The organism is Pseudolabrys sp. FHR47, from assembly GCF_005153485.1.
GTDB lineage: Bacteria > Pseudomonadota > Alphaproteobacteria > Rhizobiales > Xanthobacteraceae > Pseudolabrys.
Genome location: NZ_CP039740.1, coordinates 2,335,846 through 2,393,084, shown reverse-complemented (window position 1 = coordinate 2,393,084; position 57,239 = coordinate 2,335,846). Strand labels below are relative to the sequence as shown.

The 57,239-nt window shown below is 64.1% G+C and carries 52 protein-coding genes (2 of these 52 only partly in view); 20 read left to right on the top strand and 32 right to left on the bottom strand.

Annotated features, from left to right (window positions below):
- Positions 1–678, bottom strand: the 5' portion of a protein-coding gene (locus E8Q40_RS11815; RefSeq protein ID WP_246662811.1) for a nitrogen regulation protein NR(II). 477 nt of this gene lie to the left of the window's left edge; the window shows 678 of its 1,155 coding nt (coding positions 1–678); its start codon is at positions 676–678; the stop codon falls past the left edge of the window.
- Positions 675–1,730 (bottom strand): tRNA dihydrouridine synthase DusB, encoded by a 1,056-nt coding sequence (dusB, locus tag E8Q40_RS11810; protein ID WP_137044751.1) that lies wholly within the window; start codon positions 1,728–1,730, stop codon positions 675–677. The genes E8Q40_RS11815 and dusB overlap by 4 nt, the downstream gene beginning before the upstream one ends.
- Before the next feature lie 219 nt (positions 1,731–1,949).
- Here dusB and E8Q40_RS11805 point away from each other — a divergent pair, with 219 nt between their 5' ends.
- From E8Q40_RS11805 to E8Q40_RS11790, 4 genes are read left to right on the top strand one after another with little or no spacing between them, the layout of a single operon-like run.
- Positions 1,950–3,131, top strand: a complete 1,182-nt coding sequence (locus tag E8Q40_RS11805; protein ID WP_137044750.1) for a bifunctional 2-C-methyl-D-erythritol 4-phosphate cytidylyltransferase/2-C-methyl-D-erythritol 2,4-cyclodiphosphate synthase — start codon at positions 1,950–1,952, stop codon at positions 3,129–3,131.
- Between the two features lie 8 nt (positions 3,132–3,139).
- Positions 3,140–3,664 carry a CinA family protein gene (locus E8Q40_RS11800; RefSeq protein WP_137044749.1) on the top strand — a complete coding sequence of 175 codons (525 nt, stop codon included), beginning with the start codon at positions 3,140–3,142 and terminating at the stop codon, positions 3,662–3,664.
- A complete protein-coding gene (locus E8Q40_RS11795; RefSeq protein WP_137044748.1) occupies positions 3,661–4,149 on the top strand; it encodes a TspO/MBR family protein in 489 nt (162 codons plus the stop codon). The genes E8Q40_RS11800 and E8Q40_RS11795 overlap by 4 nt, the downstream gene beginning before the upstream one ends.
- A 53-nt stretch (positions 4,150–4,202) precedes the next feature.
- Complete coding sequence (locus E8Q40_RS11790) at positions 4,203–5,714, top strand: hypothetical protein (RefSeq protein ID WP_137044747.1); 1,512 nt, start codon at positions 4,203–4,205, stop codon at positions 5,712–5,714.
- A 13-nt stretch (positions 5,715–5,727) separates the two neighbouring features.
- Here E8Q40_RS11790 and E8Q40_RS11785 read toward each other — a convergent pair whose 3' ends face one another.
- The 10 genes from E8Q40_RS11785 to eno all read right to left on the bottom strand — a co-directional run bounded on the left by E8Q40_RS11785 (position 5,728) and on the right by eno (position 16,144).
- Complete coding sequence (locus E8Q40_RS11785) at positions 5,728–6,192, bottom strand: type II toxin-antitoxin system RatA family toxin (protein WP_137044746.1); 465 nt, start codon at positions 6,190–6,192, stop codon at positions 5,728–5,730.
- A 154-nt stretch (positions 6,193–6,346) separates the two neighbouring features.
- Positions 6,347–7,303: a lipoyl synthase gene (lipA, locus tag E8Q40_RS11780; RefSeq protein ID WP_137044745.1), complete on the bottom strand. Its 957-nt coding sequence runs from the start codon at positions 7,301–7,303 to the stop codon at positions 6,347–6,349.
- A gap of 58 nt (positions 7,304–7,361) precedes the next feature.
- Positions 7,362–7,604: a GlsB/YeaQ/YmgE family stress response membrane protein gene (locus E8Q40_RS11775; protein WP_137044744.1), complete on the bottom strand. Its 243-nt coding sequence runs from the start codon at positions 7,602–7,604 to the stop codon at positions 7,362–7,364.
- A 25-nt stretch (positions 7,605–7,629) separates the two neighbouring features.
- Entirely contained in the window at positions 7,630–8,685 is a 1,056-nt protein-coding gene (cysK, locus tag E8Q40_RS11770) for a cysteine synthase A (RefSeq protein ID WP_137044743.1), read from the bottom strand.
- A 28-nt stretch (positions 8,686–8,713) separates the two neighbouring features.
- On the bottom strand, positions 8,714–10,141 hold the full coding sequence (lpdA, locus tag E8Q40_RS11765) for a dihydrolipoyl dehydrogenase (RefSeq protein WP_137044742.1): 1,428 nt from the start codon (positions 10,139–10,141) through the stop codon (positions 8,714–8,716).
- Positions 10,142–10,267: 126 nt separating this feature from the next.
- The gene (locus E8Q40_RS11760; RefSeq protein ID WP_137044741.1) at positions 10,268–11,620 is read right to left on the bottom strand and encodes a pyruvate dehydrogenase complex dihydrolipoamide acetyltransferase; all 1,353 of its coding nucleotides are present in this window, start codon (positions 11,618–11,620) and stop codon (positions 10,268–10,270) included.
- An 18-nt stretch (positions 11,621–11,638) separates the two neighbouring features.
- Positions 11,639–13,048, bottom strand: coding sequence for a pyruvate dehydrogenase complex E1 component subunit beta (locus E8Q40_RS11755; RefSeq protein ID WP_137044740.1), 1,410 nt, complete (start codon positions 13,046–13,048; stop codon positions 11,639–11,641).
- 102 nt (positions 13,049–13,150) lie between these two features.
- Positions 13,151–14,209: a pyruvate dehydrogenase (acetyl-transferring) E1 component subunit alpha gene (gene pdhA / locus E8Q40_RS11750; protein WP_137044739.1), complete on the bottom strand. Its 1,059-nt coding sequence runs from the start codon at positions 14,207–14,209 to the stop codon at positions 13,151–13,153.
- Between the two features lie 262 nt (positions 14,210–14,471).
- Positions 14,472–14,789, bottom strand: a complete 318-nt coding sequence (locus E8Q40_RS11745; RefSeq protein WP_137044738.1) for a septum formation initiator family protein — start codon at positions 14,787–14,789, stop codon at positions 14,472–14,474.
- A 71-nt stretch (positions 14,790–14,860) separates the two neighbouring features.
- Positions 14,861–16,144, bottom strand: coding sequence for a phosphopyruvate hydratase (gene eno, locus E8Q40_RS11740; RefSeq protein WP_137044737.1), 1,284 nt, complete (start codon positions 16,142–16,144; stop codon positions 14,861–14,863).
- A gap of 150 nt (positions 16,145–16,294) precedes the next feature.
- Here eno and queF point away from each other — a divergent pair, with 150 nt between their 5' ends.
- Entirely contained in the window at positions 16,295–16,762 is a 468-nt protein-coding gene (queF, locus tag E8Q40_RS11735) for a preQ(1) synthase (protein WP_137044736.1), read from the top strand.
- Between the two features lie 56 nt (positions 16,763–16,818).
- On the opposite strand, the gene E8Q40_RS11730 is transcribed toward queF, so the two are convergent.
- The 7 genes from E8Q40_RS11730 to E8Q40_RS11700 all read right to left on the bottom strand — a co-directional run bounded on the left by E8Q40_RS11730 (position 16,819) and on the right by E8Q40_RS11700 (position 23,458).
- A complete protein-coding gene (locus E8Q40_RS11730; protein ID WP_137044735.1) occupies positions 16,819–17,982 on the bottom strand; it encodes an MFS transporter in 1,164 nt (387 codons plus the stop codon).
- Positions 17,983–18,007: 25 nt separating this feature from the next.
- Positions 18,008–18,859 (bottom strand): 3-deoxy-8-phosphooctulonate synthase, encoded by an 852-nt coding sequence (gene kdsA / locus E8Q40_RS11725; RefSeq protein ID WP_137044734.1) that lies wholly within the window; start codon positions 18,857–18,859, stop codon positions 18,008–18,010.
- Between the two features lie 56 nt (positions 18,860–18,915).
- Complete coding sequence (locus E8Q40_RS11720) at positions 18,916–19,713, bottom strand: VOC family protein (protein WP_137044733.1); 798 nt, start codon at positions 19,711–19,713, stop codon at positions 18,916–18,918.
- Between the two features lie 7 nt (positions 19,714–19,720).
- Positions 19,721–20,047, bottom strand: coding sequence for an NIPSNAP family protein (locus E8Q40_RS11715; RefSeq protein WP_137044732.1), 327 nt, complete (start codon positions 20,045–20,047; stop codon positions 19,721–19,723).
- Positions 20,048–20,092: 45 nt separating this feature from the next.
- The gene (locus E8Q40_RS11710; protein ID WP_137044731.1) at positions 20,093–21,721 is read right to left on the bottom strand and encodes a CTP synthase; all 1,629 of its coding nucleotides are present in this window, start codon (positions 21,719–21,721) and stop codon (positions 20,093–20,095) included.
- Positions 21,722–21,948: 227 nt separating this feature from the next.
- Positions 21,949–22,329: a preprotein translocase subunit SecG gene (gene secG, locus E8Q40_RS11705; RefSeq protein WP_137044730.1), complete on the bottom strand. Its 381-nt coding sequence runs from the start codon at positions 22,327–22,329 to the stop codon at positions 21,949–21,951.
- Between the two features lie 232 nt (positions 22,330–22,561).
- On the bottom strand, positions 22,562–23,458 hold the full coding sequence (locus tag E8Q40_RS11700; RefSeq protein WP_246662810.1) for a haloalkane dehalogenase: 897 nt from the start codon (positions 23,456–23,458) through the stop codon (positions 22,562–22,564).
- Between the two features lie 80 nt (positions 23,459–23,538).
- Here E8Q40_RS11700 and E8Q40_RS11695 point away from each other — a divergent pair, with 80 nt between their 5' ends.
- Positions 23,539–24,426, top strand: coding sequence for a LysR family transcriptional regulator (locus E8Q40_RS11695; protein WP_137044729.1), 888 nt, complete (start codon positions 23,539–23,541; stop codon positions 24,424–24,426).
- Between the two features lie 9 nt (positions 24,427–24,435).
- On the opposite strand, the gene tpiA is transcribed toward E8Q40_RS11695, so the two are convergent.
- Entirely contained in the window at positions 24,436–25,194 is a 759-nt protein-coding gene (gene tpiA / locus E8Q40_RS11690) for a triose-phosphate isomerase (protein WP_137044728.1), read from the bottom strand.
- Positions 25,195–25,382: 188 nt separating this feature from the next.
- Here tpiA and E8Q40_RS11685 point away from each other — a divergent pair, with 188 nt between their 5' ends.
- The 9 genes from E8Q40_RS11685 to lexA all read left to right on the top strand — a co-directional run bounded on the left by E8Q40_RS11685 (position 25,383) and on the right by lexA (position 34,512).
- A complete protein-coding gene (locus E8Q40_RS11685) occupies positions 25,383–27,308 on the top strand; it encodes a SurA N-terminal domain-containing protein (RefSeq protein ID WP_137044727.1) in 1,926 nt (641 codons plus the stop codon).
- Between the two features lie 18 nt (positions 27,309–27,326).
- Positions 27,327–28,844, top strand: a complete 1,518-nt coding sequence (trpE, locus tag E8Q40_RS11680) for an anthranilate synthase component I (protein WP_137044726.1) — start codon at positions 27,327–27,329, stop codon at positions 28,842–28,844.
- A 22-nt stretch (positions 28,845–28,866) separates the two neighbouring features.
- Positions 28,867–29,352 carry a cupin domain-containing protein gene (locus tag E8Q40_RS11675; protein ID WP_137044725.1) on the top strand — a complete coding sequence of 162 codons (486 nt, stop codon included), beginning with the start codon at positions 28,867–28,869 and terminating at the stop codon, positions 29,350–29,352.
- Between the two features lie 75 nt (positions 29,353–29,427).
- The gene (locus tag E8Q40_RS11670) at positions 29,428–30,069 is read left to right on the top strand and encodes an aminodeoxychorismate/anthranilate synthase component II (RefSeq protein ID WP_137044724.1); all 642 of its coding nucleotides are present in this window, start codon (positions 29,428–29,430) and stop codon (positions 30,067–30,069) included.
- A gap of 10 nt (positions 30,070–30,079) precedes the next feature.
- A complete protein-coding gene (gene trpD / locus E8Q40_RS11665) occupies positions 30,080–31,105 on the top strand; it encodes an anthranilate phosphoribosyltransferase (RefSeq protein ID WP_137044723.1) in 1,026 nt (341 codons plus the stop codon).
- Positions 31,106–31,111: 6 nt separating this feature from the next.
- Positions 31,112–31,924 (top strand): indole-3-glycerol phosphate synthase TrpC, encoded by an 813-nt coding sequence (trpC, locus tag E8Q40_RS11660; RefSeq protein WP_137044722.1) that lies wholly within the window; start codon positions 31,112–31,114, stop codon positions 31,922–31,924.
- Between the two features lie 4 nt (positions 31,925–31,928).
- Positions 31,929–32,453, top strand: coding sequence for a cyclic pyranopterin monophosphate synthase MoaC (gene moaC / locus E8Q40_RS11655; RefSeq protein WP_137044721.1), 525 nt, complete (start codon positions 31,929–31,931; stop codon positions 32,451–32,453).
- Between the two features lie 2 nt (positions 32,454–32,455).
- On the top strand, positions 32,456–33,664 hold the full coding sequence (glp, locus tag E8Q40_RS11650; RefSeq protein WP_137044720.1) for a gephyrin-like molybdotransferase Glp: 1,209 nt from the start codon (positions 32,456–32,458) through the stop codon (positions 33,662–33,664).
- A gap of 137 nt (positions 33,665–33,801) precedes the next feature.
- Positions 33,802–34,512: a transcriptional repressor LexA gene (gene lexA, locus E8Q40_RS11645; RefSeq protein WP_137044719.1), complete on the top strand. Its 711-nt coding sequence runs from the start codon at positions 33,802–33,804 to the stop codon at positions 34,510–34,512.
- A gap of 110 nt (positions 34,513–34,622) precedes the next feature.
- On the opposite strand, the gene E8Q40_RS11640 is transcribed toward lexA, so the two are convergent.
- Together E8Q40_RS11640 and E8Q40_RS11635 are read right to left on the bottom strand one after the other, a co-directional pair.
- Positions 34,623–36,890 carry a ComEC/Rec2 family competence protein gene (locus tag E8Q40_RS11640; RefSeq protein WP_137044718.1) on the bottom strand — a complete coding sequence of 756 codons (2,268 nt, stop codon included), beginning with the start codon at positions 36,888–36,890 and terminating at the stop codon, positions 34,623–34,625.
- Between the two features lie 114 nt (positions 36,891–37,004).
- The gene (locus E8Q40_RS11635) at positions 37,005–38,717 is read right to left on the bottom strand and encodes a glutamine--tRNA ligase/YqeY domain fusion protein (RefSeq protein ID WP_137044717.1); all 1,713 of its coding nucleotides are present in this window, start codon (positions 38,715–38,717) and stop codon (positions 37,005–37,007) included.
- 134 nt (positions 38,718–38,851) lie between these two features.
- Between E8Q40_RS11635 and gltX the strand changes: the two genes are divergently transcribed.
- Together gltX and gltA are read left to right on the top strand one after the other, a co-directional pair.
- Entirely contained in the window at positions 38,852–40,276 is a 1,425-nt protein-coding gene (gene gltX / locus E8Q40_RS11630) for a glutamate--tRNA ligase (RefSeq protein WP_137044716.1), read from the top strand.
- Between the two features lie 225 nt (positions 40,277–40,501).
- Entirely contained in the window at positions 40,502–41,812 is a 1,311-nt protein-coding gene (gene gltA, locus E8Q40_RS11625; protein ID WP_137044715.1) for a citrate synthase, read from the top strand.
- Between the two features lie 74 nt (positions 41,813–41,886).
- On the opposite strand, the gene E8Q40_RS11620 is transcribed toward gltA, so the two are convergent.
- The 3 genes from E8Q40_RS11620 to E8Q40_RS11610 are packed head-to-tail and all read right to left on the bottom strand — an operon-like array spanning position 41,887 to position 46,781.
- Positions 41,887–43,008, bottom strand: a complete 1,122-nt coding sequence (locus E8Q40_RS11620; protein ID WP_137044714.1) for an ABC transporter permease — start codon at positions 43,006–43,008, stop codon at positions 41,887–41,889.
- A gap of 3 nt (positions 43,009–43,011) precedes the next feature.
- Positions 43,012–45,720: a ribosome-associated ATPase/putative transporter RbbA gene (gene rbbA, locus E8Q40_RS11615; protein ID WP_137044713.1), complete on the bottom strand. Its 2,709-nt coding sequence runs from the start codon at positions 45,718–45,720 to the stop codon at positions 43,012–43,014.
- Positions 45,717–46,781 carry an HlyD family secretion protein gene (locus tag E8Q40_RS11610; protein WP_137044712.1) on the bottom strand — a complete coding sequence of 355 codons (1,065 nt, stop codon included), beginning with the start codon at positions 46,779–46,781 and terminating at the stop codon, positions 45,717–45,719. The genes rbbA and E8Q40_RS11610 overlap by 4 nt, the downstream gene beginning before the upstream one ends.
- A 411-nt stretch (positions 46,782–47,192) precedes the next feature.
- Here E8Q40_RS11610 and E8Q40_RS11605 point away from each other — a divergent pair, with 411 nt between their 5' ends.
- Genes E8Q40_RS11605 through E8Q40_RS11595 form a run of 3 tightly spaced genes read left to right on the top strand, consistent with a single transcriptional unit; the run spans position 47,193 to position 50,676 of the window.
- On the top strand, positions 47,193–49,340 hold the full coding sequence (locus tag E8Q40_RS11605; protein WP_168197810.1) for a TonB-dependent siderophore receptor: 2,148 nt from the start codon (positions 47,193–47,195) through the stop codon (positions 49,338–49,340).
- 5 nt (positions 49,341–49,345) lie between these two features.
- Entirely contained in the window at positions 49,346–50,479 is a 1,134-nt protein-coding gene (locus tag E8Q40_RS11600) for a PepSY domain-containing protein (protein WP_137044710.1), read from the top strand.
- A complete protein-coding gene (locus E8Q40_RS11595) occupies positions 50,476–50,676 on the top strand; it encodes a hypothetical protein (RefSeq protein ID WP_137044709.1) in 201 nt (66 codons plus the stop codon). The genes E8Q40_RS11600 and E8Q40_RS11595 overlap by 4 nt, the downstream gene beginning before the upstream one ends.
- 18 nt (positions 50,677–50,694) lie before the next feature.
- Here the strand turns inward: E8Q40_RS11595 and E8Q40_RS11590 are convergent, their stop codons facing one another.
- The 7 genes from E8Q40_RS11590 to lpxD form a co-directional block, all read right to left on the bottom strand.
- Entirely contained in the window at positions 50,695–51,717 is a 1,023-nt protein-coding gene (locus tag E8Q40_RS11590) for a Gfo/Idh/MocA family protein (RefSeq protein WP_137044708.1), read from the bottom strand.
- Between the two features lie 80 nt (positions 51,718–51,797).
- A complete protein-coding gene (locus tag E8Q40_RS11585) occupies positions 51,798–52,847 on the bottom strand; it encodes a beta-ketoacyl-ACP synthase III (RefSeq protein ID WP_246662809.1) in 1,050 nt (349 codons plus the stop codon).
- A 102-nt stretch (positions 52,848–52,949) separates the two neighbouring features.
- The gene (gene lpxB / locus E8Q40_RS11580; RefSeq protein WP_137044707.1) at positions 52,950–54,113 is read right to left on the bottom strand and encodes a lipid-A-disaccharide synthase; all 1,164 of its coding nucleotides are present in this window, start codon (positions 54,111–54,113) and stop codon (positions 52,950–52,952) included.
- Positions 54,110–54,979 (bottom strand): LpxI family protein, encoded by an 870-nt coding sequence (locus E8Q40_RS11575; RefSeq protein ID WP_137044706.1) that lies wholly within the window; start codon positions 54,977–54,979, stop codon positions 54,110–54,112. Before E8Q40_RS11575 ends, lpxB begins: the two co-directional genes overlap by 4 nt.
- Entirely contained in the window at positions 54,976–55,791 is an 816-nt protein-coding gene (lpxA, locus tag E8Q40_RS11570; RefSeq protein WP_137044705.1) for an acyl-ACP--UDP-N-acetylglucosamine O-acyltransferase, read from the bottom strand. The genes E8Q40_RS11575 and lpxA overlap by 4 nt, the downstream gene beginning before the upstream one ends.
- A gap of 63 nt (positions 55,792–55,854) precedes the next feature.
- Positions 55,855–56,313, bottom strand: a complete 459-nt coding sequence (gene fabZ / locus E8Q40_RS11565; RefSeq protein ID WP_137044704.1) for a 3-hydroxyacyl-ACP dehydratase FabZ — start codon at positions 56,311–56,313, stop codon at positions 55,855–55,857.
- A 10-nt stretch (positions 56,314–56,323) separates the two neighbouring features.
- Positions 56,324–57,239 carry the 3' portion of a UDP-3-O-(3-hydroxymyristoyl)glucosamine N-acyltransferase gene (gene lpxD / locus E8Q40_RS11560; protein WP_137044703.1) on the bottom strand. Its footprint extends 137 nt past the window's final position, so 916 of the gene's 1,053 nt are visible here — the last part of the coding sequence; the start codon falls outside the window, past its right edge; the stop codon is at positions 56,324–56,326.

Here is a 57,239-nt window from a genome sequence, read left to right as displayed (position 1 = left end):
CGATTGCGCCAGCCGCTTCACATGATCGAGCACGACATGGATGTTGACCGGCTCGCGCTCGACCGGGCGTTCGTCGCCGAAGATCTCCATGCGGTCGACCAGCTTCACGATGCGGTCGGTCTCATCGCAAATCAATGTTGTGAGTTGACGGTCTTCGTCGGCAGCCGATTGCTCGAGGAGTTGCGCCGCGCCGCGGATGCCGGACAGCGGATTCTTGATCTCATGCGCCAACATGGCGGCCAGCGCGATCACAGAACGCGCCGCGCCGCGATGGGTGAGCTGGCGGTCCATCTTGTCGGCGATGGTGCGCTCCTGAAGCATGACGATGACATGCTCCGGGTACTCGGCCAGCGGCGCGACATGCAGATCGACCAGCCGCTCGCCGGGATTGCGCGGCGTGGCGAGATCGACCTTATATTCGTTCACCGCGGCACCGCTGCGACGAACCTGCTCGATCAAGGTCAACAGCGGCGAGCCGAACGGCACCAGATCGCGCAGCATATTCCGCCGCAGCATCGGGATCGAAGCTTCGAAGAACTGCTCGGCGGCGACATTGGCGTCGGCGATGCGGCCGTCCGGCCCCACCATGATCACGGGATGCGGCAAGGCATTCAGCATGGCATCCGCTGTCACGGTCGTCATGCCGGCGGATGCCGGTTTAGCCTGGGCGCGGCTCATGCGGCGGCCCTCCATGCGAAGTCGTCATAAGCATCGGCAAGGCGGCGGCGTGCCTCGTCCGGGTGCTCGGTGGTGAGCACGCGCGTGCGATGGGTCTTGAGCAGTTCGTCGGAGACACCGGCGGTTTCGGCGGCGGCATCGAGCGCCCAGCCGAGGTGCTTGCGCGCATGGCGGCGGCCGATGGAGACGCCATGGTGTTCGATGTGTTCGGCGTAGAGCGTGTCGATCAACTCAAGCTGCACCTTGAGCGACGGTGTCTCGCTGTGCTGTCCGGTGGCGATAAATTGCGCCACCTGCCCCGGCAGCCACGGTTTTCCCTGGGCGGCGCGGCCGACCATCACCGCATCGGCGCCGGAGGCCTGCAGTGCGGCGACCGCATCGTTGCCCGAACGGATATCGCCATTGACGACGACAGGCACGGTCACCGCCTCCTTGACCGCGCGAACGGCGATCCAGTCGGCCGAGCCGGTATAAAACTGACACCGCGTGCGGCCATGGACGGTGATCATCCTGACGCCGGCATTCTCGGCGCGGCGCGCCAGTTCCGGCGCGTTGATCGAGCCTACATCCCAGCCGAGCCGCATCTTCAGCGTCACGGGCACTTTGACGGCGTTGACGGTCGCGTCGATCAAAGTGAGCGCATGATCGAGATCGCGCATCAGCGCCGAGCCCGAGGCGCCGTTGGTCACCTGCTTCGACGGGCACCCCATGTTGATGTCGATGATCTGCGCGCCATTGGCTTCGGCGATGCTCGCGCCTTCCGCCATCCAGCGGGCCTCGCAACCGGCAAGCTGCACGACGTTGATGGCGACGCCGGCGCCATGGCTGCGCACCTGCGCCTCGCGCTCGCCTTTGGCCAAGCCGGCGCAGGCCGTCATCTCGGACACGACGAGGCCCGCGCCCAGGCGTTCGGCCAACCGACGAAACGGCGCATCGGTGATCCCGGACATCGGTGCCAGGATCACGCGGTTGGGCGCGTTGATACCGCCGACGTTAAACGCAGTGGCGTAATTGATCTGGATCAAGTTCGGTACAGGGGTATTGCCCAGCATTTAGGCTGAACCTCACGTTGCATAGAGTTTAGCCATTTTGACGGCTCGTGCAAGTGCTGCACTGCAATATCCTTGGCCTATCCTTGGCCTATCCTTGGCAGGGTTACCGTGGTCCTGCCTTGCAAATGAGCCGGTATGGCAGACGGCTATCCTGCGTTTGCAGGTTGTGGCGAACGCGGTAAAGCAAACGACGGGAAAACGGGCAGGAACTCCGCAACTATGGCGAAAATCGCAGCCGTTATTGTCGCTGCCGGGCGCGGTACCCGGGCCGCCGGGTCGGACGTTCCCAAGCAGTTCCGGCAGGTCGGCGGTGAGGCGGTGCTGCGGCGGTGTCTGACGGCCTTTGCCGGTTGCGAGCTTATCCACACCATACAGACGGTCATACGTCCGGGAGATGAACCCCACTATGCGGAGGCCGCCTCGGGCCTTGCCGTGGCCCCGCCGGTCCATGGCGGCGATACCCGCCAGGCGTCCGTCCGCGCCGGCCTGGAGGCGCTCGCCGGCGAGGCGCCCGATATTGTGCTCATCCATGACGCCGCCCGGCCCTTCGCGAGTCCTGCCCTAATCGCCCGCGCAATCGAGGCGACGACCGAGACCGGCGCGGCCATTCCCGGCCTCGCGGTCACCGACACGATCAAGAGCATTGACGGCCATGGCTACGTCGGTGAGACACTCGACCGCACGCGCCTGCGCGCCGTGCAAACGCCGCAGGCTTTCACCTTCGCGCCAATCCTGGAAGCGCACCGCCGCGCGGCACACGAAGGCCGCACCGACTTCACCGACGACGCGGCCATTGCCGAATGGGCCGGCATGCAGGTCCGCGTATTCGATGGCGAAAGCGCCAACATTAAAATCACGCACCCGGAGGATTTCGTGCGCGCCGAAGCGATGCAGCTTTCCCAATTGAGCGACGTGCGCACCGGTACCGGCATCGATGTCCATGCCTTCGGTCCCGGCGACCATGTGATGATCGGCGGTGTGCGCATCGCGCACGGCCAGGCACTCACCGGCCATTCCGATGCCGATGTCGGCCTGCACGCGCTGACCGACGCCATTCTCGGCGCGCTGGCCGATGGCGATATCGGCTCGCACTTTCCACCCAGCGATCCACAGTGGAAAGGCGCCGCCTCCGACCGCTTTCTCAAATTCGCCTGCGAGCGCGTCGCGTCGCGCGGCGGCCGCATCGCCCATCTTGATCTCACTATCGTCTGCGAGGCGCCGAAGATCGGGCCGCATCGCGACGCCATTCGTGAAACCGTAGCCCGCATCGCTGGATTATCGATGGACCGCGTCGCCGTGAAGGCGACGACCAGCGAGCAGCTCGGCTTTACCGGTCGCCGCGAGGGCATCGCGGCCTATGCCACGGCGACCGTGCGCCTGCCGTGGTCGGAAAAAGCGTGAGGAACACAATGCTCGATGAGGACATCGTCAAGGCGGCGCGTGATCTGCTCGACATCTGCAAGCGCAAGAACCTGCTTGTCGCCACCGCCGAGTCATGCACTGCTGGTCTGGTCGCCGGCACGCTGACCGAAGTGCCGGGCACCTCGAGTATTCTCGACCGCGGCTTCATCACCTATTCCAACGAGGCCAAGAACGAGATGCTCGGCGTCTCGCGCGACCTTCTGGCCAGGCACGGCGCGGTAAGCCGCGAAGTGGCCGAAGCGATGGCCTCCGGCGTGCTCGGTCATTCCCGCGTGCATCTCGCCGTATCGGTGACGGGCATCGCCGGCCCGGATGGCGGCACGCCGACCAAGCCGGTGGGGCTCGTGCATTTCGCCGTCGCATCGCGCTCTGGCAAGCTCACCCATGCCGAAAAGCGCTTCGGCGATATAGGTCGCGCCGAGGTGCGGAAACATTCCGTGCTTCAGGCGTTCAGGATGCTGCACGAGATGGCTGAGGGCGAAGAGGCTTACCCGCCCCATCGGGCGATATGACCGACACCCAAACCAAGCGCCCCTGGTATCACGCGCTCGTACCGATCGCCGCGATCGTCGCGGCCTCGGTGCTCGGCCAGATCGCAACCTTTCCGCATCTGGCGCCGTGGTACGCCGGCCTCGCCAAGCCGCCGCTCAATCCGCCGAATTGGGTGTTTGGCCCGGCGTGGACGACGCTCTATGTGCTGATGGCCTTCGCCACCATTCGCGTGATGTGGCAGCCGGAGACGGCGGTACGCAAGCGAGCGCTCGTGCTGTTCGCCTTGCAGCTTGCGTTCAATGTGGCGTGGTCGTGGATGTTCTTTGCCGCCGAGAATCCGCTGCTCGGGCTTATCAACATCGTGCCGCAGCTCGCGCTGGTGATCGCCACGGTGACCGCCTTCTACCGCGCCGATCGACTTGCCGGCATCACGATGGCACCGCTCGCGCTCTGGGTCGGCTTCGCGACGCTGCTCAACGCGTCGATCTGGTGGCTGAACGGCTAGGTATTTCGCGGCGGCCGTAAAGTGCGCCATACTGCTGCCCTGCAGACGGCAGCATGGGGCACTCGATGGCAATCGTCGGAAAGGTTTCGCCGGTCACGCTCGGCCTGTGCGTGGCCTTGGGCTTTCTCGCGTTGATCCTGTACGTCGGCGCGGTGTCGCTATTATCCGACATGGCCGGCAGCGACCCTGCGGGCAATGCTTATTCCCAGGCTTACGCGGTGATTACGCTTGTCGCGTTGTGGGTGTTGCTGGTGATCATACTCACCATCGCCCTCGCCAAGGGTGGGGCCGGCTGGCCGGTCGTCACGGCTGCGGTCATCCTGATCCCTGCATCGGCCATCGCCTCGCTGTTCGCCATGGGGCTGCTGACGAACCCGAACGAGCCACCCTATCTATGGCCGATCGTGATTCCCGCCAGTCTGCCGCTGCTGGTGCTCGGCTTCGCGTTCTGGACGCTCTTGCCCGGCATGCGTTCCATATTGCCAGCGCACGTCGTGGTGCCGGCAATTTGGGGGGCCGTGTTCGTGCTGTGTCTGGCGGTCGTGCCGTTCAACCTGATGCGCGACAGCGCCAAGGAGACGATTGCCGCGGCGCGCGCCAAGACAGAAGCCGATTACGACAAGCTTCCGGCCGATGCGGGTCTGGCGCAGTTGCTGCCGTTCATGGGCGCGTTCTATGGCGAGAAGGAAGCCGAGCTGAACAGGCGCCTCCGCAGACTACCGACACGCCAGAGCGAGGCTGAAGCCATGTTGGCCCGCGGCGAATTTCCGCTGCGTTATCTCGGCTGGCTCCACCTCGATCCGACGCAGTCCCTTTGCGAGAAGGCCCGCGCGCAGCTGCGACAGAACGTTGGGCCGTTGATGCTCAAGTCCGGGGAAACGAAGCCCTACACCGTCATCGCGCAGCACGTCACCGATGCCGTTACGGCGATGAAGTGGCTGGTCGGCTATGACTGCTCGTGCGACGCGGAGTCTCTGGCCTGGGAGCAGATGGCGAGCGCCTATCGTGATCCGGCGTTCGAATTCTATGAGCTGAAGCGGTTGCGCGATCCGCAGGAACTGGGGCGGGTCCTGCGCGATTATCCCGAACGGTTCTCGATGCTGACGCCGAAGGCCTCGCTCAAGGCCTGGTTGAGTTTCACCGAAGAGGAGGAGTATCGGACACGGGCTTTGGCCGGTGCGCGGACACTGCCGCACCGTAATGCCGACATTGTGACGATGCTGAATAATCGCTCGGACGAACATATGGCCTGGACGGCCATGACCTATCTGCCGCAGCTCGATCTCGAAGCGACGCCGGAACTATGCCGCGCCGCGCTCACGCAGATCAAAGAGGCGTTCGCGAAAACGTACCGGCCGAAGGCCGACGATCCCCGTTCCTACGATGAACTGCTCGGCCGCCTCGGCGGGCGCGGAAAGCACTTCGCGGCGCTGATTTGGCTGGGCGAGCATGGCTGCGACGTTGGCCCCACGATCAAGGACGCGGAAGAGCTGATCCGGTCCTATCGGCGCTCGGCCGAGAGTGACGCGATGCTGGCCTCGCTTGCGCGTCTGCCACGGAAATAATCTTAGGCCTTCGTCACGTGGCAGCCTTGCGCCCGTAGACCTTGTCGGCCCGCTGTTCGAATGCCGCCGCCATCTTGCGGAACACGGTGTCGAACACCGCGCCCATCAGCATGCCGAAGGTGCGGCTCCTGAACTCGTAGTCGATGTAGAACTCTACTTCGCAGGTATCCTCGCCGGTCGGCTTGAACGACCAGCGGTTCTGCAGGCGGCTGAACGGGCCGTCGAGATATTCGACCAGGATTTTCAGGTTCGGCCGGTCGAGCGTGACGCGGCTCAAGAAGGTCTGCTGGATCAGCTTATAGGCGACCGTCATCGACGCGGTCAGCACCTCGATGCCCTCGCCTTTATCGGCGCGGCTGCGCACGCGCAGGCTCTGGCACAGCGGCACGAACTGCGGATATTTCTCGACGTCGGCGACGAGATCGAACATGTCGGCCGCGGCATGGCGCACGCGGCGCTTGTTCGTGAATTGGGGCATTCTTATCCCTCCCCGTCTTCGGGGAGGGTGGACGCGAGCGCAAGCGAGCGGACGGGTGGGGTTGGGGCATGAAGGCCCCACCCGGCTCGCCATTGCGCTGCGCTTATGGCTCGCCACCCTCCCCCTTCGGGGGAGGGATAAAAAAGCAGACGCTTCATCGTTTAAGCATCGCTTCGCGCGCCGCCTTCAATCGCGCGAAGTCCTCGCCGGCATGGTGCGACGAGCGCGTCAGCGGCGAGGCCGACACCATCAGGAAGCCCTTCGAATAGGCCACGGTCTCGAGCGACTTGAACTCGTCCGGCGGCACGAAGCGCTTCACCTCGTGGTGTTTCTTCGTCGGCTGCAGATACTGGCCGATGGTGAGGAAATCGACGCCGGCCGAACGCAGGTCGTCCATCACCTGAAGAATCTCGTTCCGCTCTTCGCCCAGCCCGACCATGATGCCGGACTTGGTGAACATGAACGGATCGAGTTCCTTCACGCGCTGCAACAGGCGCAGTGAATGGAAGTAGCGCGCGCCGGGTCGCACCGTCAGATAAAGTGACGGCACGGTTTCGAGATTGTGGTTGAACACGTCGGGCTTGGCCGCGACCACGACCTCGACCGCGCCATCCTTGCGCAGGAAATCGGGCGTGAGGATTTCGATGGTGGTGCCGGGCGCATGGGTGCGGATCGCGCCGATGGTTTGCGCAAAATGCTGCGCACCGCCATCGGCGAGATCGTCGCGATCGACCGAGGTGACGACGATATGCGCCAGCCCCAGCTTGGCGGTCGCCTGCCCGACATGCTCGGGTTCGGCGGCGTCGAGCGCGCCCGGCAGGCCGGTCTTGACGTTGCAGAAGGCGCAGGCCCGCGTGCAGGTGTCGCCCATGATCATGAAGGTGGCGTGCTTCTTCTCCCAGCACTCGCCGATATTGGGGCAGCCGGCCTCCTCGCAGACGGTGAACAGGCCATTGGCGCGCATCAGCGCGTGGGTCTCGTTGTAGCCCTTGGAGATCGGCGCCTTGACGCGAATCCAGTCCGGCTTCGGCGGCTGGACCGAATCCGGGCGGTGCGCCTTTTCCGGGTGCCGGGGGCGCGGATTGTTGATCAGGTCGAGGACGACGGCCATGACATTACTTACGGCTGCTACGGCTTCGCCGCAAGGCAAGCCATGCGGAACCGGGGTATCAGGCTCCCCGGATCGCCCGCCAGATGAACAGGAAGATCACGGCGCCGATGGTGGCGCTGATGATGCTGCCGATGAAATCGCCGGCGATGAAAATACCAAGCCGCGGCAGGATGGCGCCGGCGACGATGGCGCCGACGAGGCCGACCGCCAGGTTGACCAGCAGGCCGCCGCGGCCGCCGAGAATGACATTCGCCAGCCAGCCGGCGACCAGGCCGACCACGATCCACGCGATGATACCCATGATGCCCCCCTCTTCGTTGATCGCTCTAAGCCGTCTTCGCCGGCATCTGATGGCCCGGCGTGGACAGCGAAATCTTGACCTCGTCGTCGTTCATGTCGGCGCCGACATCGGCGAACAGCGGCGTCGACAGATAGCGCTCGCCGGTATCCGGCAGCATAGCCAAAATCGTCGAGCCCGGCGCGGCCTTCTCGGCCACCTTGAGCGCGCCGGCCAGCGTCGCGCCGGCCGTGATGCCGACGAAGATGCCTTCCTTCTGCGCCAGGTCCTTGGCGCATTTCATCGCCTCTGGACCAGCGATGGTGACGATCTCATTGGCCGCGCCGCGATCGACGGCTTCGGCGGTGATCTTCGGCACGAAGTCCGGCGACCAGCCCTGCATTGGATGCGGCTTGAAGGCGGCGTTAGGTTTGGCGGGCGTGCCGTCGGCGTTGCGCTCCTGCGGCGTATGCGACGACACCATCGGCGCATCGGCCGGCTCGCACAGCACGATCTTGGTGTTCGGCATTTCCTTGCGCAGCACGCGCGACACGCCGTTGAACGTGCCGCCGGTACCAAAGCCGGTGACCCAGTAATCGAGGCCACTGTCCTTGAAGTCGGCGACGATCTCGGGGCCGGTAGTGCGCTCGTGCATGTCGGGATTGGCTTCGTTCTCGAACTGCCGCGTCAGGAACCAGCCATGCGCTTTCGCCAGTTCCTGCGCCTTGGCGACCATGCCGAAGCCGCGGCCGGCAGCGGGCGTGAGCACCACCTTGGCCCCTAAGAAGCGCATCAGCTTGCGGCGTTCGACGCTGAATGTTTCCGCCATAGTGACCACCAGCGGATAACCTTTGGCGGCGCAAACCATCGCCAAACCAATGCCGGTGTTGCCGGAGGTCGCTTCAACCACGGTCATGCCGGGCTTGAGCTCGCCGGACTTCTCGGCCGCCTCGATGACGCCGAGCGCCAAGCGATCCTTGACCGAGCCCAGCGGATTGAAGGCTTCGATCTTGACGTAGAGATTGATGCCCTTCGGCCCGAGCTTGTTGATCTTGACGCACGGCGTGCGGCCGACGGTGTCGAGGATGGAGTTGTACTTCGCCATTGATCCCTCCGCCGGTCGCCTGCGCGACCTACATATTCAAGACGCGCCCGTAAGCATCGAGCACCGCTTCCTTCATCGTCTCCGAAATCGTCGGATGCGGGAAGATGGTGTGCATCAACTCTTCTTCGGTGGTCTCCAGATTCATCGCCACGACGAAGCCCTGAATGAGTTCGGTGACTTCCGAGCCGACCATGTGCGCGCCGAGCAACTGGCCGGTCTTCTTGTCGAAGATGACCTTGACGAGGCCCTGGTCCTCGCCCTGCGCAATGGCCTTGCCGTTGCCCATGAACGGAAAGCGGCCGACGCGGATATCGAGGCCCTTGGCCTTGGCGGCAGCCTCGGTGAGGCCGACCGAGGCGATCTGCGGGTGGCAATAGGTGCAGCCCGGGATCATCTGCTTGTTCATCGGGTGCGGATGCAAGCCCTTGATGGCCTCGACGCAGACGACGCCTTCATGCTCGGCCTTGTGCGCCAGCATCGGCGGCCCGGCCACATCACCGATGGCATAGATGCCCGGCACATTGGTCTTGCCGTAGTCGTCGATCTTGATGACGCCGCGCTCGATCTTCACGCCGACCTTCTCAAGCCCGATATTCTCGATATTGCCAACGACGCCGACGGCGGCGATGACGCGATCGACGGTGATCTGCTCAGTCTTGCCGTTCGCCTCGATGGTGGCGGTGACGCTGTCGGCCTTCTTGTCGAGCTTCGTCACCTTGGCGTTCGCCATGATCTTGATGCCCTGCTTCTCGAACTGCTTGCGGGCGATGCCGGCGATCTCGGTATCCTCCACGGGGAGAATCTGCGGCAGCACCTCGACCACGGTCACCTCGGCGCCCATGGTGCGGTAGAACGAGGCGAACTCGATGCCGATGGCGCCGGAGCCGACCACCAGCAGCGACTTCGGAAATTTGGTGGCGGCGAGCGCGTCGAAATAGGTCCAGACTAGCTTGCCGTCCGGCTCGAGGCCCGGCAGCGTGCGCGGCCGCGCGCCGGTGGCAACGATGATGTGCTTGGCCTGATAGGTGCCGGCGCCGAGCGCGTCCTTCGGCATGTTCACGAGCGGCGAGTCGTAGTTCTTCACCGTGATCTTGCCGGGCGCGTCGATCGTCGCCTCGCCCTTGATCGTCGTGATTTTGTTCCTCTTGAACAGGAAGCCGACGCCGGTATTGAGCCGGTTGACGACATTGCGCGAGCGCTGAATCACGGCGACGGGATCGGCCTTCACGTTTTCCGCCGCCAGGCCGTAGTCCTTGGCGTGGGTCATGTAGTGATAGATTTCCGCCGAGCGCAGCAGCGCCTTGGTCGGAATGCAGCCCCAGTTGTTACAGATGCCGCCGAGGAACTGGCGCTCCACCACCGCGACCTTGTAGCCAAGCTGCGCCGCGCGAATGGCGGTAACATAGCCGCCCGGCCCGGCGCCGATGATGATGATGTCGAAAGATGTGTCGGCCATGAAGCCTCGCTCAAAATTGCGCCGGCTATCCTTTTGTCATGGCCGGGCTTGTCCCGGCCATCCACGCCTTTCTTCCGGACCTAAGACGTGGATGCCCGGCACAAGGCCGGGCATGACGGTGGAATTCTAAACGACCATCATCACCGGGTTTTCGATCAGCTTCTTGAACGCGGTGATGAGTTCGGCGCCCAGCGCGCCGTCCATGGCGCGGTGATCGCACGACAAGGTCACGCTCATCATCGTTGCGGCGACGATCTGGCCATTGCGCACGACCGCGCGCTCCTCGCCGGTGCCGACCGCGAGGATCGACGACTGCGGCGGGTTGATGATGGCGGTGAAGTCCTTGATGCCATACATGCCGAGGTTCGACACGGAGGACGAGCCGCCCTGGTACTCGTTGGGCTTGAGCTTCTTGGCCTTGGCGCGCGCGGCCAGATCCTTCATCTCGTTGGAGATGGCGGACAAAGTCTTGATCTCGGCCTGACGGATGATCGGCGTGATCAGGCCGAAGGGCAGCGCGACGGCAACGCCGATGTCGGAATGCTTGTGGCGCAGCATCGCCGCCTCCGTCCACGACACATTGGCTTCCGGAATTTTCTGGAGCGCGATCGCCATTGCCTTGATGACGAAATCGTTGACCGACAGCTTATAGGCCGGCTTGCCGTCCGCGCCCTTGGGCGCCGCGCTGTTGATGTCCTCGCGCGCCGCCATGAGCTTGCCAAGGTCGCAATCGACCGTGAGATAGAAGGTCGGCATCGAGTTGGTGGCGAGGGTGAGCCGCTGCGCAATGGTGCGGCGCATGCCGTCATGCGGAATGCTCTCGTAGTTGCCGGGTTCGTAGAGACCGAGGATTTGCGCATCGGTCATGGCTGGCGCCGCGCCCGGCGCAGCCGCCGCCATTGGCGCACCGGCCGGCGCGGCCTTCAATCCCTTGCCGGACTTGGCGGCTTCGACGTCACTGGCAATAACGCGGCCATGCGGGCCTGAGCCCGAAATGCGCGCGATGTCGATGCCGGCATCCTTGGCGAGACGGCGCGCCAGCGGCGACGAGAAGATACGCGCGCCGGAGGCCGCGGGCGTGGGAGCCGCAACGGGCGCAGGCGGAGCAGCGGAAGCCGTCGGCTTCGCCACAGGCGCTGGTTCGGCCTTCTTCGGTTCTTCCTTCGGCGCAGAGGCTTTCGGCGCTTCCGCCTTCGGCGTGCTGGCAGCGCCCGAAGCCGCCGCATTCACATCTTCGCCTTCGGCGGCGAGCACGGCGATCGGCGAATTCACCGCCACGTCTTGCGTGCCTTCGGGGACGATGATCTTGGCGATCGTGCCCTCGTCGACCGCCTCGTATTCCATTGTCGCCTTGTCGGTCTCGATCTCGGCGATGATGTCGCCGGCCTTGACCTTGTCGCCTTCCTTCTTGAGCCACTTGGCGAGGTTGCCCTTCTCCATCGTGGGCGACAGCGCAGGCATGAGGATGTTGGTCGCCATGGGAAAGCCTACCGGGACTTATTTGTAGCTAACGGATTTGGCGGCCTCGACGACTTCCGCCGCCGACGGCAGCGCAAGCTTCTCGAGGTTGGCGGCGTAAGGCATCGGCACTTCCTTGCCGGTGACGCGCGCGACCGGCGCATCGAGATAGTCGAAGGCCTGCTCCATGACGCGCGCCGCGATCTCGGCGCCGACGCCGGACTGCGCCCAGCCCTCTTCCACCGTGACGACGCGGCCGGTCTTCTTGACCGACTCGATGATGGTCTCGGTGTCCATCGGCTTGAGGGTGCGCAGGTCGATGACTTCGGCGTCGATGCCCTCCTTCGCCAAAGTCTCGGCGGCTTCGAGCGCGTAACGCATGCCCATCGACCACGACACGATGGTCACGTCCTTGCCGGCGCGCGCGATGCGCGCCTTGCCGATCGGCAGCACGAAATCGTCGAGCTTCGGCACCGGGCCGGACTGGCCGTAGAGAATTTCGTTCTCGAGGAAGACGACCGGGTTCGGATCGCGGATCGCGGCCTTCAGCAGGCCCTTGGCGTCCGCCGGGTTCGACGGCGAAATCACGCGCAGGCCCGGAATGTGCGAGTACCAGGCCGAATAGTCCTGGCTGTGTTGCGCGGCCACGCGCGCGGCGGCGCCGTTCGGCCCGCGGAACACGATCTGCGCGCCCATCTGGCCGCCCGACATGTAGAGCGTCTTGGCGGCGGAGTTGATGATCTGGTCGATCGCCTGCATGGCGAAATTCCAGGTCATGAATTCGACGATGGGCTTGAGGCCGGCGAGCGCCGCGCCGACGCCGAGACCAGCAAAGCCGTGTTCGGTAATCGGCGTATCGATGACGCGCTTGTCGCCGAACTCCTGCAGCAGGCCCTGCGTGACCTTGTAGGCGCCCTGATATTCCGCGACTTCTTCGCCCATCACGAAGACGTCCTTGTCGGCGCGCATTTCCTCGGCCATGGCGTCGCGCAGGGCTTCGCGCATCGTCATCTGCACCATCTCGGTGCCTTCGGGGATGGAAGGATCGTTGGCGGGCTGCACGGGCGGCGGCGCCAGCGCGGTTTCAGGCTTCGACTGCGGCACGGCTTTCTCCGCGGCGGCAGGCGGCGCGCTCTCGGCAGCCTTCTGCTGCGCGGCCGGCTTTTCCGCCTTCGGCGCAGAAGCCTTGATGTCGCCGGCCTTCTCGCCATCGCTGAGGATGACGGCGATCGGGGTATTCACGGCGACGTCCTGGGTGCCCTCCGGCACCAGAATTTTACCGAGCGTGCCTTCGTCGGCAGCTTCCACTTCCATGGTCGCCTTGTCGGTCTCGATCTCGGCGATGATGTCGCCGGATTTGATCTGGTCGCCCTCCTTCTTCAGCCACTTGGCAAGGTTACCCTTCTCCATCGTGGGTGAAAGCGCAGGCATGAGAATGTCGGTCGGCATGGGCGACTGGTGTCCTGATCGAAGCTCTAACTAGGCCGCGCTTTTTTCTATGCGCATGATCTTATCCGAAAACCGGCTTCCACTTTTCGGGATCATGCGCGCTTATCGGTAAATATCGGTGTAGAGCTCGGAGACATCCGGCTCGGGATCGTGCGTGGCAAACTCGGCCGAGTCGTTGACGTAATCGCGCACCTCGGCGTCGATCTTCTTCAACTCGTCCTCGGTCGCGAACTTCTTCTCGATGATGCGGTTGCGCACCATGTCGATCGGATCGTGCGTCGTGCGCACCTTGTCGACTTCCTCGCGCGTGCGGTACTTCGCCGGGTCGGACATCGAGTGACCGCGATAGCGATACGTGAGCATCTCGAGAATGTAGGGACCCTTGCCGGCGCGGCACCAGGCCACAGCTTTGTCGCCGGCGGCCTTCACGGCACGCACATCCATGCCATCGACCTGTTCGCCCGGAATGTTGAACGAGACGCCGCGCTTGGAGAAGTCCGCCTGCGCCGAGGCACGGTTGACCGCGGTGCCCATGGCGTAGCGGTTGTTCTCGATGACGTAAACGACCGGCAACTTCCAGAGCTCGGCCATATTGAAGCTCTCGTACACCTGCCCCTGGTTGGCAGCGCCGTCGCCGAAATAGGTGATCGAGACGTTGTCGTTGCCGCGATAGCGGTTGGCGAAAGCCAGACCCGTACCCAGCGGCACCTGTGCGCCGACAATACCGTGTCCCCCGAAGAACCCCTTCTCCTTCGAGAACATGTGCATCGAGCCGCCCTTGCCCTTGGAGTAGCCATGGGTACGGCCGGTGAGTTCGGCCATGACACCCTTGGCTTCCATGCCGGTGGCGAGCATGTGGCCGTGATCGCGATAGCCGGTGATGACCTGGTCGCCGTCCTTCAGCGCCATCTGCATGCCGACGACGACGGCTTCCTGGCCGATATAGAGATGGCAGAAACCGCCGATGAGACCCATGCCGTAAAGCTGGCCCGCCTTCTCCTCGAAGCGGCGGATCGTCAGCATGGTCTTGTAGGCCGAGAGATCCTGAGCCTTGGAGAACTCGACGATGGGCGTTACCGGGCCCGGCGAGTCGGATTTTGCACCATCGGATTTGGTGCTGGCAGCCTTGCTGCTGGAGGATGCTGCGGAAACAGCCGGCATGGAGACTCCCTAGACGACTGGCCTTTACGGCCTTGGCAGAACTGGTCCTAACATTTTGCCGACGCACGATCTTTTCAAAAAAAGGCAACGCCGCGCCGGATTCGTGCGCGGTGCCGAAAAACCCCGGCTGTTCTTGGTGGCCCCGCCTAATCCCTGTCTGTTCAAATAGCCCAAATTAGGGGGACGCGGAAGCGGCTGGGGCCCGCCGCTGCAATGCAGCGCACAATAGCGCCGGAGGTTTTTCGCTTGTCGAAATTCGCCGTCAGCGCGGCGTGAGCAGGAGGGTCACATCGCGCGGATCGGTAAACCCGATCAGGGCGCGGGCGCGTTCGTCCAGCATGTCGGGATCGATCTTGTCGGCGCGCAGCAGCGCCACCCGCCGTTCCCACAGGGCCTTCTCGCCCCTGATCTCGGCCAGTTCCTTTTGCATCAGGGCGAGTTGCTGCTCGATCTCCTGCTGCGCGCGCAGGCCGCGACTGCCGGTAAAGGCGTTCACGGCGAAGTAGCCGATAAAGGCGGCGGCAAACAGGTAGAGACCGATCACGGTCAGGATGGCGTGGCGGCGACGGTGCGAAACCATGGCGGGCAAAATGCCGCAATGGCGTTAAGGCTACGTTTAAGACCCGCCTTCCGCCTTCGCCATCCGAAAGCCTATCGGGCCGCCTTGAGCGCGGCCTTTCCGGCATACTGCGCCTGGGGTCCGAGCTGTTCCTCGATGCGCAGGAGCTGGTTGTACTTGGCGGTACGATCGGAGCGTGCGAGCGAGCCGGTCTTGATCTGACCGCAATTGGTCGCGACCGCGAGGTCGGCGATGGTCGAATCCTCGGTCTCGCCGGAGCGGTGCGACATCACCGCGGTATAGCCGGCCTTGTGGGCCATCTCGACCGCGGCCAGCGTCTCCGTGAGCGTGCCGATCTGGTTGACCTTGACCAGGATCGAGTTGCCGAGGCCCTTTTTGATGCCGTCGGACAGACGCGTCACGTTGGTCACGAACAGGTCGTCGCCAACAAGCTGGCACTTGCTGCCGATGAGATCCGTGACCTGCTTCCAGCCGTCGAAATCGTCTTCCGACATGCCGTCCTCGATCGATACGATCGGATAGTCGCCAACCAGCTTGGCGAGATACTTGGCCTGCTCGGCGATCGAACGGGTCTTGCCCTCGCCTTCGTAGACATAGGCGCCGTTCTTGAAGAACTCCGTCGAGGCGCAATCCAGCGCCAGCGCGATGTCGGTGCCGGGCTTGTAGCCGGCCTTCTCGATGGCCTTCATCACGTAATCGAGCGCCTGCTCGGCCGATTTCAGGTTCGGCGCAAAGCCGCCTTCATCGCCGACATTGGTGTTGTGGCCTTCGTCGTGCAGCGCCTTTTTCAGCGTCTGGAACACTTCGACGCCCATGCGCAGACCTTCGGCGAAATCCGGTGCGCCGACCGGCATGATCATGAATTCCTGAAAGTCGATCGGGTTGTCGGCGTGGGCGCCGCCATTGACGATGTTCATCATCGGCACTGGCAGCAGCCGCGCGGCGGTGCCGCCGACATAGCGGTAGAGCGGCAGATCGCAGGCGAGCGCCGCCGCCTTGGCGGTGGCCAGCGAGACGCCGAGCAGCGCATTGGCGCCGAGACGGCTCTTGTTGGCGGTGCCGTCGAGAGCGATGAGGGTCTCGTCGACTTGCGCCTGGTCCTCGGCGTCCATGCCGCCGATGGCGTCAAATATCTCGCCATTTACGGCGGCGATGGCCTTGGTGACGCCCTTGCCGAGATAGCGGCTCTTGTCACCGTCGCGCAGCTCCACCGCCTCATGGGCGCCGGTCGAGGCGCCGGACGGGACCGCGGCACGGCCGAGCGAGCCGTCCTCCAGCATCACGTCGACTTCCACGGTCGGATTGCCGCGGCTGTCGAGAATCTGGCGGCCAACGATGTCGATAATGGCGGTCATGGAGAGCTTCCGGTCAGCTGGAGGGACGATTTGGCGGGCTTCTACAGGATAGGTCCCCGGTCGGCAAAGGGGCCTCGCGCCGCGCCGGCAGGCCTTCCCCTTGACCACCCGATCATGGCCCGGCAATGACAGCCCAAAGCGAGATTGGATATGGCGAAAAAGAAATCATCGACCAAGCCCCTTCAACTGGGGCAATCCGTCGGGCAGCCGACCTCCCCGGAGGCGGCCAAGCTCGACCGCGTGCCCAATCCGCACGCCGACACGAACTATATCGCCCGCTTCACGATGCCGGAATTCACCTCGATCTGTCCGGTCACCGGCCAGCCGGACTTCGCCATCCTGGTTATCGACTATGTGCCGAACAAGTGGCTGGTGGAGTCGAAATCGCTCAAGCTGTACCTCAACAGCTTCCGCAATGTCGGCTCCTTTCACGAAGACTGCACGGTGAGCATCGGCAAGCGTCTTAAAGACCTTCTGGCGCCACGCTGGCTCCGCATCGGCGGTTATTTCTATCCGCGCGGCGGCATGCCGATCGACGTGTTCTGGCAAACCGGCAAGCTGCCGTCCGGTGTCTGGGTGCCGGATCAGGGTGTCGCGCCCTATCGCGGACGCGGCTAGAGCGTTTCCAGGCGAAGTGGAAACCGGTTCGCCGTCCGGAAACGCGACAAAAGAAATCAAGTCGCGCTCTGTGCAGACCGGCGCAGAAAGTGTCCGGCAACGGCCCCATTGATGACGAGCATCACGCCGCTGACCATCAGCGTCGGCGTCACACCGATGCTTCCGAAACCGACCGCATAGATCGCCGGTCCGGCCGCCTGTCCGAGAAAATAGAAGAATGAATGCAGCGCCATCGCCGAGCCGCGCGCGGCCGGCGCCAGTTCGCTGGCGTAGATCTGGATCACGCCATGCAGCATATAGAAGGCCAACCCCAGCACCGCGAAATCCACGACGTCGGCCTGCCACGGCGCGCGCAGCGCGATGAAGGCGATGGTCAAGCCCATCAGCAGCCCGCCGATCCGCATCATCCAGTTCTCGCCGAAGATGCGCAGCAGGAAGCCGACCCGCAGGCTGTAGATCACACCGCCGATGGCGAAACCGCCAATGACGATGCCGGGGATCGAGGCGCGGGTTTCGCCCATGTCGTGAAACAGCGCCGCCAGATGCGGGAAGACGCCGTACATCAGCGCGCCTTCGACAAAGACCGCGCCGAAACAGAATTTGGCCAAACGATTGGCGAAGATCGACCGGTAGCCGGACTGCATGGCCGACAGGCTGAAACCGCCGCCGCGCTGGCCGACGCCGCGCAGCGAAATAACGCCCAATACGAGCACACCGCAGCCGACGACGGCCATAACGATGAACACCGCGCGCCAGCCGAACAGGTCGCCGATAGCGCCGGAGGCGGTGGCGCCAAGCAGGTTGCCGGACATGATCGCGAACAGGAGACGCCCCATCGCCACCTGACGATCCTTCACCGGCACCAGATCGCCGAGAACAGCAAACGCAATTGGCACCAAACCGCCGGCACCGATGCCGGTCAGCACGCGGCTCGCCACCATCAGAGGAAAGCTGGTAACCAGCGCGCCTGCTATCGTCGCCGCCGCGACGATAGCGAGGCAGATCAGGATGAGCCTGGTCTTGTTGAACATGTCCGCGAGCGCGCCGAGCACCGGCTGAACGATCGCGAGTGGCAGCGCGTAGGCCGTCGACAACAGTGCTGCGGTCGCGGCGTCGGTGCCAAGACCGTCGGCGATCTGCGGCACGATCGGATCGATCGCGCGCGAGAACATTGAGCTTGCGAAGACGACGAAGGCAAGGACGGTGAGGACGGGGTTCATCGTACTTCCAGGAGCGCTCGGCGCGTCAGACCGGCCCGCCCGCTTTTGCCAGACGATCGAAGGCGACGAGTCGCGTCAGCAGCGCCTCCATGTCCTTGAGCGGCACCATGTTGGGGCCGTCCGACGGCGCGTGGTCCGGGTCCTGATGGGTCTCGATGAACACGCCGGCAACGCCGACGGCGACCGCGGCGCGCGCCAGCACCGGCACGAATTCGCGCTCGCCGCCGGATGAGGTGCCCTGCCCGCCCGGCTGCTGCACCGAATGCGTGGCATCGAAGATCACCGGCGCGCCGGTGCGCTGCATGATCGGCAGCGAACGCATGTCGGAGACTAGCGTGTTGTAGCCAAACGATGCGCCGCGCTCGGTGAGCAGCACATTAGCGTTGCCAGCGCCGGTCAGTTTGGCGACGACGTTCTTCATATCCCAGGGCGCGAGGAACTGACCCTTCTTCACGTTCACGACGCGGCCGGTCCTGGCCGCGGCAATGAGGAGATCGGTCTGGCGGCACAGGAAGGCCGGAATTTGCAGCACGTCCACGGCCTGCGCCGCGGCGGCGCACTGCTCGGCGTCATGGACGTCGGTGAGCACCGGCAGGCCGAGCGTCTCGCGGATTTCCGCAAAGACCGGCAGCGCGGCCTCGAGCCCGACGCCCCGCGCAGCGGAAGCCGAGGTGCGGTTGGCCTTGTCGAAGGAGGTCTTGAAAACGAGACCGATGCCGACCCGCGCGGCGATCTCCTTCAGCGCCGACGCCATCTCCAGCGCGTGCGCGCGGCTTTCGAGCTGGCACGGCCCAGCGATCAGCGCCAGCGGCAGCTCATTACCAAAGCGTACGGCGCCCACGGTTACAACGGGATTGGGCTTGAGCGTCTGGTTCAAAGGATCTCGTCCTGATGCGTGCGGACCATGAGGCCAGGGCCGGTCGGGGTCAATGACTAGGGCGCGAATATAAGCCCTGCGCCGAGCGTCGACACGTTCCGCGGAGATAGGCCGGCCGCGGTGAAACGCATTGCGGCGAGCCTCGGGCCGCTTCCCGTATCCGGCGCCGCGAGGCCGGTTTGCGCGGTGTAGACGTCGGGCGTCATCACCTCGATAGCGCCGCGCGGCAAGGTAATCGAAAAGCCGTTGCCGTCCGGGGTGACATCGTCCGCGCCGGTATAAGCGAGCAGAAAGTCGCGATGCCGTTCCGGCTCGTCCGCCACTACGACAACAGCTGCAATGCCGGTCGCACCATTGCCGTGCGTCTGGAATGCTGGATTCCAGAAATTCTCGGGATAATGCTGCTGGCAGGTGAAGAAGCCAACCTGCGGCGCTGCCGTGTCCCTGGCGAAAGCGAGCGAGAACGCGACATGCACCGGCGAACCGTCCGGACGTATGCCCTCGCGGTCGAAACGAACCGAGCCCGATGCGGCAATGCCCGCGGCTTCGAAGGCAGCGACGTCGCCGGCGGAATCCTTGGATTCCAGCACCAGCATCGACAGACCTTCGTGACGCGCAGCGAAATCGCGATTGTAGATGCCGAAGTTCTCCGAAAATACGTCGCCGGAAAGCTTGTCCGGCTCGGCAAGCGTCAGCAGCTCGATGAAGAAGCCCGGAAACTGGACGATGTGGTTATGCGTGCCCCACGGATGCCGGTTGCGCGCGCCGATGGTGAAGCCTAGTTCCCGATAGCACGCCGCCGCGGCTTCGAGGTCGCGGACGGCATGGACAATGTGATCGAGGCCGCGCGGCATCGCGCCGCTACTTCGCCGCCGAGAAGGCCGTCGGCGTGAGGAAGCTGCTGGCGATATTGGCGACGATCAGCCCATCCTTTTCGGATTCGGCGCGTGCCTTGATCCACTCCGGGTCAGACATGAACGCGTCCCAGCGCTTCTCGCGGTCGGCCAGCGATTCCCACTTGAGCATGTAGGTCAGTTCCATGTTGGATTCGCCGATCAGCGTTGTCCAGAAACCGGCCTGCTTGATGCCGTGCTTGTCCCAGAGCTTCAGCGTAGCGGTCTCGAAACGCTTGAGCAGCGCCGGCAGGCGGCCCGGAATGCAGCGGTAGATGCGCAGTTCGTAAATCAAGTGCGCCCCTCCTGATTGTTATATGCGGCGGCTTTCGCGCCTGAATTACACCAACCGACTCTGATCCACCGCCGCACCGATGAAGGACGAGAACAGCGGGTGCGGCTCAAACGGACGCGATTTCAGTTCGGGGTGGAACTGCACGCCGATGAACCAGGGATGGTCCTCGTATTCGACGATCTCGGGCAGCACACCGTCAGGTGACATGCCGGAGAAGCGCAGGCCGTGCTGCTCAAGCCGGCCTTTGTAAGCGGTGTTGACTTCGTAGCGGTGGCGGTGGCGTTCGGAAATTTCCGTCGCGCCATAAATCTGCGCCACGCGGCTACCCCGCGTTAAAGTGGCATGATAAGCGCCGAGCCGCATTGTGCCGCCAAGGTCGCCGCTGGCGGCGCGCTTCTGCAGTTCGTTGCCCTTGAGCCATTCGGTCATCAGGCCGACCACAGGCTCTTTCGTCGGGCCGAATTCGGTCGAGTTGGCGTCCGTAATGCCGCACAGGTTTCGCGCCGCTTCGATGCAAGCCATCTGCATGCCGAAGCAGATGCCAAAATACGGCACACTACGCTCGCGCGCGAACTGCGCCGCGCGGATCTTGCCTTCGGCGCCGCGCTGGCCGAAGCCACCAGGCACCAGGATGCCGTTGACCTGCTCGAGGAACGGCGCCGGGTCCTCGTGCTCGAACACGTCGGACTCGATCCACTCGAGATTGACCTTCACCTTGTTGGCGATGCCGCCATGAGTGAGCGCCTCGTTGAGCGACTTGTAGGCGTCCTTCATGCCGGTGTACTTGCCGACGATGGCGATGGTCACCTCGCCTTCCGGATTGCGAACGCGCTCGTTGATCTCGTGCCACCGTGCGAGGTTCGGCGCTGCCTTGTCCTCGATCCCTAAGGCGGCCAGCACCTCATGGTCGAGGCCCTCGGCCGAATAGGCTTCCGGCACGGCGTAAATATTGTCGACATCGCGCGCTTCGATCACGGCGCTTTCGCGCACGTTGCAGAACAGGGCGAGCTTGCGCCGCTCGCCTTCCGGAATCGGCCGGTCGGTGCGGCACAACAGAATATCGGGCTGGATGCCGATCGAGCGCAGCTCCTTGACCGAATGCTGCGTCGGCTTGGTCTTGAGTTCGCCGGCGCTTGGGATGAAGGGGAGCAGCGTCAGGTGGATGTAGATGCAATGTCCACGCGGCATGTCGTTGCCGAACTGGCGGATCGCCTCGAAGAACGGCAGGCCCTCGATGTCGCCGACGGTGCCGCCGACCTCCACCAGCACGAAATCGTAGCCGTCATTGCCGTCGCGGACGAAGTCCTTGATGGCGTTGGTGACGTGCGGGATGACCTGGATGGTGGCGCCGAGATAGTCGCCGCGCCGCTCCTTGGTCAGGATGTCCTGGTAGATGCGGCCCGTGGTGATGTTGTCCTGCCGCGTCGCCGGAACCCCAGTGAAACGCTCATAGTGCCCGAGATCGAGATCGGTCTCGGCGCCGTCGTCGGTGACGAAAACCTCGCCGTGCTGATACGGCGACATCGTGCCCGGATCGACGTTGAGATAGGGGTCGAGTTTGCGGAGGCGGACCTTGTAGCCTCGAGCCTGCAGCGTCGCGCCGAGCGCCGCCGATGCGAGACCTTTGCCGAGGGAGGACACCACGCCGCCGGTGATGAAGATGTACCGCGCCATGGGGCCTAACCTCTAGACGCCGCGAATCGATTCGGGGAGAGCGAAATGCGGCTAGCTGCCTTGCGCCTGTGCGTAGCGTGAAAAACTCGTGAAATCGGAAGCTCTTGCATCGGTTCTTTCATGCCGAATATTGGCGCGGACCATGGCCGCGCCGTTTGAACGTTTGATGTCCGCATTCATGGCCGCCAAACTGAGAAGGGCCGGATTTTCCGGCCCTTCTGCAGCGGCTATTTCGATTGCGGGACCTGGGGTCCCGAAGGCGTGGCCGGCTGGCCGCCGCCAAGCTGGTTGAGCAGGCCACCGCTGCCGCCGCCGAGCGGCGGGGCCGAGCCCGGCGCACTGGCTGGAGCGGACGTATTGCCCTGCAGGATCGAGGTCGGCGCCCGGTTCATGCCGGCGACGATCGACAGGATCAGGCTGGTCGCGAAAAACAGGCCGGCCAGAATCGCCGTCGTGCGGGTCAGGACGTTGGTGGTGCCGCGGCTGGACATGAAGTTGCCGCCCCCGCCGCCGATACCGAGGCCGCCGCCTTCGGAGCGCTGCAGCAGCACCACGCCAATCAGGGCGAGCACCAGCATCAGGTGGATGACAATGATTACGTGCTGCATCTCAAGACGTCCGTTCGCAAAATCGGTTCATAGCCGGCCGGCCAAGCTGCCATTCCGGCGCTTATCGCCCGTCATATAGGAATTCGCGGCGGTCTCTACACGATCGCGCCGGCGATTTCCACCCTGCCCGCAGTAAATCGCGGCAATGGCTCAAGAATCCCCTTTTTCCGGCCACCCACCGGTTATCCGGCCGGAACCGTGGGGTCCCAGCCGGCGCCGCCCTGCCGGCGGCTCAGTGTTCGGTCCGGAACTCCAGCAGAAACGCCCGCAGGGCCTCGCCAATTTCCGCCGGCGAGTCCTCCTGGACGTAATGGCTACCCTTGACCGTCACCTCACGCTGGTTGGGCCAGGTCCGGCAGTATTGCCGCGCCCGTCCCGTAATAAGCGCCCCAGGCTCCGCGTTGATGAAGAGCTTGGGAACCGGCGCCGTCGCCAGCCAGGAACTGTACTGCTCGACGACCGCCACGACATCGCCCGGCTCGCCGTCGATCGGAAGCTGACGCGGCCATTCGAGCGTCGGTCGACGATTTTCACGCAGCAGAAATGGCTGACGATATGCCGCCATCTCCTCTTCGCTCAGGCTGCGCAGGACGCTTTTCGGTAACACCGTCTCGACGAAGAAATTGTCGTCGAGCGCCATCTGCTCGCCCTTGTCCGATCGCAGCGCACGGAAAATCTGGTCGCGACCGTCCGGGAAGTCACTCCAGCGCCGCGGCTGCACGATGGCCTCCATGTAGGCGATGGCGCGGACCTGTTCGGGAAACCGCGCGGCGCGATTGAAGCCGAGGGCGGAGCCCCAGTCGTGAAGCACCAGCGTCACGTTGTGTGTGAGCCCGAGCGCTTCAAACCACGCATCGAGACAAGCCGCGTGATCGGCGAAGCGATAGGTCCCGGTCGGCGAAGGCCCCGACCGCCCCATGCCGACCAAATCCGGTGCAAGACAGCGTCCGAGGTCGCTGACATGCGGGATGATGTTGCGCCAGAGGTAGGACGATGTGGGATTGCCGTGAAGAAAGACGATCGGGTCGCCCTCGCCGACCTCGGCGTAGCTGATCTCCGTCCCCGCGACCCGCACACGGCGGCGGGGATGCGGATCTTGCGCACTGATATTTGTCATCGTTTTACCCAATGTTTACGGGCGCGATCTTGCCACCCGAGTCAAAGCGATAAGGGCTCGCCGGCTGCGCAGGAATTCGCTAACTTCGATCAATGGCTGATCGTTTTCGCACAGGGCTGGACTGGAGCGACGTTCGCGTCTTTGCGGCGCTGGCGCGCCACGGCAGCCTTTCGGCGACGGCTCGCGCGCTGGCCGTCAATCACGCAACGGTCGCGCGGCGCTTCGCCAATCTCGAACAAACACTGGGCACCAAGCTGCTGGAGCGGCGTCCGACCGGCTACAAGCTGACGGCCGCCGGGCGGCAAGCTCTCGAAGTCGCCAGCGCCATGGAGCATTCCGCCGCGATGCTGCAGCAGGTGCAGGGAGCGCCTGCCCTGGCCGGCATGGTGCGCATGACGGCAACGCCGAGCGTCGCCGGCTACGTGATCGCGAGGCTCAAGCCGTTGCAGGAGATGCATCCCGCGCTCGACTTCGAAGTGACCACTGAGCGCTCCCGCGTCAGCCTGCCGCGCCACCAGTCGGACATCGCGCTACGGCTCGGCCGGCCGGAGCGTGGCGGCATTCTTGGACGTCGCGTCGCCAAGGTCGAGTACGGATATTACGGCAGCCCGGAATGGCGCGACCGGTTGCTTGACGGTGCGACGCCTGTCCTCATTGGCTTCGATGAAGCCGGCGCGCAATTTCCCGAAGCGCGCTGGCTGGCCCAGCGGTTTCGCGGCGTTCGGATTGGATTCCGGAGCAATTATCAAACCGGCCAGTTTGCAGCAGCCTGCGCCGGCCTTGGTATCGCGGTCCTGCCGCACTTTCTTGCCGCGACCGAACCGACGCTGGTGCGTCTCGCACTGCCACAGAAGCCGCCCGACCGGGAGCTTTGGCTGCTCACCCGCGGCGACGTTCGTCGCACGCCTCCGGCGAGCGTCGTGACCGACTATCTGGTCGATCTTTTCCGCCGTGACCGGGCGCTGTTCGAAGGCCGTTAGCTCTTTACGCTACCGGTAAACGCCTGCAATTCCTAGGAAATCGGCGGCCTTCAAGCTCGCTCCGCCGACCAGGGCGCCGTTGACATCGGCAATGGTCAGCAACTCGCCGGCATTCGACGGTTTCACGGACCCGCCGTAGAGAATGCGCACGCCCTCCCCCGCCGCGCCGAAGCGGCCGGTCAGCGTCTTGCGGATGAAGGCATGGACCTCGGCGACATCGGCCGGGGTTGGGGTCAGGCCGGTGCCGATGGCCCAGACCGGCTCATAGGCCACGACCAGATTGGCGGCGGTCGCGCCATCGGGGAGCGAACCGGCAAGCTGGTCGCCAACGACCGCAAGCGTTTTGCCCGCCTCGCGTTCGGCGCGCTGTTCGCCGACGCAGACGATGGCCGTGAGCCCGGCACGCCAGGCCGCTTCGGCCTTGGCCTTCACCTCGGCATTGCTCTCCTTGTGATCGGTACGGCGCTCGGAGTGACCGACAATCACCGCCTTGGCGCCGGCATCGGCCAGCATTTCCGCGGCGATATCACCCGTATGCGCGCCGGACACCTTGGCGTGGCAGTCTTGGCCCCCGATCATCAGGCTCGAATCCTTGGTCGCCCAGTTGAACTGCGCGATCAGCGTCGCCGGCGGACAGATCATGAGGTCGGCCTTGCCGGCCAGTTCGGCCGCGCCTTTTTTCATGCTGTCGAGTTCGCTCATCGAGGCCGCGAGCCCGTTCATCTTCCAGTTGCCCGCGACCAGCGGTCGAATTTGTCCCGACGCCATTGTCTATCACCCTGTTTCCGCCCGAATTTCCGTCTGCGGTTAGCAAAGGCCGCCCGCCTGCGCCATAGTGTCCTTGCGACGCACACCCCGCTTTTCGAGGTTCTCCTTGGCGTTGCAAGGAGTTGGGCCCATCCCTATAAGGGCCCGGCCTCTGATTTCCCCTGAATTGCGAACGAGACGGAACGCTCATGCTGCGCGGTATTCACAAGGCCACGTCCACCTGGCTCGGCAAAGCCGTGATGGCCGTCGTCATGGGCTTCCTGATCCTGTCCTTTGCCATCTGGGGCATTGGCGACATCTTCCGCGGCTTCGGCGCCAATTCGGTCGCCAAGATCGGCGGCACCGACATTTCGATCGAGCAGTTCCGTCAGTTCTATACCGACAAGGTCCAGCAGCTCGGCCAGCAGTTGCGCCGCCCGATCACGCCGGATCAGGCGCGGGGCCTCGGCCTCGATCAGCGCTTCCTCGGCCAGATGCTGGCGGAAGCCGCGTTCGACGAAGAGGCCCGCAACCTCCGCCTCGGCCTGTCAGACAAGACCATCGCCGCCCGCATTATGGACGATCCGAACTTCAAGGGCCTCAACGGCCAGTTCGACCGCGGTCGCTTCGAGCAGATCATCCGCAACGCCGGTTTCAGCGAGCAGCGCTACGTCGCCGAGCAGCGCAATGTGCTGTTGCGGCGGCAGATCGCGCAAAGCATCAGCGGCGAACTGCCGGTGCCAAAGACCATGATCGATGCGGTCAATCGCTATCAGAACGAACGCCGATCGATCGAATACGTCCTGCTCGGCGCGGCGCAAGCCGGCAACATTCCGGACCCGAGCGCCGAGGAACTCACGAAATACTTCGACGAGCGCAAGGTCACGTTCCGCGCGCCGGAATATCGCAAGGTGACGCTTCTGGCGCTGACGCCTGCCGAACTCGCCAAGCCGGACGCTATTTCGGATGCGGACGCCAAGGCTTTCTACGACCAGCGCAAGGACAGCTTCGGCGTCGCCGAGAAGCGTGAAGTGCGTCAGATCGTCTTCCCGAAGGCCGAAGACGCGGCCGCCGCCGAAGAGAAGATCAAGAAGGGTGCGACCTTCGACGACATCGTCAAGGAGCGCGGCCTCAATGCCGCCGATACCAATCTCGGTCTGGTAACGAAGCGCGACATCATCGATCCGGCTGTCGCCGATGCGGCGTTCACGCTGCAGACCGGTCAGGTCAGCGCCCCGATCAAGGGCACATTCGGCACCGTGTTGGTGAGCGTCGGCAAGGTCGAGCCCGGCTCGCAAAAGAGCTATGAAGAGGTTGCGCAGCAGATCAAGCAGCAGCTCGCCGAACAGCGCGCGCGCAACGAGATCAACAATCTGCGCGACAAGATCGAGGACGAACGCGCCGGCGGCGCGACGCTCGCCGAGACCGCCAAAAAGCTCAACCTCAAGGCGACCGAGATCGAGGCGGTCGACCGCTCCGGCCGCGCGCCCGACGGCACCCCGGTCGCCGCCATTCCGCGCTCGCCCGATGCGATCGGCGCGGTGTTCGGCAGCGATGTCGGCGTGGACAGCGAGGCGCTGCAACTGCCGGACGGCGGCTTCCTTTATTACGACGTCACCGGCATCACGCGTTCGCGCGAGCGCACGCTGGACGAAGTCAAGGATCAGGTGATCGCGCGCTGGCGCGCCGACGAGCTTGCCAAGCGGCTGAAGGCCACCGCCGCCGACATGCTCGGCAAACTCAAGGGCGCCAAACCCAATGAGGGCATACCACTCGCGCAGCTCGCGTCCGAGAACGGCCTGAAGGTCGAAACCGCATTCGGTCTGCAGCGCGGCCAAGCCGCGGCCGGCCTCCCCGCCTCAGTGTCGGATGCCGCATTCAAGGTCGGCAAGGACGAGTTCGGCATCGCCGATAGCGATAATGGCGATCGCCGCTACATCTTCCGCGTCACTGAAATCAACGTGCCGCCGATCAATCCGCAGGGTGCCAGCCCCGATCAGCTTAAAGCGAACCTGCAGGCCTCCTACGCCGATGACATCATCGGTCAGTATCTCGCCCGGCTCGAGAACGATCTCGGCGTGAAGATCAATCAGCAGGCGGTCAACCAGGTCGTCGGCGGCTCAACCAGCAACTAAGACGCCGTCAGGCCCGCAATGCAGATCGAACCGTCCGAAAGCGTCTTCGCGGAGCGTTACAATCGGGGCGAGCCGCAGGTGGTGTGGACCACCCTCGTTGCCGATCTGGAGACGCCGGTGTCGGCGTTTCTCAAGCTCGGTGGCGGCAAGCCGATGAGCTTCCTGCTCGAGTCGGTCGAAGGCGGCGCCGTGCGCGGCCGCCACTCGATCATTGGCATTGAGCCCGATCTCATCTGGCGCGCCAACGGCACCAAAGCCGAAATCAACCGTTCGGCGCGCAGCAAGCCCCACGCCTTCACGCCCTGTCCCGAGGTGCCGTTGACGGCGCTGCGCGCGCTGATTGCCGAAAGCCGCATCGACCTTCCCGAAGGCCTGCCGCCGCCGGCGGCTGGAGTCTTCGGCTATCTCGGCTACGACACGGTGCGGTTGATCGAGGAACTGCCAGCGGACAAACCGGATCCGGTCGGCATTCCCGACGCCATCATGATGCGGCCGACCATCGTCGTGGTGTTCGATGCGGTGAAGGATTCGATTACCGTCGTCACGCCTGTGCGGCCCGAAAAAGGCGTCGATGCCAAGGTGGCGCTGACGCGCGCGACCGAGCGCTTGTCGTCGGTGGTCGATGCGCTCGACCGTCCGCTCGACAAAGCGCTCGCCGAATTCGACGACGGCCCGCTCGATGTGCCGCCGGTGTCCAACACCACGCCGACCGAATACGACGCCATGGTGCGCAAGGCTAAGGAATACATTGCCGCCGGCGACATCTTTCAGGTCGTGCTGGCGCAGCGTTTCGAGGCGCCGTTCGCGCTGCCGGCATTCTCGCTTTATCGCGCGCTCCGCCGCACCAACCCCTCGCCCTATCTCTACTTCCTCGATTTCGGCAGCTTCGCCGTGTCGGGCTCGAGCCCGGAAATTCTGGTGAAGGTGTCGAACGACGTCGTCACCATCCGCCCGATCGCCGGCACCCGGCCGCGTGGGGCGACACCCCACGAGGACAAGGCTTTCGAGACAGAACTCCTCGCCGACCCGAAGGAATGCGCCGAGCATCTGATGCTGCTCGACCTCGGCCGCAACGATGTCGGCCGCGTGTCGTCGATCGGCAGCGTGAAGGTGACCGACAAGTTCTTCGTCGAGCGCTACAGCCACGTCATGCATATCGTGTCGAATGTCGAGGGCAGGCTCGATCCGAAATACGATGTGCTCGATGCGCTGGCGGCCGGCTTTCCGGCCGGCACGGTCTCTGGCGCGCCCAAGGTGCGCGCGATGCAGATCATCGACGAACTCGAAAAGGACAAACGCGGCCTCTATGCCGGCTGTGTCGGTTACTTTTCCGCCGCCGGCGAGATGGACACCTGCATCGTGCTGCGCACCGCGCTGGTGAAGGACGGCAAGATGTATGTGCAGGCCGGCGCCGGCATTGTCGCCGATTCCAATCCGGCCTCCGAGCAGCAGGAATGCGTCAACAAGGCGAAAGCCCTGTTCCGCGCGGCGGAAGAAGCGCGGCGCTTTGCCAGCACGGCGAAGCGCGGGCAGTAGTTGGAAGTACAGGAGACGCGGCATGAGCCACGATCACTCGCACGATCATTCCCATGAGCCGAAGTGGAAGCACGACGGCGTCCGTGTCATCCCCGGCAATTCGCTCGATCCTAACACCGCCTCGACGCCAGGCATGGACCGCAAGGCGGCGATCAACGCCGCCCGTGTCGGCGCGCAGAAGCTCTGGGCCGGTACCGTCTCCATTCATCCCAACGCCAAGACTGGCGCGCACCATCACGGCGAACTCGAGAGCGTGATCTACGTCATTCGCGGCAAGGCGCGCATGCGCTGGGGCGAGCACCTGGAATTCACCGCCGAAGCCGGTCCGGGCGATTTCATCTACGTGCCGCCTTTCGTGCCGCATCAGGAGATCAATGCCAGCCCCGACGAGGTGCTGGAATGCGTGCTCGTCCGCTCCGATAACGAGGCCGTGGTGGTCAATCTCGACATCGAGCCGGCCGAAAAGCCGGAAAACGTCGCCTGGATCGACCCGATCCATAAGGGATGAGGCCGAACGGGCGCCATCCTTGACCCCCCTCCGAGCGGGTCTTAAGACCTTGGACCGCCACGAAGTCCGACCCCGATGATCGTCCTGATCGACAATTACGACAGCTTCACCTTCAACCTCGTCCATTACCTGGGTGGGCTGGGGGCGGACGTCGTCGTCCATCGGAACGACAAGATCACGGTCGATCAGGTGATGGCGATGGCGCCGGAAGGCATCGTGCTCTCCCCCGGCCCCTGCACGCCGAACGAGGCCGGCATCTGTCTTGACCTCATCAAGACCGCCGCGCCGACCATCCCGATGTTCGGCGTCTGTCTCGGCCACCAGGCCATGGGCCAGGTGTTCGGCGGCAAAGTTATCCGCGCGCCGCAGATGGTGCATGGCAAGGTCTCCGAGATCAGCCACGACGCCACGGGCGTCTTCCGCGGCATCAACGGCCCGTTCAAGGCGACGCGCTATCACTCGCTCATTGTCGAGCGCGGCTCGATGCCGGCCGAATTGCGCGTCAATGCGCAGACCGCCGACGGCCTCGTCATGGGCATGGCGCATACGTCGCTGCCGCTGCATGGCGTGCAGTTTCATCCCGAAAGCATCGCGTCCGAGCACGGCCATCTGATGCTCCGCAATTTCCTGGAGCTGGCTGCCGCCTGGAACAAGAAACAGGGCCGCACGACGGCCTCGCCCGGCGCCACGCGCGAGCCGGCGCATCTGGCGAGTTGAGGAGACGACCGTGGCCGACGAATTCAAATCGCTGATTGCCAAGGTCGCAACCGGCGCCAGCCTCTCCCGCGACGAAGCGGCCAGTGCCTTCGACCGCATGATGTCGGGGGAAGCGACGCCCTCGCAGATGGGCGGTCTTTTGATGGCGCTGCGCGTGCGCGGTGAAACGGTTGATGAGATCACCGGCGCGGTGACGACGATGCGCGCCAAGATGCTCGGCGTGAAAGCGCCCGCCGATGCGGTCGATATCGTCGGCACGGGCGGTGATGCTTCCGGCTCCTACAACATTTCGACCTGCGCCGCTTTCGTGCTGGCCGGCGCCGGTGTGCCGGTCGCCAAGCACGGCAACCGCGCGCTGTCATCGAAATCCGGCTCGGCCGATGTGCTGATGGCGCTCGGCGTCAAGATCGACCTGACGCCCGAGCAGGTTGGCAAATGCGTCGCCAAAGCCGGCATCGGCTTCATGTTTGCGCCGTCGCATCACCCGGCGATGAAGAATGTCGGCCCGACCCGCGTCGAGCTCGGTACCCGCACCATTTTCAACCTGCTCGGACCGCTGTCGAACCCGGCCTCGGTGAAGCGGCAGATGATCGGCACCTTCTCCAAGCACTGGGTCGAGCCGATGGCGCAGGTGCTGAACAATCTCGGCTCCGAGAGCATCTGGGTGGTGCATGGCTCCGACGGCCTCGATGAGATCACCACCGCGGGCCCGACCACGGTTGCGGAACTCAAGGGCGGCAAGATCCGCACCTTCGAGATCACGCCGGAGGACGCCGGCCTGTCGCGCTCCAAGCCGGACGCGCTCAAGGGCGGCGATGCCGACACCAATGCCAAGGCGTTGCTCGATGTACTCAAGGGCAAGCCGGGGCCGTTCCGCGACGTCGCCATTCTCAATGCCGCGGCGGGACTCATCGTCGCCGGCAAGGCCAAGGACCTCAAGGAAGGCGCGGCGATGGCGGCGCAGTCGATCGATTCCGGCGAAGCCGAGGGTCGGCTTGACCGCCTGATTGCGGTATCCTGCGCCACGGAGGAGTAATTCCACTTGGCCGATATCCTGAAGAAGATCGAAGCCTACAAGCGCGAGGAAATCGCGGCGGCCAAGCGCGTGCGCTCACTGGCCGACCTCGAGGCGCAGGCCAAAGCCCTGCCCGCGCCGCGCGGCTTCCAGCGCGCCATCGAGATGCGGATCGCCGCCGGCGACTACGCGCTGATCGCCGAGATCAAGAAGGCGAGCCCGTCCAAGGGGCTGATCCGGCCGGATTTCGACCCGCCCGCACTCGCCAAGGCCTATGAGGCCGGCGGCGCGACCTGCCTTTCGGTTTTGACGGACGCGCCGAGCTTCCAGGGCAAGCCTGAGTTCCTCACCGCCGCCCGCGAGGCGACCACGCTGCCGGCGCTGCGCAAGGACTTCATGTTCGAGCCCTACCAGTGCGCCGAGGCGCGGGCCTGGGGCGCGGACTGCATTCTGATCATCATGGCATGCCTCGATGACGGCGCCGCCGCAGAACTGGAAAGCGCAGCTTTTTCATATGGCATGGACATTCTTGTTGAAGTTCATGCAGAAGATGAGCTGGAGCGCGCCCTCAAGCTGAAATCACGCCTGATCGGCATCAACAACCGCGACCTGCGCACCTTCGAAACCTCCCTCACGGTCAGCGAGCGCCTCGCGCCTCTCGTGCCCAAGGACCGCGTCATCGTCGGCGAGAGCGGGATCTTCACGCCCGCCGACCTCGCCCGGCTGGAAACCGTCGGCATCTCGACCTTCCTGATCGGCGAAAGCCTGATGCGGCAGGCCGACGTCGCCGCCGCCACCCGCGCCTTGCTCGCCCGCCCCAGCCACGCCGCCGCGGAGTAGAACGATGGCGAAAGCGAAGGCCGCCAGGAAACCTGCCAAGGTCACCGCGAAGCCAAAGCTCAGCCATATCGATCGGACCGGCCAGGCCAACATGGTCGACGTCTCGGCCAAGGCGCCGACTGAGCGCGTTGCTGTGGCCGAGGGCCGCGTCATCATGCGCAAGGAGACGCTCGACACCGTCATCGCCGGCAATGCGATGAAGGGCGATGTCCTCGGCGCCGCCCGTCTCGCCGGCATTATGGCGGCCAAACATACCCATGGCCTGATCCCGCTCTGTCACCCGCTGCCGATCACCAAAGTGACGGTCGATATCTTCCCCGAGCACAGCTTCCCAGGTTTCCTGGTGCAGGCGACCGTCAAGGTCACCGGCAAGACCGGCGTCGAGATGGAGGCGCTGACGGCGGTGTCGATCGCTTGCCTGACCATCTACGACATGGCCAAAGCCATCGAAAAATCGATGCGCATCGAGGGCATCCGCCTCTTGGAAAAGACCGGCGGCAAGTCAGGCCCCTACAAGGCGGAAGCGTAACAATGCCCCTCATGCCGGTCTCCGAGGCCTTGGCGCGGGTGTTGGCCGATACCCAGCCGCTGGGCATCGAAGAGGTCGCCCTGAGCGACGCCCAGGGCCGCGTGCTGGCAGAGGATGTCACCGCGCTGCGCACCCAGCCTCCGGCCGACGTGTCGGCGATGGACGGCTACGCGGTGCGCGCCGAGGACATCGCCACACCGCCGGCGACGCTGACGGTGATCGGTGAAGTCGCCGCCGGCCATCCTTTCGCCGGCCTCGTCGAGACGGGCCAAGCTGCGCGCATCTTCACTGGCGGCGTACTCCCCGATGGCGCCGACACCGTCGTCATCCAGGAGCTTACCCGCCGCGACGGCGACAAGGTCACGGTCGAGAAGACCGCCATCAAAGGCCGCAATGTCCGCTACGCCGGCATCGATTTCAAACAAAGCGAGGTCCTGCTTGAGAAAGGCCGGGCGCTGACCGATCGCGACCTGATGCTCGCGGCCGCCATGAACCACCCGCGGCTGCGCGTTCATCGCCGGCCCGTCGTCGCGGTGCTCGGCACTGGCGATGAACTGGTCATGCCCGGCAGTGAGCTCGGCCCCGGCCAGATCGTCTATTCCAACGGCTTCGCACTCACAGCGCTGGCACGCGCCGCCGGCGCCGAGGTGATCGATCTCGGCGTCGCCCGCGATACGCTCGATGACATCGGCGGCCGCATTCGAAAGGCGCGCGAAGCCAAGGTCGATGTGCTGCTCACCAGTGGCGGCGCTTCGGTCGGCGACCATGACTTGGTGCAGAAGGCGCTGAAGGCCGAAGGCCTCGATCTGTCATTCTGGCGGGTCGCGCTGCGCCCCGGCCGGCCGATGATGCACGGCCGGCTCGGCGCCATGCATGTGCTCGGTGTGCCGGGCAATCCGGTGTCGTCCTACGTCTGCGCCTTCCTGTTTCTGCTGCCGCTGCTGCGCAAGCTTTCCGGCCGCAGCGACATCGAGACGCCGCCGGAATCCGCCATCCTTGGCCGCGATCTTCCAGCCAATGACGACCGCGCCGACTATCTGCGCGCCACGCTGGAGTCCGGCCCCGATGGTCCGATCGCGACGCCGGTCCAGAATCAGGATAGTTCCCTGATGGCACCACTCTCGCAGGCCGGTTGCCTGTTGATTCGGGAGCCGCAAGCCCCTGCGGCTAAGGCCGGCAGCCGCTGCCGCATCCTTAAGTTCGGGTTTTAGCGGCCTCTCGACTTGTTCACGCCAAATTAAGTGGTTGCGGAACACATATCGAACAGATAGTGTCCGTTCATGCTTTGTTTCGGATGATTCCGCGCCAATCAGGCTTTGCGGGATCGGCCGCGACCGGGAGACCCACGATGCTGACGCGCAAACAATTCGAACTCCTGCGGTTCATCCACGAGCGGCTGACCGAAACCGGCGTGCCGCCCTCCTTCGACGAAATGAAGGATGCGCTGGATTTGCGCTCCAAGTCCGGCATCCACCGCCTGATCACCGCGCTGGAAGAGCGCGGCTTCATCCGGCGCCTCGCCAACCGCGCCCGCGCCATCGAGGTGATCAAGCTGCCGGACTCGGTCCAGCACGGTCTCGGCGGCGGCAACGGCCGCGTGCGTGGGTTCAACCCGAGCGTCATCGAGGGCAATCTCGGCAAGGCGCGCCCCGTGGTCACGGAAGACGACGCGGCGCGGCCGATCTCGGTACCGGTCATGGGCCGCATCGCCGCCGGTACGCCGATCGAGGCGATCCAGCAGCGCAGCCATGTCATCAACATGCCGCCGGAGTTGCTCTCGACCGGCGAACATTTCGCGCTGGAAGTGCGCGGCGACTCGATGATCGACGCCGGCATTCTCGACGGCGACATTGCCCTCATCCGCCGCTCCGAGGCCGCCGATACTGGTGACATCGTGGTGGCGCTGATTGACGACGAGGAAGCCACCCTGAAGCGTTTCCGCCGCCGCGGCGCCTCGATCGCCTTGGAGCCCGCCAACGCCTCCTATGAGGTGCGTATCCTGCCGCCCAATCGTGTGCGCATCCAGGGCAAGTTGGTGGCGATGTTCAGAAGGTATTAGCTCGGTCATTCCGGGGCGCGCTGAAAGCGCGAGCCCGGAATCCATACACACTGACCGGGATTATGGATTCCGGGTTCGCGGCCAAAAGGCCGCGCCCCGGAATGACAGCCTCAATCCCCCGCTTCCAGATCTTCCGTTCGCGGCGTGGCATCCGGCGCATTGCGTCGGATGTTTTGCGTTGAGGCATCGGCCGCCGGGACCTTGCGCGCTCTCGCCCATGGCCGGTCCTGCGTTACTGGCCGCGCCACTTCCATATCGAAACTGTCGCCTTTGACGTAGAGCGCCGCAGCGCCATGGCGCTGCCAGGCCGGCCGGTCGATGAGCATGGCCTCGCAAGCGCGGGGCGCCGTCCGCGAAGACAGGACCACAGTGGCGCGCGCACAGTCTTCGGCAAAAGCCTCGACAGACGACGCGAAGGCCACGGTGCGCCCATCGCGCAATGTCGCCGTGCAGCCAATGGCGTCGCAGCGAACGCCATCATCCGGTTTCGTACCATCGGTGCCGCGCATGTCGCCATCGGCCGAGAGCCATTCCTTGACCGCGAAGCTGTCGCGGCCACGCTGCAGGAAAACCAGATGTCCGGACGCGCCACGCACGGCCGCGGTCTGGCCGTCGCCGGCAATCAAGACATCCGGCTGCGGCGTCGCCAGCGCCCAGACCGCGGAGACGACGACACAGGCCGCACCGCTCCAGCGCAGTGGCGAGCGCAGCAGACAGAGCAGCAGCAAGCCCAGCGTCACCAGAAGCAGCGGCCCGACGCCGAAGGCCGGCATCGGCCCCACCGCGCCGGGCAATTGCGTCACCCAGAGCGCGACCGCGATCATCCAGTCGAGGCCGAGGCCCATGAGCTTCCAGAACACGGCATCGAAGCCGAACGGCATGGTCAGCGCGCCGGCAATGCCCATGGGCATCACCACCACCGACACGACCGGCATGGCCAGAAGGTTGGCGATGACGCCGTAAGGCGCGATGCGGTGAAAGTGGAAGGCAGCGAACGGCGTGGTCGCTAAACCGGCCACCAGCGAGGCAAGGATCAGTGCGGCGATTTCTCGCCCGCCCCACAGCGCAATGCGTGCCGCGAGCGGGCTGTCGGCGCCCGCCTGCCAGCGCAGCGAGGTCTGATAGAGCGCGACCAAGGCGAGCGTTGCGGCAAACGACATCTGGAAGCTCGGATGCACCAGAGCTTGCGGCGTCAGCGCCATGACAATCAGCGCCGCCACCGTCAGGGTGCGGAATGTGATCGCCGGACGATCGGCCATAATGCCAACGAGCACGATGGCGACCATGATGTAGGAGCGCTGGGTGGCCACTTCGGCACCGGACAACATCAGATAGAACGTTGCCGCCCCGAGCGCGCCAAGCGCCGCCCATTTCTTGATAGGTCGCGTCAGCGCCAGCGACGAAACCAGCGCCAGCACGGCGCGGATGACAAAGAACACCATGCCGGCGACCACCGCCATGTGATAGCCGGAGATCGACAACACATGCGCCAGGCTTGAGACGTACATGGCGTCGTTGACAGCGGGCGATATCGCATCGCGCGTGCCGGTGATCAGCGCCGAGGCGATCGAGCCGCGATCGCCCGGCAGAATCGCACGAATTCGGTTGTCCATGCTGTCACGCAGGCCGTCGAAGAAAGTTGCATAGGACAGCCACAAACCAGGCTTCACGGGCGCAGCTTCTTGGCGAACACGGCCAAGCACATAGCCGGAGGCGCCGATCTTTTGAAAATAGAGATCGCGCGCGAAGTCGTAGCCGCCGGGTCGCAGGGGCTCGAGGGGCGGCGCCAGATATGTCTTGAACGCCACGAACGTACCCACCGCCGGCGCCGTGCTCTTTCTTACCGAGACGCGTACCCGCTCCGGTATTTCCGTGATGCGCGGTGCCTCAAATTTGTGAACCCGCACGACGATGCGGTCGCTCTTGGCCCGCTCCTCGCGAATCTCGACGAAGCCCGACACCTGCGCGCTCCAGGTCGCGCTGCGCAGGATCGGATGGTCGATGCGTGCGGTGTTGAGTGTCGCGATACCGAAGCCGGCTGCGAAAGCGGCAAGCCCCAGCGTCAGCGGAAAACCAAAGGGATGCTTGCGCGCCGCATAGGCGATCGCAAGCGTCGCCATACAAAGTCCCGACGCAGCCCACCAGGCCGGTTCGCGATCGGCGGCAAAGTACGCAGCGATGCCGGTGCCGAACGCAACCGGCAACCAAGGCAGCAGACGGCCCGGTGCCACTTCGGCGGCGGTCCAGGACGCCAGAACTTTGCCGGCTTTTTCGCTGAAGGCATCGAGCCAGCCCGGCCAGACGCCGGCACGGCGGCCGGCGGCGGCGGCGAGACCTGCTGCAATCGCTTTCGAACGGCTTTTTGGCGGACTGGCCACGCAACGCCCCCCGGCACAACCGGGATCAGGCTATCGCAGCCATGGGTTGCAGATTAGGGGAACGGTTGTGAACGTTCTCGGGGAAAGCGTACTTAGCCGCCTATCGGGCCACACCTACCCCTTCGCCACATCCTTGGCGTAGGTGTCGCGCAGACCGATGGTGCGGTTGAACACGAGCTTGCCGGGCGCGCTGTCGCGGTCGAGCACGAAATAGCCCTGCCGCTCAAACTGGATCGCTTCGCCGGGTTTGGCTTCCGCCAGTGCCGGCTCGAGACGCGCATCGCTCAAGACTTCCAGCGACTGCGGATTGATGCCCTTGGCAAAGGTCTCGGGATCGGCGCTGGGCGCGGGATCGGTGAAGAGCTGATTGTAAAGCCGCAGCTCCGCCGGCACGGCATGCTCGGCCGACACCCAGTGGATGGTCGCCTTGACCTTGCGGCCGTCCGGCGAATTGCCGCCCTTCGATGCCGGATCGTAGGTGCATCGCAGCTCAGTGACGTTGCCGGCCGCGTCCTTCACCACTTCCTTGCAGGTGACGAAATAGGCATAGCGCAGGCGCACCTCGCGGCCCGGCGCCATGCGAAAGAACTTCTTCTCGGGCACTTCCATGAAGTCGTCACGCTCGATGTAGAGTTCGCGCGTGAACTTGAGTTTGCGCGAGCCCTGCGCCGCGTCGTCAGGGTGATTGACGGCCTCGATCTCCTCGCCCTCGCCTTCCGGATAGTTCTCGATCACGACCTTCAAAGGCCGCAGCACCGCCATGCGGCGCGGCGCCGTGCGGTTGAGCACCTCGCGGATCGAGAAGTCGAACATGGTGAGGTCGACGGTCGAGTTGGCCTTGGCGACGCCGACGCGCTTGATGAAATCGCGGATGGCTTCCGGCGGCACGCCGCGGCGGCGCAGGCCGGCAATGGTCGGCATGCGCGGATCGTCCCAGCCCGAGACGTGCCCGCCTTTGACGAGACCGTTGAGGATACGCTTCGACAGCAGCGTATAAGTGATATTGAGCCGCGCGAACTCGTACTGATGCGGCTGCGACGGCACCGGCAGGTTCTGGATGAACCAGTCATAGAGCGGCCGGTGATCCTCGAATTCGAGCGTGCAGACCGAATGGGTGATGCCTTCGATGGCGTCGGACTGGCCGTGGGCGAAATCGTAGGACGGATAGATTTTCCAGGTGTCGCCGGTGCGCGGGTGATGCGCGTGGATGATGCGATAGAGCACCGGGTCGCGCAGGTTGATGTTGCCGGAGGCCATGTCGATCTTGGCGCGCAGCACGCGTGCGCCATTGGGGAACTCACCCGCTTTCATGCGCGAGAACAGGTCGAGGTTCTCTTCGACGGAACGGTCGCGGAACGGTGAGTTCTTGCCGGGTTCGGTCAGGGTACCGCGGGCCAGACGCATCTCCTCCTGGGACTGGTCGTCGACATAGGCCTTGCCGGCCTTGATGAGGTCGACGGCCCAGCCATAAAGGCGGTCGAAATAATCCGAGGCGAAATAGAGGTGCTTGCCCCAGTCGAAACCGAGCCAGCGCACATCGCGCTCGATGGCGTCGATGTATTCCTGCTCCTCCTTGGCCGGGTTGGTGTCGTCGAAACGCAGGTGGCAGCGGCCGCCGAATTCCTCGGCGATGCCGAAATTCAGACAAATCGACTTGGCATGACCGATGTGCAGGTAGCCGTTCGGCTCCGGCGGGAAGCGGGTCACCACCTCCGCGATCTTGCCGGCGCCAAGGTCGCCCGCCACGATGTCGCGAATGAAGTCGCGTCCCGCGCCTTCTTCGCCTGCCGCCACCAATTCTCCCGGCACCTTGTCGTCGCTCGCCATGCTGCTCTCTGAACCTGAAAAATCCGCCGCGCGGCACCCCGTCCGGGACGGCCCAGCGCTCCCAATGACGTGGCCGTAACCGTTATGTCAAATGCCTTGGCACCGTTGGCCAAACCTGTGGTAGAGGGCGCGCGATGAACGCCCCCGTAGTCACCCGTTTTGCGCCCTCTCCGACCGGCTTCCTCCATATCGGCGGCGCCCGCACGGCTCTGTTCAACTGGCTTTATGCGCGGCATTGCGGCGGCAAGATGCTGCTGCGAATCGAGGACACCGATCGCGAACGCTCGACCGATGCGGCGATCGCCGCCATCATCGACGGTCTGAGCTGGCTCGGCCTGACCTGGGACGGCGAGCCTGTCTTCCAGTTCTCCCGCGCCGCCCGCCACCGCGAGGTCGTCGAGCAGTTGCTGGCGCAGGGCCGCGCCTATCGCTGCTACGCCTCGCCCGAGGAACTGACGGCCATGCGCGAAGCCGCGCGCAAGGAAGGCCGCTCCAAGCTCTACAACGGCCTGTGGCGCGACCGCGACGCCTCGGAAGCCCCGGCCGGCATCAAGCCGGTCATCCGGCTCAAGGCGCCGCTTTCCGGCGAGACCGTGGTCGAGGACCAGGTGCAGGGCCGCGTCGTCTGGCAGAATTCCGATCTCGACGACCTGGTGCTGCTGCGTTCGGACGGCACGCCGACCTACATGCTCGCCGTCGTGGTCGACGACCACGACATGGGGGTTACCCACATCATCCGCGGTGACGACCATCTGACCAATGCCGCTCGCCAGAAGCAGATCTACGAGGCGCTCGGCTGGTCGGTCCCAGTCATGTCGCATATTCCACTGATCCACGGGCCGGACGGCTCCAAGCTGTCGAAGCGACATGGCGCGCTGGGAGTCGATGCCTACCGGGCCATGGGCTACCTGCCGGCGGCCATGCGCAACTACCTCGTCCGGCTCGGCTGGTCGCATGGCGATCAGGAAATCTTCACGCCCGAGGAAATGGTCGCCGCCTTCGACCTGCCGGCCATCGGACGCTCGCCCGCGCGGTTTGACTTCGCCAAGCTGGAAAACCTCAACGGCCACTACATCCGCTCGACGCCCGACGCCGATCTCATCAAGGCGCTGGAGGACCTGCTGCCGCATATTGCCGGGGGAGATGTCTTAGCCGGCAAACTGACGGCCGACCTCCGGGAGAAGCTGCAGCGCGCCATGCCGGGTCTGAAGGAGCGCGCCAAGACCCTGATCGAACTCTTTGAGGCATCTCGTTTCCTGTGGGCCGACCGGCCGCTGGAGATCACCGATCAGGCCAAGGCCTTGCTGACCCCCGAGGCGCGGTCCCTGCTCGCCCGGCTGGTGCCGGCGCTCGAAAAGGTCACCGACTGGAATGGTCCGGCGATCGAGGCCGTCATACGCGGCTTTGCCGAAACCGCCTCGGTCAAGCTCGGCGCCGTGGCACAGCCCCTGCGCGCGGCGCTGACGGGCAAGACTACCTCGCCGCCGATTTTCGACGTGCTCGCCGTACTCGGCCGCATCGAGAGCCTGGCGCGGCTGCGCGAACAAGCGGCGGCTTGAACCGCCATACGGGCCGGACGGCTTTTTTACGCCGCGTCAATCTTTTGCTCACGCCTTTCATGCCCATATGCCGGGCAGCCCATGCGCCTGCCCGATCTTGCAGCGCACACACGGATGGGCTACCGAAATGAAAAGCCGGATGCCGTCCTTCCCCAGGCACCGTTCCATCCGGCTCCGAGGTTCAAGAACAAAGCGCTTCGCCGCTGCCAATCCGAGGGCTCGACCATGGACGCCAAAACGGACGCCAACAAAGCAACCGGCTCGATCACCGTCGGTAACAAGAATTTCGACATGCCCGTCTACAAGGGCACCATCGGGCCGGATGTGCTGGACATCTCCAAGCTCTATGGCCAGAGCGGCATCTTCACCTACGATCCCGGCTTCACCTCGACGGCGAGCTGCGAGTCGAAGATCACCTATATCGACGGCGACGAGGGCGTGCTGCTCTACCGCGGCTATCCGATCGACCAGCTCGCCGAGCACGGCGACTTCCTCGAGACCTGCTACCTCCTGCTCTACGGCGAACTGCCGACGGCGGCACAGAAGGCCGATTTCGACTATCGCGTCACGCGCCACACCATGGTGCACGAACAGATGACGCGCTTCTTCCAGGGCTTCCGCCGCGACGCGCATCCGATGGCGGTGATGACCGGCTCGATCGGCGCGCTGTCGGCGTTCTATCACGACTCCACCGACATCTCGGACCCGACGCAGCGCATGATCGCGTCGATCCGCATGATCGCCAAGGTGCCGACGCTCGCCGCGATGGCCTACAAATATTCGGTCGGCCAACCCTTCGTCTATCCGCAGAACGATCTCGACTACGCCACCAACTTCCTGCGCATGTGCTTCGCGGTGCCGGCTGAAGAATACAAGCCGAACCCGGTGCTGGCGCGCGCCATGGATCGCATCTTCATCCTGCACGCCGACCACGAACAGAACGCCTCGACCTCGACGGTGCGTCTGGCCGGCTCGTCGGGCGCCAATCCATTCGCCTGCATCGCGGCCGGCTGCGCCTGTCTGTGGGGCCCGGCACATGGCGGCGCCAACGAGGCGGCGCTCAACATGCTTTCCGAGATCGGCAGCGTCGACCGCATTCCGGAATTCGTGCGGCGTGCCAAGGACAAGAACGACTCGTACCGCCTGATGGGCTTCGGCCACCGCGTGTACAAGAACTACGATCCGCGCGCCAAGATCATGCAGAAGACCTGCCACGAGGTCCTCGCCGAGCTCGGCATCAAGGACGATCCGCTGCTCGACGTCGCCATGGAGCTCGAGCGCATCGCGCTGCACGACGAGTATTTCATCGAGAAGAAGCTGTACCCGAACATCGACTTCTATTCGGGCATCACGCTGAAGGCGATGGGCTTCCCGACCACGATGTTCACCGTGCTGTTCGCGGTCGCCCGCACCGTCGGCTGGATCGCGCAGTGGAAGGAAATGATCGAGGACCCGAAGCAGAAAATCGGCCGTCCGCGCCAGCTCTACACCGGCGCGACCAACCGGGACTACGTGCCGATCTCGCGGCGCAAGTAGGCCGCTTCGTTATCGACGACAATCAAAGGCCGGGCCGAGCGCCCGGCCTTTTTTATGGCTGGCCGCCGTCACCTTCAAACCATCTCGCCGATAGCCTTGCGGAAGCGCGTCAGCGCCACGCCGAACAGCACGCCACCAATGGCAGTCAGCGCCAGCAACTGCGGCCACACGACGGACAGGCCGCTGCCGCGAAACAGAACGGCTTGCGACAGCAGGACGAAATGTGTCGTCGGCGCCACGAGCATGATGTCACGCACCAGCACCGGCATGTTTTCGCGCGGCGTAACGCCGCCCGACAGCATCTCCAACGGCACAATGACCAGAATGACGATCAGCGCGAATTGCGGCATCGAGCGCGCCATGGTGGCGAGGAATATCCCGAGCGAACACGTCGCGAACAGGTTGACCGCCGCTGCGGCCAGAAACAGCGCCACCGATCCCTGGACCGGGATCGAGAGTATCCCCTGCACCACCAGCGCCAATGCCACCGCGCAGCTAACCAGCACGACGAGGCCCATCGACCAAATCTTGCTCGCCATGATTTCGAATGGCGTCACCGGCATTGCCAGCAGATGCTCAATGGTGCCGTGCTCTCGTTCGCGGATGAGCGCAGCTCCGGTCAGGATGATCGACAACAGCGTTACCTGGTTGATCACCTCGATGATGGCGCCGAACCAGGATTTGTTCAGTGACGGATTGAAGCGCATGCGTAGTTCAAGATCGATCGGCAACACCGTTTCCGCGCGGTAGCGGCGCAGGAATGCCGCCGTCTCCGTGGCAATGATGGTCTGGATATAGCCAGCGCCGGTGAAAGCCTGGCTGATGCGGGTCGCGTCGACATTGAGCTGGATGGCCGGATGCCGTCCCGCCAGTGCGTCGCGTTGAAAGTTCGGCGGGATATCGACGGCGAAAGTGGTCGTACCATGATCCATCCGAGTGTCCATCTGCGCCGTCGTGATCCGTGTCGGCGCCGTAAAGTACGGCGGATAGAATGCGGACATCAGCCGCGTCGACAGCGCCGAACCGTCTTCGTCGACGACATCGATCGGCGCCTTATTGAGCGTCTCCGGCATCGCTGTCGCCGCCGTGTAGATGGCAAGCGTGAAGGCATAGACGATGAGGCCGACCATGAACGGGTCGCGCATCAGGCTGCGCATCTCCTTAATGCCGAGCGTGACGATGTTGGACAGCCTCATCGCTCAGCTCTCCTGCTTCTTCAGCAGCAGCGCACAGACGCCGAGCAGGACCGGGATCGCCAGCAGCAGCGGCACGAACATCGCCTGCAGGTCGGTGAAGTGAAGCGCCTTGGCGAAGGTACCGCGGGAGATGATCAGGAAGTAGGTCGTCGGATAGACCGAGCCGATGAAGGCGCCAATGCCCTGCAGCGACGAAACCGGATCGATAAATCCCGAGAATTGTGCGGCCGGAACGAGAGTCGCAACCGCCGTGCCGAAAATGGCAGCCACCTGGCTGCGCATGAACGATGACATGACGAGACCCATGGCGGTTGCCGCGATTACATAGAGAAACGCGCCGACGGCCAATGCAGGAAAGCTGCCCTTCAGCGGCACGCCGAACACGGTCACCGCCATGAGCGTCAGCAGGAGGAAATTGAACATCCCGAGCACCACATAAGGGATCTGCTTGCCTAGCAAGAACTCCAGCCGCGTCGTTGGCGTCACATAGAAATTGATGACCGATCCAAGCTCCTTCTCGCGCACCACACTGAGCGCGGTGAGCATCGACGGAATGAGCAGCAACAGCATCGGAATGACCGCCGGCACCATGGCAACCAGGCTCTTGACGTCGGGATTGTACCGGTAGCGAAGCTCGATGTTCACGGGACTTGCGTCGGCGCCTTGCTGGGTCAGCCATTGCGTATGGAGGGCCTTCACATAACCCTGCACGGTTTCGGCGCGCATCGGCATGGCGCCGTCCGCCCAGGCGCCGATGGCAACCGGCCGCCCGCGCGCGACGTCGCGGCCGAAGCCAGGCGGAATTTCGATGGCCAGCGTCAGCTGCCCGGCACGCATGCGCCGGTCCAGATCGGCGTAGTCCGTGATCGGCGGCCGCTCCAGGAAATAGCGCGACCCGGCAATGTTGATCGTATAATTCTGGCTCGTCGTCGTCTGATCGCGGTCGAGCACGGCAAACGTCAGGTTTTCGACATCCATGGAGATGCCGAAGGCCATGATGAACATCAGAATCACGGTGCCGACCAGCGCCAACGTTGCCCGCACCGGGTCGCGGCGCAATTCCAGCGCCTCCCGCCGTGCATAAGTGAACATCCGTTGCGGATCGAACCGGCGGCTCTTTCGCCGCTCGGCCGGCGTAACCGCCTCTGTCGTCAGAGGCGTAACGGGAGGCTCTTCGACGACGTCTTCGAGGTAACCGATAAACGCTGCTTCCAGACTTCTCGCCTTCCGCGTCTGGACCAAAGCTGCGGGAGTATCGCTGGCCAGAACCTTGCCCGCATGCATCAGCGAAATGCGATCGCAGCGTTCCGCTTCGTTCATGAAATGAGTGGAGATGAAGATGGTGACGCCGTCGTTGCGCGAAAGGTCGATCAGGGTCTGCCAGAAAGCATCACGCGCCACCGGATCAACGCCTGAGGTCGGCTCGTCGAGGATGAGGAGTGGCGGCGCGTGGATCATGGCCACGGCGAGCGACAATCGCTGGCGCTGTCCAAGCGGCAAGTTGCCCGGCAGGACGTCCATGATGCCGGTCAGCTCAAAGCGCTGGGCCACATTCTCGACGCGGGCCGGTATCTCGTCGGGCGGCAGCTGGAACAGTCGCGCATGCAGTTCGAGATTCTGCCGCACCGTCAGTTCGCCGTAGAGCGAGAAACCTTGCGACATGTAACCGACCCGGCGGCGTGTCTCCAGGTCGTTCGGATTGAGGGGCTGCCCGAAGAGCCGCGCTTCACCCTCACTCGGCTCGAGAAGCCCCGTCATCATCTTCATGGTCGTGGTCTTGCCGCACCCATTGGAGCCGAGGAACCCGAAGATTTCCCCGCGAGGAATCCGAAAGCTGACATGATCGACGGCGACGAAATCGCCAAAGCGCATGGTCAGGTCGCGCGCCTCGATGGCTACTTCGCCATGATCCGGTGGCAACGGTTTAAGTTCGACCGCGCGATGGCCGCGCCGTTGCTCGTCCGGCAGCAGGCTGACAAATGCGGCTTCCAGGTTGGCGGCCTGCGTTCGCTGCAACAGATCATCGACCGTGCCCTCGGCCATGACGCGGCCGGCGTTCATCGCGATCAACCAATCGAAACCGGCGGCCTCTTCCATATAGGCCGTGGCGACGATGACACTCATGCCGGGACGGCTGACCCGGATGCGATCAATCAGCTCCCAGAACTGGCGCCGCGACAATGGGTCGATGCCGGTCGTCGGTTCGTCAAGAATGAGCAGGTCGGGATCATGAACCAGCGCGCAGCAAAGGCCGAGCTTCTGTTTCATGCCGCCCGACAGCTTGCCGGCGGGACGGTCGAGAAACGGCGCAAGGCCAGTGCTCTCGGTCAGCGCGGCAATCCGGCGCTCGCGCTCGGCCGCGCTCTGCCCGAACAATCTGGCGAAGAAGTCGATGTTCTCTCGAACCGAGAGCATCGCATAGAGGTTCTTGCCGAGCCCTTGCGGCATGTAGGCAATGCGTGGGCAAACCTCGCCGCGGTGGCGAGCTTTCGCCATGTCGCCGCCGAACACCTCCACGTCACCGTTTTGCACGCGGCGTGCCCCGGCAATGAGCGCCAAGAGACTGGATTTGCCTACGCCGTCGGGGCCGATCAGACCAACCATGCCGCCGGACGGAAGATCGAGAGTAATGCCATCGAGCGCCCGCACCGTGCCGTATCGCAGCACTACGTCCCGCAGCCGGGCGACCGGCACGGCGCTTTCCCGGTTCATTGCGGCAGCCTGGCCTCGAGCTGGGGTGGCCATTTCGTATCGGCATTCAGCCGCACATAGGCGGTTCCCGGCAGGCCCGTCTTGACCTGACGGATGTATTTCCGCAGCAGTTCCGGCGCGATTTTAGCCTTGATACGGAACATCAGCTTCTGCCGTTCTTCCGCCGTCTCGACGGTCTTCGGCGTGAACTGGGCGACATCGGCGACAAAGGTTGCGCGCGCAGGCACGACATATTGCGGGATGGCGTCGAGGATCAGATGAACCTCGCTGCCGATCGCGACGCGGCCGGCGGTTTCCGTGGACAGAAAGAACGTCATGTAGACGTCGCTGAGATCGACCATGTTGAGAACTTTGCCGCCCGCCCCCAGCACTTCTCCCGGCTGCGCGACGCGATACTGAACCCTTCCGTCACGCGGCGCGACCAGCGTGCCATCCGCTATATCGGCCTTGATGCGATCAACGGTCGCCTTGGCGGCATCGACTGCGGCCTCGGCGTCGATCACCTGCGCCTGCGCCGCACTTATCGCAGAATCGAGGGCCGCCGCCTGCGCTTCCGCCGCACTGACCGCAGCCTTTGCTCCTTCGTAGCGGGCCCGGTCGTTGTCGAGACTTTCAATGGAGCCGCTGCCGGACTTGGCGAGTTGTTCGGAGCGATCGAAGCGCCTCTGCGCGGCGTCGAGCTCGGCGTTGCGCTGAGCGATCACCGCGGTGGCGGCCTGCTTCTCCGCCCGGCGCTGCACCACCTGGCTGCGCGCCGTGTCGATCGCGATGGTGGCGCGCCGCACTTGCGCCTGCGCCTCGCGGAGCTGCGCTTCGAGGACGTCCGTATCCATCCGAGCAAGGATCTGGCCCGTGGTGACGAAGTCGCCTTCGTCGACCATGACCTCCCTGAGACGCCCCGGCGTTTTCGCCGCGATGTCGATCTCGGTCGCTTCGATCCGGCCGTTGGCGCTCGCGATCCCTGGAGGCAGCGGCGAGGCATTGAGCCAGTGCCACAGCCCATAACCACCGCCGACGATCGCGACGGCAATTACGGCGATCAATGTTCTTGTCTTATTCACGTTGCCAAGCCCTGTCTTGCCGCTCGCCACCGGAAGCACGTTTCGCTTGCGACCCGGCCTTATGTTATTGCTTAGCCTGGTCACCGAACAGAAATGTTGACCTACCGCAACGCTCGGTCCGTCAGCGTTAATGCGACGGTCGCCGTGCGTTGGAGTAATAGCGAAGCGATGAGACGTCGTCGCGTATGTGAATTGGAAAGTCGGCTAACGCACCGGCGCCAAGGTCCATTTCGTCCACCAAAACTGAAATTATTCTAGTTCTAAGCTATTGATATCACGGCAATAAATGTCTTGTCGGCGTTTCCGGACCGGGTTACCTGTCGCCAATAGTCATTCGTTCGAATGGGGCAGGCAATGCAGACGCGGTGGCGGGCGTTCGGATCAGGTCTTTCGACAAAGAGCATAACGTCGATGCTGAGCCGAACCGTCAGCATGGCGGCATTGCTAATGGTGCTTGGGCCCGTGGTGTTTGGGTCTGCCGCGCATGCGCAATCCGCGCCGACCGTCAGCCTGGACACCATCGAAGTCAACGCCACGCGGCGAGCGGACTCGTCGTCCGATACCGAGGACTATGTCGTCAAACGCTCGACGACCGCGACGAAGACGAACACACCGTGGATCGAAACGCCGCAGTCAATCAGCAGCGTCACCAGCGATCAGATGCGCGACCAGAAGCCGGCGACCTTCGCAGAAACCGTGCGCTACTCGGCCGGAGTCAAAGGCGAGACCTTCGGCTCCGACTATCGCAATGATTGGTTCCTGCTGCGCGGCTTCACCTCGCAGAACGAGGCAATCTTCCTCGACGGCATGCAGCTCTTTTACACCTCTTATGCGAGCTGGAAGCTGCATCCTTATGCGCTCGACCGCGTCGATGTTCTGCTCGGCCCGTCCGCGGCGCTTTACAGCGGTGGCAGTCCGGGCGGCGTTATCAATGCGACCAGCAAGCGGCCGCCGATGACGGCCCAGCACGAAATCGAGATTGGCGTCGACAACTATGGCAACCGCCATGTCGGTTTCGATATTGGCGGGCCGCTGGCGGTCGCGTCCGATTACGGCAAGTTTTATTACCGGCTGACCGGATGGGCCCAGGCGGGCGACACCCAGACCGACTACACCAAGAACGACGTCTATTTCATCAATCCGGCGTTGACGTGGAAGCCAAACATGAACACCACGTTGACGCTGCTGGCGTCGATCTCGCGGACCAAAACCAACGGGCTCAACTTCTTGCCCTATGAAGGCACCGTTACGGCCGCGCCCTATGGCCGCATTTCGACGTCACGCTTCACCGGTGAGCCGAGCAATGACGAACATCGCCGAGACCAGCAGATGGTCGGCTACCAGTTCGAAACGGCATTGTCCGACAGTGTCACGTTCCGGCAGAATGCCCGCTACGCTCATGACGATGTGCATCTGACCCAGGTTTATGGAGTCGGCTACGCGACCACGGCCGCCGCCGCGAACCTCGCCCGCTTCAACTTCTGGGACAACCCGACGGCCAACCAGTTCAATCTCGACAATCAGCTCGAATACAAGTTTCGCACCGGACCGCTGTCACACACGGCATTGGTGGGTGCCGACTTGAAGTACTACACCATCGACGACTACGGCGTTTTTGCTGGTGCGACGCCGCTCGATCTCATCAATCCCGTTTATACGCCCACCGCCAGGGCGAGCGGCGCGCCGTTCCAGGACTATTACCTCACGCAGCGCACCGGCGGGGTCTACGGCCAGGATCAGATCAAACTCGGCCGAATGATCGTGACGCTCAGCGGTCGCTACGATTCTGTTCGCACCGAGAACGACAACCACATCGGCGCCGACCAATCCCGGAACGACGGCCGCTTCAGCGGCCGGGCCGGCCTCAGCTATCTGCTGCCAGGCGGTGTCGCCCCGTATGTCGTATACTCCACGAGTTACAATCCTGTGATCGGCACCAATTCGGTCACGAACCAGCTGCTCGAGCCCGAGACGGGTCGGCAGACCGAAGTCGGCGTCAAGATCGAGCCGTCCTGGTTCAACGGCCATTTCAGCGCCGCCTATTTCGATCTCGCCCGCCGCAATGTGCTGACGACCGATCCGGGCAACCCGTTGCTTTCCACGCAGACCGGCGCGGTCAAATCGCGCGGCTGGGAATTCGAAGCCGTCGCCACGCCTTTGCCGGGGCTGAAGCTCAAAGCCGCCTACACCATGTACGACATGGAGACGACGGAGGATCTCAATCCAGCCAATATCGGCAAAATGCCCACCGGCGTTCCCGAGCAGTTCGGTTCGATTTGGGCGGACTACACGCTACAGTCAGGCGTACTCGCCGGTTTCGGTTTCGGCGGCGGCGTTCGCTATGTCGGATCGAGTTGGGCGGATACGGACAATACGATGCCAGTGCCGTCCTACACGCTGGTCGATGCCACCGTGCACTACGAGATCAAGGGTTGGCGCGCCGCGATCAATGTCGTGAACCTGTTCGACAAGACTTATGTCGCGTCCTGTTCGTCGCCCTCGGCCTGCTACTACGGCGAACGCATGCGCACGACCGCCAGCCTCGCCTACCGCTGGTAGCTGCCATGCAGACAAGAACAATCCGCGCCTGGTCATTCGTCCATACCTGGACCAGCCTCATATCGACGCTGTTCATGTTGTTACTGTGCGTGACCGGTCTGCCTCTGATCTTCCATGAGGAGATTGACGATTTCCTGCATGAGACCGTGCCGGCGGCGAAGGTCGCGCCCGGCACGCCGGCGGCCGATCTCGACAAGGTCATCGCCAACGGTATGGCCAAAGCACCGGGCGAGTTCCTGCAATTCCTCATCTGGGACCGCGACGATCCGAATGTCATCTGGCTCAGCGTCGCCAAGGCGCAGGACGCGCCCTCGGAAAACAACCGTTCCCTGCGCATGGATGCGCACACCGCCCAGTATCTCGACGCGCCGCCGGCGGACGGGCACCTCACCTATTATCTGTTCAAACTGCATGTCGATCTGTTCGCCGGCCTGCCAGGCAAGCTGTTTCTCGGCTTCATGGGCTTGCTTCTCGTTGTCGCCATTATTTCCGGCGTGGTTGTCTACGCCCCGGCCATGCGAAAACTCGATTTTGGCACCGTGCGAAAGACGAAATCGCGCCTTCTCAAATGGCTCGACATCCACAACCTGCTCGGTGCAGTCACCATCGTATGGGCCGTGGTGGTCGGATTTACCGGTGTCATCAACACCTGGGCCGATCTCGTCCTCAAGCTGTGGCAAGTCGATCAATTGACCGGGATGGTCGGGCCCTACAAGAGCGCGCCGCTACCGCAGAATTTCTACAGCATCCAGAAGGCCGTCGACACGGCGCAGGAAAAGCTGCCGGGCATGGTTCCTTTTTTCATCGCCTATCCGGGCACGGCGTTCACGAGCACCGCGCACTATGCCGTGTTCATGCGTGGCGACACGCCGCTGACATCGCGGTTGTTCCAACCGGTCCTGATCGATGCGACAAACGGCAGCTTTGCCGATACGCGGGTCATGCCCTGGTACGTTCAGACCTTGCTGCTGTCGCAGCCGCTCCATTTCGGCGATTACGGCGGCATGCCTTTGAAGATCGTCTGGGCCGTGCTCGACATCCTGACGATCGTCGTGCTGGGGAGCGGGCTCTATCTGTGGGTTGCGCGGCGTTTTGGCCGGCGGCGCCTCAGCCAAGCCGTCGCGGTTCCTGCTGAATGACCGGCAAGACCCGTCGAAAACCGCAGTCACTCAAACAGATCTTCGCCGTCCCAGCCCTGATCGGCGTCCTGAGCGGGATCGGGCTGGTCGCGGCGCTGCTGGACGACGGCTGGTGGGACATCGTTGGTTGGTCGAGCCTTGGCATCGCCCCTCTCATTGCGACCGGCTACCTGCTGAGGCGCGACCGCGCTCCTTGACGGTTCAAGCCAGCCAACTCAGCCAATAGCGACAGGCCGTCCCTGCTCGGCCGACGCCAGCATCGCTTCGATCAGCCGCATCACCTTGAGCGACTCACGGCCACTCGATTCCGGCTCGCGGTTATTGTCGATGGCGTAGAGGAAATCGACGATCAGACCCTTGTGCGCGTCGTTCGGGAACGCCATCGGGTCGGTGCCGCCGCTCTTCGACGCCGCACCTTCGTGATGCGCATGGCGGCCATCCTTGAAATAGATGTCGAGCGTCTCGGCGTTCAGTACCGCGGTCGCGTTGGTGCAGGCGAGTTCAAGCTTTTCCGGGAAGCCCGGATAGGACACGGTGGTCGCGTCGATAGTGCCAATGGCGCCGTTCTTGAACTCAATGGCGCCGGCGACGATGTCCTCGGTATCGATCTTGCGCAGCGGCGAAGTTTTCGCAAAGGCGGTGACTTTCGCGATCGGCCCGGTCAGGCTCTGGAACAGGTCAAGCGTGTGGATCGCCTGCGTGATGAGAACGCCGCCGCCGTCGCGTGCCTTCATGCCGCGGCCAGGCTGGGCAAAATATTCCGGCGTACGCCACCAGCGAATAGAGGCCGAGGCCGACACGAGTTCGCCGAGTTCGCCGCTTTGTACGGCGGCGCGCAGTTTCCGCGAGGCGTCACGGAAGCGGTGCTGCAGCATCACCGCGAACTTGCGGTCGGCCTTGTCCATGGCGGCGACCTGTTGCTCGCCGCGCGCGCTGGTGAAGTCGATCGGCTTTTCCAGCAGCACATGCTTGCCGGCGACGGCGCATTGCTCGACCAGTTCAAGATGTGACATCGGCGGCGTCAGCACGAAAACGACATCGATCGACTTGTCGCCGAGGATCGCGCCGAGGCTGTCGACGACGGGATGTTTGTTGGCGGCGGCAAAGGCCTTGCGGCGCTCGGCCGACGGCGTAAAGCACGCGGCGATTTCGACGCGGTCGGACAACTCTTCGAGGCTCTTGAGATGCGGCTTGAGCGCCATGCCCAGCCCGATGACGCCGACGCGATGCTTCGCCACGAGCTCTCCTCCGCAGACGTTCGTCCCTTGCCGCGGCGTTAATCGCCGCTGGCCTTTCGATCAAATTATCGGCTTAACGCCTAGGCGTGGCCGGCATTGCCGCTGAGCTTCGGCGCCAGTTGTGCGGCCTTGGCACCGTCATAGGCCCACTGCACATACACGCCGGCCCAGGTAAAGCCGCCGCCGAACGCGGCGAACACCATCTTGTTGCCGGCCTTCAACTGCGGCTCGTAATCCCACAGGCACAGCGGGATGGTGGCATTGGTGGTGTTGCCGTATTTGTGGATGGTCACCATCACCTTGTCCATCGACAGGCCCATGCGCTCTGCGGTCGACTCGATGATGCGCTTGTTGGCCTGGTGCGGCACCAGCCAGTCGATCTGATCGCCACGCAGATTGTTGCGGGTCATGATCTCGCCGGACACTTCCGCCATTTTGGCGATGGCGAACTTGTAAACCGCGGCGCCTTCCTGGTGCACGTAGTGCAGGCGCTTGGCGACCGTGTCGGCCGAGGCCGGCATGCGTGAGCCGCCGGCCTTCTGATGCAGATGAATGGAGCCGGATCCGTCCGAACGGATCAACGCGTCCATGATGCCGTAGCCCTGATTGTTCGGCTCGAGCAGCACGGCGCCGGCGCCGTCGCCGAAGATCACGCAGGTGGCGCGATCCTGATAATCCATGATTGACGACATCTTGTCGGCGCCGACGACGATAACTTTCTTTGCGGTGCCGGTGGCGATGAACTGCGACGCGATGGTCAGCGAATAGAGAAAGCCGGAGCAGGCCGCCTGCACATCGAACGAGCCGATATTGTTGATGCCGACCATGTCGCAGATCAGGTTCGCGGTCGACGGAAACTGCATGTCCGGCGTCGTCGTCGCGCAGATCAGCAGGTCGATCTCTTCCGGCCTCGTGTTCGTCTTCGCGAGCAGGCCGCGCACGGCCTCGGCGCCCATGTGCGACGTGCCGAGACCCTCGCCCTTGAGGATGTGGCGCTCCTTGATACCGGTGCGCTCGGTAATCCAGGCGTCGGTGGTATCGACCATGCGCGCGAGGTCGGCGTTGGTCAAAAGGTCCGGCGGCACATAGCCGTGGACAGCGGTAATCGATGCTCGGGAGGGCACAGGCACTGGGTTGTTTTCCGCTCGGGCCTCAGGAATCGAAATCTCGGGCCGGGACAGGCAAAATAAGCGTTCCGGGAACCAGGCGCCACCTTTTCGCAGTGCCGACGGTTAAATTCGCTGCAATGTGGCCAAAACGACAGCCGCCGCTTTCTCACTGGGCGAGCCTTGCCCGAGCGCCATGATTTCGTCGAGTTCGGCGAAAGCCTGCACCTGTTGCCGCCGCTCCGGCGTATCCGCAAGCAGCGGCGCCAGCGCCTGAGCCAGGTTTTTGGGCGTGCAGTCCTGCTGCAGGAACTCAGGGACCACATTCCGGCCGAGGACCAGGTTAGCCAGTATCACGGAGGGTACCTTGATCAGCAGGCGGGCCACGACGGCCTCAAGTCCGGCCACCTTATAGCCCGTGACCATGGGCACCCCGGACAGGGCCAGTTCGAGAGTCGACGTACCGGATTTGGCCAGCGCGGCGCGGGCGCGGCGGAAAGCGGCGTATTTCTCGTGGGGTTGCGTCACAACCCGCGCCGGGAGCGGCCAACGCGCCACGGCCTCCCGGACGGCCGTCTCCAGCCGCTCTACGGTCGGCACCACCACCTCAAACGGGCCCATTTGGGCAGCCAGTTGGCCTAGAGCCGCGCCGAATACCTCTGCCATGCGCCGGACTTCGCCCGAACGGCTGCCGGGCATGGCGAGCACCAGCGGCGGACCTTCCAGCCGGCTCGCCGGTCCGCCTTCGGGCCGAAGCTTGTCGACCTGCTCGGCGAGCGGATGGCCGACGAAGACAGTCGGTGGTCCGCCGAGCCGGGCCATGGCCGCGGGCTCGAAGGGCAGCAGCGCCAATACGCGATCGACATAGCCGCGCATCGCCTTGGCCCGTCCGGACCGCCAGGCCCAGACCGACGGGCAGACATAATCGACGATCGGAATCTGCGGCGCCCTCGCCCGCACCTTGCGCGCGACGCGATGAGTAAACTCCGGGCTGTCGATGATAACCAGCAGGTCCGGTTTCGCCGCCACCACGGTATCGGCCGTTTCGTTGATGCGCTTGAGGATGGACGGCAGGTTTTTGACGATGGCAGCGAAGCCGATGATTGCTAACTCGCCGAGGGGAAACAGGCTCGCCACGCCCTCGTCCGCCATGTGACTGCCGCCGACGGCCGAGAAACGGATATCGGGGCGCTCTCGGCGCAACGCCCGGATCAGCGCCGCGCCGAGGCGATCGCCCGACTCTTCGCCGGCGACCAGATAGACATGCGGCCCGGGCGCGGCCGCCGTCATGGCAGCCGTTCCGGCACGCTGACGATGAAGATGCCAGCGCGGTCCGCGGCAGTGGCGAGCTTGTCAGCCTCGGCAATGACGGTGGCGCCGGCGACAACGGCAATGCCGGCAAGCCCGGCCTGCGCCACACTCTCCACCGTACGCGGTCCGATCGACGGCAGATCGAAGCGGCGATCCTGATCGCGTTTCGGCGCCTTCACCATGACACCGCGGCCACTCGCCGCGCGGATGCGGCCATTCGCACGCAGCTCGGCGACCCGCGCCAACATTAAATCTGTACCTTCCACGGCTTCGACCGCGAGCACATGACGGTTCGCAACGACGACCGCCTGCCCGATATCGAACGAGCTCGCGGCGTCGAGATAGTCGAGGCCGAATTCGATATCGGCGCGGTCGGCCTCGCTCGGCTGCACGCGGCCGAGGACGCCTTGCGGCGCGAGAATTTCCGGCGCCACCTCATGCGCGCCGCGCAAGCGAAAGCCTTCTTCTTCGAGAAGCCGCGCCATGCCGGTGAGCAGATGATCGTCGCCGCCCCGGAACGCCGCGATGATGCGCGGCATCATGGTCCACGCCTTGAAATCGGGGATCGTCTGCAGAATGCGCGGGCGCACCAGCGAGCCGATGAACACGACGTCTTTCGCGCCTTCGGCGCGGGCAAGGCGCATGAACTTGCCGAGCTGTCCGATCCTGATCCGATGATGCGGATAGCGTTCGACCGGCAATCCATCGGCGGCGCCGGTCAGCGGAAACAACACGACCTTGCGACCGCGCGCCGCGACATAGTCGGCCACGGCCATCGGTAGAGCGCCGCCGCCGCAGATCATGGCCAGCGGTCCTTCAGACGGCGCGGCCAGATCGGCGTTCATTGGAGGTCTTCCGCCCCGTTGCGCATCGAGGCCATGGTCAGAGGCCTTTTGCCGGCGCGAATGAACTCGATGATGCGCATCACCAGCGCGTCACCGGCGTAGTCCGCGGCCACCTTGTCGATACGCGGCTTGAACTCACCATCGCCGAAGAACAGGTCTTGATAGGCGGCGCGCACGCGATGCACTTCGCTCTTGCTCAAACCGCGCCGGCGCATACCGACAACGTTAAGTCCGACAAGATCGGCCAAGGGTCCGTGCGCCATGCCGAACGGGATCACATCGGCGCGCACGCCGGACAGGCCGACGATCATCGCACCTTCCCCGATGCGAACGAACTGGCGCACCGCGACGCCGCCACCGAACACAACATTGTCGCCGATCTGCGAATGGCCACCGAGCAGCACGTTGTTGGCGAAAATTACCTTGTTGCCGACGACGCAATCATGGGCGACATGGCTGCCGACCATGAAGAAGCAGTTGTTGCCGACGGTGGTGACGCCGCGATCGGCCGCGGTGCCGGTGTTCATGGTGACGTGTTCGCGAATGTCGTTGTCTTCGCCGACTTCGAGCCGCGTCGGCTCGCCCTTGTAGCCGAGCGACTGAGGCGGCGTGCCCAGCGAAGCGAACGGATAAACGATCGTGCGCGCGCCGATCGTGGTGTGGCCGGTGACGTTGACATGCGAAACGAGGCGCACGCCATCGGCGAGCTTCACATTCGGGCCGACGGTGCAGAACGGGCCGATTTGAACGCCCGCGCCGATGACCGCGCCGGATGCAACGCGCGCGCTCGGGTCAATCTGACTATCAGCCATAAATCACTTCTTTTTGCGCATGATCTTGTCCGAAAACCGGTTCCCACTTTTCGGGATCATGCGCTAACGGTCGGAAATCATGGCGCCGAGATCGGCTTCGGCGACCACGTTGCCGGCGACCTTGGCGACGCCGCGGTACCACCACATGTTCTTGCGCCGCGCCGTGCGCGTCATGTGATATTCGAGCGTGTCGCCCGGCCTCACCGGCTTACGGAATTTTGCGTTGTCGATGGTCAAGAAGAACACCGATTTCGGTTGTTCCGACGTCGTCGCGCCGATGCAGAGCACGCCCGCGGTCTGCGCCATGCCCTCGATCATCAGCACGCCGGGAAAGATCGGGTTGCCGGGAAAGTGGCCCTGAAACTGCGGTTCGTTGATGGTGACGTTCTTGATGCCGCAGCCATACTCATCGCCGCGGATATCGACGACACGATCGACAAGCAGGAACGGATAGCGATGCGGCAGCCTCTGCATCACCGTCGCGATGTCGGCCGCTTCCAGCGTCGTGACCATTTCATCCATAACGGCTCTCTCACTCATCGGCCGCGACGCTGTCTTTTTGACGCGCTGCCCGCTCGACCATCTTGATTTCCCGCAGCCACTGCCTCATCGGCTTGGCCGGGGAACCACCCCACCGCGATCCGGGCGGCACGTCATTGGCGACATTCGACGATGCCGCGATCTGCGAACCCTCGCCAATCGTGACGTTGGGAATCGCGCCAGCCCGGGCGCCCATCGCAACAAAGTCCTCCAGCGTGGCGCTGCCCGAAATACCCGTAAAAGCAACCAGAACGCAATGCCGGCCGATTGAGACATTGTGGCCGATCTGCACCAGGTTGTCGATTTTGGTGCCCTCGCCAATGACGGTATCGCGGATGGCGCCACGGTCGACCGTGGTACCCGCGCCGATTTCGACGTCGTCCTGAATGATGACGCGCCCGATCTGCGGCACCTTGAGATGTCCGGTACCGCCCATGACATAGCCAAAGCCGTCCTGGCCGATCTTGCAGCCGGGATGGATAATGACGCGGTCGCCGATCAGAGAATTGCTGATGACGGCGCTGGCACCGATCGAGCAATCGCGGCCGATACGCACGCCGGATCCGATCACCGCGGTCGCGCCAATCACGGTGCCGCTGCCGATCTCGGCGCCGGCGCCGATGACCGCGCCCGGCTCTACCGTCGCGCCGCTTTCCAAGCGCGCTGTCTCTTCGATATGCGCACCTGCGGTCGCACCGGCGGACACGATCGATATCGGTCGCAGAGAGTCCGGGAACAGCGCCCGCGAGACCTGCACGAAAGCCCTGAACGGTTCGCGCACGATCAGCGCCGTGGTCCGCGACGGCAACAGAGCGGTCAGGTCGGCACGCGTCAGACACACGGCCGCATGGGTCGCAGCCGCGTCCTTGGCGAAGTTCTTGTTGTCGAAAAACGTGATGTCGTACGGC

What these genes read in the sequence shown, in the direction of transcription:
- E8Q40_RS11710 (WP_137044731.1), bottom strand. Translation starts at nt 21,721, where the DNA reads ATGGCGCGGTACATCTTCATCACCGGCGGCGTGGTGTCCTCCCTCGGC.
- E8Q40_RS11675 (WP_137044725.1), top strand. Translation starts at nt 28,867, where the DNA reads ATGAGCCACGATCACTCGCACGATCATTCCCATGAGCCGAAGTGGAAG.
- E8Q40_RS11745 (WP_137044738.1), bottom strand. Translation starts at nt 14,789, where the DNA reads ATGGTTTCGCACCGTCGCCGCCACGCCATCCTGACCGTGATCGGTCTC.
- dusB (WP_137044751.1), bottom strand. Translation starts at nt 1,730, where the DNA reads ATGCTGGGCAATACCCCTGTACCGAACTTGATCCAGATCAATTACGCC.
- E8Q40_RS11595 (WP_137044709.1), top strand. Translation starts at nt 50,476, where the DNA reads ATGACCGGCAAGACCCGTCGAAAACCGCAGTCACTCAAACAGATCTTC.
- trpE (WP_137044726.1), top strand. Translation starts at nt 27,327, where the DNA reads ATGCAGATCGAACCGTCCGAAAGCGTCTTCGCGGAGCGTTACAATCGG.
- E8Q40_RS11755 (WP_137044740.1), bottom strand. Translation starts at nt 13,048, where the DNA reads ATGCCGACCGACATTCTCATGCCTGCGCTTTCACCCACGATGGAGAAG.
- E8Q40_RS11685 (WP_137044727.1), top strand. Translation starts at nt 25,383, where the DNA reads ATGCTGCGCGGTATTCACAAGGCCACGTCCACCTGGCTCGGCAAAGCC.
- queF (WP_137044736.1), top strand. Translation starts at nt 16,295, where the DNA reads ATGGCGAAAAAGAAATCATCGACCAAGCCCCTTCAACTGGGGCAATCC.
- fabZ (WP_137044704.1), bottom strand. Translation starts at nt 56,313, where the DNA reads ATGGATGAAATGGTCACGACGCTGGAAGCGGCCGACATCGCGACGGTG.
- E8Q40_RS11795 (WP_137044748.1), top strand. Translation starts at nt 3,661, where the DNA reads ATGACCGACACCCAAACCAAGCGCCCCTGGTATCACGCGCTCGTACCG.
- E8Q40_RS11635 (WP_137044717.1), bottom strand. Translation starts at nt 38,717, where the DNA reads ATGGCGAGCGACGACAAGGTGCCGGGAGAATTGGTGGCGGCAGGCGAA.
- E8Q40_RS11575 (WP_137044706.1), bottom strand. Translation starts at nt 54,979, where the DNA reads ATGAACGCCGATCTGGCCGCGCCGTCTGAAGGACCGCTGGCCATGATC.
- E8Q40_RS11775 (WP_137044744.1), bottom strand. Translation starts at nt 7,604, where the DNA reads ATGGGTATCATCGCGTGGATCGTGGTCGGCCTGGTCGCCGGCTGGCTG.
- moaC (WP_137044721.1), top strand. Translation starts at nt 31,929, where the DNA reads ATGGCGAAAGCGAAGGCCGCCAGGAAACCTGCCAAGGTCACCGCGAAG.
- E8Q40_RS11670 (WP_137044724.1), top strand. Translation starts at nt 29,428, where the DNA reads ATGATCGTCCTGATCGACAATTACGACAGCTTCACCTTCAACCTCGTC.
- E8Q40_RS11785 (WP_137044746.1), bottom strand. Translation starts at nt 6,192, where the DNA reads ATGCCCCAATTCACGAACAAGCGCCGCGTGCGCCATGCCGCGGCCGAC.
- lpxB (WP_137044707.1), bottom strand. Translation starts at nt 54,113, where the DNA reads ATGACGGCGGCCGCGCCCGGGCCGCATGTCTATCTGGTCGCCGGCGAA.
- gltX (WP_137044716.1), top strand. Translation starts at nt 38,852, where the DNA reads ATGAACGCCCCCGTAGTCACCCGTTTTGCGCCCTCTCCGACCGGCTTC.
- secG (WP_137044730.1), bottom strand. Translation starts at nt 22,329, where the DNA reads ATGCAGCACGTAATCATTGTCATCCACCTGATGCTGGTGCTCGCCCTG.
- E8Q40_RS11720 (WP_137044733.1), bottom strand. Translation starts at nt 19,713, where the DNA reads ATGCCGCGCGGCCTCGATCACATTGTCCATGCCGTCCGCGACCTCGAA.
- E8Q40_RS11805 (WP_137044750.1), top strand. Translation starts at nt 1,950, where the DNA reads ATGGCGAAAATCGCAGCCGTTATTGTCGCTGCCGGGCGCGGTACCCGG.
- E8Q40_RS11790 (WP_137044747.1), top strand. Translation starts at nt 4,203, where the DNA reads ATGGGGCACTCGATGGCAATCGTCGGAAAGGTTTCGCCGGTCACGCTC.
- E8Q40_RS11800 (WP_137044749.1), top strand. Translation starts at nt 3,140, where the DNA reads ATGCTCGATGAGGACATCGTCAAGGCGGCGCGTGATCTGCTCGACATC.
- E8Q40_RS11600 (WP_137044710.1), top strand. Translation starts at nt 49,346, where the DNA reads ATGCAGACAAGAACAATCCGCGCCTGGTCATTCGTCCATACCTGGACC.
- rbbA (WP_137044713.1), bottom strand. Translation starts at nt 45,720, where the DNA reads ATGAACCGGGAAAGCGCCGTGCCGGTCGCCCGGCTGCGGGACGTAGTG.
- lpxA (WP_137044705.1), bottom strand. Translation starts at nt 55,791, where the DNA reads ATGGCTGATAGTCAGATTGACCCGAGCGCGCGCGTTGCATCCGGCGCG.
- gltA (WP_137044715.1), top strand. Translation starts at nt 40,502, where the DNA reads ATGGACGCCAAAACGGACGCCAACAAAGCAACCGGCTCGATCACCGTC.
- lpdA (WP_137044742.1), bottom strand. Translation starts at nt 10,141, where the DNA reads ATGGCCGACACATCTTTCGACATCATCATCATCGGCGCCGGGCCGGGC.
- E8Q40_RS11605 (WP_168197810.1), top strand. Translation starts at nt 47,193, where the DNA reads ATGCTGAGCCGAACCGTCAGCATGGCGGCATTGCTAATGGTGCTTGGG.
- E8Q40_RS11730 (WP_137044735.1), bottom strand. Translation starts at nt 17,982, where the DNA reads ATGAACCCCGTCCTCACCGTCCTTGCCTTCGTCGTCTTCGCAAGCTCA.
- E8Q40_RS11760 (WP_137044741.1), bottom strand. Translation starts at nt 11,620, where the DNA reads ATGGCGACCAACATCCTCATGCCTGCGCTGTCGCCCACGATGGAGAAG.
- cysK (WP_137044743.1), bottom strand. Translation starts at nt 8,685, where the DNA reads ATGGCGAAGTACAACTCCATCCTCGACACCGTCGGCCGCACGCCGTGC.
- E8Q40_RS11620 (WP_137044714.1), bottom strand. Translation starts at nt 43,008, where the DNA reads ATGAGGCTGTCCAACATCGTCACGCTCGGCATTAAGGAGATGCGCAGC.
- E8Q40_RS11695 (WP_137044729.1), top strand. Translation starts at nt 23,539, where the DNA reads ATGGCTGATCGTTTTCGCACAGGGCTGGACTGGAGCGACGTTCGCGTC.
- eno (WP_137044737.1), bottom strand. Translation starts at nt 16,144, where the DNA reads ATGACCGCCATTATCGACATCGTTGGCCGCCAGATTCTCGACAGCCGC.
- pdhA (WP_137044739.1), bottom strand. Translation starts at nt 14,209, where the DNA reads ATGCCGGCTGTTTCCGCAGCATCCTCCAGCAGCAAGGCTGCCAGCACC.
- tpiA (WP_137044728.1), bottom strand. Translation starts at nt 25,194, where the DNA reads ATGGCGTCGGGACAAATTCGACCGCTGGTCGCGGGCAACTGGAAGATG.
- lipA (WP_137044745.1), bottom strand. Translation starts at nt 7,303, where the DNA reads ATGGCCGTCGTCCTCGACCTGATCAACAATCCGCGCCCCCGGCACCCG.
- lexA (WP_137044719.1), top strand. Translation starts at nt 33,802, where the DNA reads ATGCTGACGCGCAAACAATTCGAACTCCTGCGGTTCATCCACGAGCGG.
- glp (WP_137044720.1), top strand. Translation starts at nt 32,456, where the DNA reads ATGCCCCTCATGCCGGTCTCCGAGGCCTTGGCGCGGGTGTTGGCCGAT.